The organism is Bradyrhizobium canariense, from assembly GCF_018130465.1.
In the GTDB taxonomy this organism is placed as follows: Bacteria; Pseudomonadota; Alphaproteobacteria; order Rhizobiales; family Xanthobacteraceae; genus Bradyrhizobium; species Bradyrhizobium canariense_C.
The window spans coordinates 219,873-276,373 of record NZ_JAFCKJ010000007.1 but is presented as its reverse complement, the minus strand read 5'-3'; the positions used below and the strand labels follow the sequence as shown (position 1 = coordinate 276,373).

Annotated in this window: 55 protein-coding genes and 1 tRNA gene (2 of these 56 cut by a window edge); 35 read left to right on the top strand and 21 right to left on the bottom strand. The window is 64.6% G+C overall.

Translation table 11 applies throughout. The annotated features are described in order from the left end of the window. On the bottom strand, positions 1 to 899 hold the 5' portion of the coding sequence (locus tag JQ591_RS20540) for a zinc-binding dehydrogenase (RefSeq protein ID WP_211397810.1). It extends 253 nt beyond the left edge of the window; 899 of the gene's 1,152 nt are visible here — the first part of the coding sequence; its start codon is at positions 897 to 899; its stop codon lies off the left edge, out of view. Positions 900 to 1,340: 441 nt separating this feature from the next. Here JQ591_RS20540 and JQ591_RS20535 point away from each other — a divergent pair, with 441 nt between their 5' ends. The 4 genes from JQ591_RS20535 to JQ591_RS20520 all read left to right on the top strand — a co-directional run bounded on the left by JQ591_RS20535 (position 1,341) and on the right by JQ591_RS20520 (position 5,457). Next, a complete protein-coding gene (locus tag JQ591_RS20535) occupies positions 1,341 to 2,582 on the top strand; it encodes an MFS transporter (protein WP_283817827.1) in 1,242 nt (413 codons plus the stop codon). Positions 2,583 to 2,652: 70 nt separating this feature from the next. Next, complete coding sequence (locus JQ591_RS20530; protein ID WP_211397809.1) at positions 2,653 to 3,819, top strand: MFS transporter; 1,167 nt, start codon at positions 2,653 to 2,655, stop codon at positions 3,817 to 3,819. A 68-nt stretch (positions 3,820 to 3,887) separates the two neighbouring features. Further along, a complete protein-coding gene (locus JQ591_RS20525; RefSeq protein WP_094895511.1) occupies positions 3,888 to 4,499 on the top strand; it encodes a PilZ domain-containing protein in 612 nt (203 codons plus the stop codon). Between the two features lie 331 nt (positions 4,500 to 4,830). After that, positions 4,831 to 5,457 (top strand): transglutaminase-like cysteine peptidase, encoded by a 627-nt coding sequence (locus tag JQ591_RS20520; RefSeq protein WP_211397808.1) that lies wholly within the window; start codon positions 4,831 to 4,833, stop codon positions 5,455 to 5,457. 133 nt (positions 5,458 to 5,590) lie between these two features. Here the strand turns inward: JQ591_RS20520 and JQ591_RS20515 are convergent, their stop codons facing one another. After that, positions 5,591 to 7,360, bottom strand: coding sequence for a CYTH and CHAD domain-containing protein (locus tag JQ591_RS20515; RefSeq protein ID WP_211397807.1), 1,770 nt, complete (start codon positions 7,358 to 7,360; stop codon positions 5,591 to 5,593). A 385-nt stretch (positions 7,361 to 7,745) separates the two neighbouring features. Here JQ591_RS20515 and JQ591_RS20510 point away from each other — a divergent pair, with 385 nt between their 5' ends. Further along, complete coding sequence (locus JQ591_RS20510) at positions 7,746 to 8,570, top strand: helix-turn-helix domain-containing protein (RefSeq protein ID WP_211397806.1); 825 nt, start codon at positions 7,746 to 7,748, stop codon at positions 8,568 to 8,570. A 164-nt stretch (positions 8,571 to 8,734) separates the two neighbouring features. Beyond that, entirely contained in the window at positions 8,735 to 9,664 is a 930-nt protein-coding gene (locus JQ591_RS20505; RefSeq protein WP_249137338.1) for a Bug family tripartite tricarboxylate transporter substrate binding protein, read from the top strand. 38 nt (positions 9,665 to 9,702) lie between these two features. Here JQ591_RS20505 and JQ591_RS20500 read toward each other — a convergent pair whose 3' ends face one another. Continuing rightward, a complete protein-coding gene (locus tag JQ591_RS20500) occupies positions 9,703 to 10,410 on the bottom strand; it encodes a GntR family transcriptional regulator (protein ID WP_211397804.1) in 708 nt (235 codons plus the stop codon). A 266-nt stretch (positions 10,411 to 10,676) separates the two neighbouring features. Here JQ591_RS20500 and JQ591_RS20495 point away from each other — a divergent pair, with 266 nt between their 5' ends. The 6 genes from JQ591_RS20495 (at position 10,677) to JQ591_RS20470 (ending at position 16,265) form a co-directional block, all read left to right on the top strand. After that, the gene (locus tag JQ591_RS20495) at positions 10,677 to 11,663 is read left to right on the top strand and encodes an ABC transporter ATP-binding protein (protein WP_211397803.1); all 987 of its coding nucleotides are present in this window, start codon (positions 10,677 to 10,679) and stop codon (positions 11,661 to 11,663) included. 42 nt (positions 11,664 to 11,705) lie between these two features. Next, complete coding sequence (locus tag JQ591_RS20490) at positions 11,706 to 12,995, top strand: ABC transporter substrate-binding protein (RefSeq protein WP_211397802.1); 1,290 nt, start codon at positions 11,706 to 11,708, stop codon at positions 12,993 to 12,995. A gap of 4 nt (positions 12,996 to 12,999) precedes the next feature. Then, positions 13,000 to 13,959 carry an ABC transporter permease gene (locus JQ591_RS20485; RefSeq protein WP_211397801.1) on the top strand — a complete coding sequence of 320 codons (960 nt, stop codon included), beginning with the start codon at positions 13,000 to 13,002 and terminating at the stop codon, positions 13,957 to 13,959. Positions 13,960 to 13,962: 3 nt separating this feature from the next. Then, the gene (locus tag JQ591_RS20480; RefSeq protein WP_211397800.1) at positions 13,963 to 14,841 is read left to right on the top strand and encodes an ABC transporter permease; all 879 of its coding nucleotides are present in this window, start codon (positions 13,963 to 13,965) and stop codon (positions 14,839 to 14,841) included. A gap of 20 nt (positions 14,842 to 14,861) precedes the next feature. Continuing rightward, on the top strand, positions 14,862 to 15,593 hold the full coding sequence (locus JQ591_RS20475) for an aspartate/glutamate racemase family protein (RefSeq protein ID WP_211397892.1): 732 nt from the start codon (positions 14,862 to 14,864) through the stop codon (positions 15,591 to 15,593). A gap of 177 nt (positions 15,594 to 15,770) precedes the next feature. Further along, positions 15,771 to 16,265: a hypothetical protein gene (locus tag JQ591_RS20470; RefSeq protein ID WP_211397799.1), complete on the top strand. Its 495-nt coding sequence runs from the start codon at positions 15,771 to 15,773 to the stop codon at positions 16,263 to 16,265. A gap of 168 nt (positions 16,266 to 16,433) precedes the next feature. Here JQ591_RS20470 and JQ591_RS20465 read toward each other — a convergent pair whose 3' ends face one another. Both JQ591_RS20465 and JQ591_RS20460 read right to left on the bottom strand, forming a co-directional pair. Then, positions 16,434 to 16,775, bottom strand: a complete 342-nt coding sequence (locus JQ591_RS20465) for a hypothetical protein (RefSeq protein ID WP_211397798.1) — start codon at positions 16,773 to 16,775, stop codon at positions 16,434 to 16,436. A 102-nt stretch (positions 16,776 to 16,877) separates the two neighbouring features. Then, the gene (locus tag JQ591_RS20460; protein ID WP_211397797.1) at positions 16,878 to 17,192 is read right to left on the bottom strand and encodes a hypothetical protein; all 315 of its coding nucleotides are present in this window, start codon (positions 17,190 to 17,192) and stop codon (positions 16,878 to 16,880) included. Positions 17,193 to 17,288: 96 nt separating this feature from the next. Between JQ591_RS20460 and JQ591_RS20455 the strand changes: the two genes are divergently transcribed. Continuing rightward, on the top strand, positions 17,289 to 17,504 hold the full coding sequence (locus tag JQ591_RS20455) for a hypothetical protein (protein WP_211397902.1): 216 nt from the start codon (positions 17,289 to 17,291) through the stop codon (positions 17,502 to 17,504). Positions 17,505 to 17,534: 30 nt separating this feature from the next. Here the strand turns inward: JQ591_RS20455 and JQ591_RS20450 are convergent, their stop codons facing one another. The 3 genes from JQ591_RS20450 to JQ591_RS20440 form a co-directional block, all read right to left on the bottom strand. Then, a complete protein-coding gene (locus tag JQ591_RS20450) occupies positions 17,535 to 19,181 on the bottom strand; it encodes a PAS-domain containing protein (protein WP_349630392.1) in 1,647 nt (548 codons plus the stop codon). Between the two features lie 174 nt (positions 19,182 to 19,355). Then, positions 19,356 to 19,886 (bottom strand): gamma carbonic anhydrase family protein, encoded by a 531-nt coding sequence (locus JQ591_RS20445; RefSeq protein ID WP_211397795.1) that lies wholly within the window; start codon positions 19,884 to 19,886, stop codon positions 19,356 to 19,358. 91 nt (positions 19,887 to 19,977) lie between these two features. Then, positions 19,978 to 20,307: a DUF6949 family protein gene (locus JQ591_RS20440; protein WP_211397794.1), complete on the bottom strand. Its 330-nt coding sequence runs from the start codon at positions 20,305 to 20,307 to the stop codon at positions 19,978 to 19,980. Positions 20,308 to 20,527: 220 nt separating this feature from the next. Between JQ591_RS20440 and JQ591_RS20435 the strand changes: the two genes are divergently transcribed. Beyond that, a complete protein-coding gene (locus tag JQ591_RS20435) occupies positions 20,528 to 21,235 on the top strand; it encodes a hypothetical protein (RefSeq protein ID WP_211397793.1) in 708 nt (235 codons plus the stop codon). Between the two features lie 15 nt (positions 21,236 to 21,250). On the opposite strand, the gene JQ591_RS20430 is transcribed toward JQ591_RS20435, so the two are convergent. Beyond that, on the bottom strand, positions 21,251 to 21,469 hold the full coding sequence (locus JQ591_RS20430) for a DUF3126 family protein (protein ID WP_027567779.1): 219 nt from the start codon (positions 21,467 to 21,469) through the stop codon (positions 21,251 to 21,253). Positions 21,470 to 21,605: 136 nt separating this feature from the next. Continuing rightward, positions 21,606 to 22,430: a serine O-acetyltransferase gene (gene cysE / locus JQ591_RS20425; RefSeq protein ID WP_007602549.1), complete on the bottom strand. Its 825-nt coding sequence runs from the start codon at positions 22,428 to 22,430 to the stop codon at positions 21,606 to 21,608. A gap of 275 nt (positions 22,431 to 22,705) precedes the next feature. Here cysE and JQ591_RS20420 point away from each other — a divergent pair, with 275 nt between their 5' ends. Beyond that, positions 22,706 to 24,082: a hypothetical protein gene (locus JQ591_RS20420; protein WP_211397792.1), complete on the top strand. Its 1,377-nt coding sequence runs from the start codon at positions 22,706 to 22,708 to the stop codon at positions 24,080 to 24,082. Here the strand turns inward: JQ591_RS20420 and JQ591_RS20415 are convergent. Both JQ591_RS20415 and JQ591_RS20410 read right to left on the bottom strand, forming a co-directional pair. Further along, positions 24,068 to 24,823: an alpha/beta fold hydrolase gene (locus JQ591_RS20415; protein ID WP_007611849.1), complete on the bottom strand. Its 756-nt coding sequence runs from the start codon at positions 24,821 to 24,823 to the stop codon at positions 24,068 to 24,070. The genes JQ591_RS20420 and JQ591_RS20415 overlap by 15 nt on opposite strands. 34 nt (positions 24,824 to 24,857) lie before the next feature. Beyond that, positions 24,858 to 25,994 (bottom strand): hypothetical protein, encoded by a 1,137-nt coding sequence (locus tag JQ591_RS20410; RefSeq protein ID WP_211397791.1) that lies wholly within the window; start codon positions 25,992 to 25,994, stop codon positions 24,858 to 24,860. A gap of 306 nt (positions 25,995 to 26,300) precedes the next feature. On the opposite strand from JQ591_RS20410, the gene JQ591_RS20405 reads away from it, so the two are divergent. Together JQ591_RS20405 and JQ591_RS20400 are read left to right on the top strand one after the other, a co-directional pair. Beyond that, a complete protein-coding gene (locus JQ591_RS20405; protein ID WP_007602543.1) occupies positions 26,301 to 26,546 on the top strand; it encodes a zinc-finger domain-containing protein in 246 nt (81 codons plus the stop codon). A gap of 19 nt (positions 26,547 to 26,565) precedes the next feature. Further along, positions 26,566 to 27,768, top strand: coding sequence for an FAD-dependent monooxygenase (locus JQ591_RS20400; protein WP_211397790.1), 1,203 nt, complete (start codon positions 26,566 to 26,568; stop codon positions 27,766 to 27,768). 25 nt (positions 27,769 to 27,793) lie between these two features. Here the strand turns inward: JQ591_RS20400 and JQ591_RS20395 are convergent, their stop codons facing one another. Beyond that, positions 27,794 to 28,234 (bottom strand): twin-arginine translocation pathway signal, encoded by a 441-nt coding sequence (locus tag JQ591_RS20395; protein ID WP_211397789.1) that lies wholly within the window; start codon positions 28,232 to 28,234, stop codon positions 27,794 to 27,796. A gap of 172 nt (positions 28,235 to 28,406) precedes the next feature. Here JQ591_RS20395 and JQ591_RS20390 point away from each other — a divergent pair. After that, positions 28,407 to 28,495 (top strand) — tRNA-Leu (locus tag JQ591_RS20390). 64 nt (positions 28,496 to 28,559) lie between these two features. On the opposite strand, the gene JQ591_RS20385 is transcribed toward JQ591_RS20390, so the two are convergent. Beyond that, positions 28,560 to 30,935: a glucose/quinate/shikimate family membrane-bound PQQ-dependent dehydrogenase gene (locus tag JQ591_RS20385; protein WP_211397788.1), complete on the bottom strand. Its 2,376-nt coding sequence runs from the start codon at positions 30,933 to 30,935 to the stop codon at positions 28,560 to 28,562. 323 nt (positions 30,936 to 31,258) lie between these two features. Here JQ591_RS20385 and JQ591_RS20380 point away from each other — a divergent pair, with 323 nt between their 5' ends. Beyond that, positions 31,259 to 32,509, top strand: a complete 1,251-nt coding sequence (locus JQ591_RS20380) for a multidrug effflux MFS transporter (protein WP_211397787.1) — start codon at positions 31,259 to 31,261, stop codon at positions 32,507 to 32,509. A 316-nt stretch (positions 32,510 to 32,825) separates the two neighbouring features. Here JQ591_RS20380 and JQ591_RS20375 read toward each other — a convergent pair whose 3' ends face one another. Next, positions 32,826 to 34,433 carry an ABC transporter substrate-binding protein gene (locus JQ591_RS20375; protein WP_211397786.1) on the bottom strand — a complete coding sequence of 536 codons (1,608 nt, stop codon included), beginning with the start codon at positions 34,431 to 34,433 and terminating at the stop codon, positions 32,826 to 32,828. A 268-nt stretch (positions 34,434 to 34,701) separates the two neighbouring features. Here JQ591_RS20375 and JQ591_RS20370 point away from each other — a divergent pair, with 268 nt between their 5' ends. The 8 genes from JQ591_RS20370 to JQ591_RS20335 all read left to right on the top strand — a co-directional run bounded on the left by JQ591_RS20370 (position 34,702) and on the right by JQ591_RS20335 (position 44,997). Next, positions 34,702 to 35,832 (top strand): M20/M25/M40 family metallo-hydrolase, encoded by a 1,131-nt coding sequence (locus JQ591_RS20370; protein WP_211397785.1) that lies wholly within the window; start codon positions 34,702 to 34,704, stop codon positions 35,830 to 35,832. Between the two features lie 166 nt (positions 35,833 to 35,998). Continuing rightward, positions 35,999 to 36,940 carry an ABC transporter permease gene (locus tag JQ591_RS20365; RefSeq protein ID WP_211397784.1) on the top strand — a complete coding sequence of 314 codons (942 nt, stop codon included), beginning with the start codon at positions 35,999 to 36,001 and terminating at the stop codon, positions 36,938 to 36,940. Between the two features lie 19 nt (positions 36,941 to 36,959). Beyond that, positions 36,960 to 37,847, top strand: coding sequence for an ABC transporter permease (locus JQ591_RS20360; protein ID WP_211397783.1), 888 nt, complete (start codon positions 36,960 to 36,962; stop codon positions 37,845 to 37,847). A gap of 11 nt (positions 37,848 to 37,858) precedes the next feature. After that, on the top strand, positions 37,859 to 39,508 hold the full coding sequence (locus tag JQ591_RS20355) for an ABC transporter ATP-binding protein (RefSeq protein WP_211397891.1): 1,650 nt from the start codon (positions 37,859 to 37,861) through the stop codon (positions 39,506 to 39,508). Between the two features lie 343 nt (positions 39,509 to 39,851). Next, on the top strand, positions 39,852 to 41,357 hold the full coding sequence (locus JQ591_RS20350; RefSeq protein WP_211397782.1) for a M81 family metallopeptidase: 1,506 nt from the start codon (positions 39,852 to 39,854) through the stop codon (positions 41,355 to 41,357). Between the two features lie 13 nt (positions 41,358 to 41,370). Then, a complete protein-coding gene (locus tag JQ591_RS20345; protein WP_211397781.1) occupies positions 41,371 to 42,543 on the top strand; it encodes a M20 aminoacylase family protein in 1,173 nt (390 codons plus the stop codon). Further along, a complete protein-coding gene (locus tag JQ591_RS20340; RefSeq protein ID WP_211397780.1) occupies positions 42,536 to 43,957 on the top strand; it encodes an amidase in 1,422 nt (473 codons plus the stop codon). Before JQ591_RS20345 ends, JQ591_RS20340 begins: the two co-directional genes overlap by 8 nt. Before the next feature lie 149 nt (positions 43,958 to 44,106). Beyond that, positions 44,107 to 44,997, top strand: coding sequence for a crotonase/enoyl-CoA hydratase family protein (locus JQ591_RS20335; RefSeq protein ID WP_211397779.1), 891 nt, complete (start codon positions 44,107 to 44,109; stop codon positions 44,995 to 44,997). Positions 44,998 to 45,009: 12 nt separating this feature from the next. On the opposite strand, the gene JQ591_RS20330 is transcribed toward JQ591_RS20335, so the two are convergent. Both JQ591_RS20330 and JQ591_RS20325 read right to left on the bottom strand, forming a co-directional pair. Beyond that, positions 45,010 to 45,987, bottom strand: a complete 978-nt coding sequence (locus JQ591_RS20330; protein ID WP_211397778.1) for an NADPH:quinone oxidoreductase family protein — start codon at positions 45,985 to 45,987, stop codon at positions 45,010 to 45,012. Further along, positions 45,987 to 46,595 (bottom strand): 2-hydroxychromene-2-carboxylate isomerase, encoded by a 609-nt coding sequence (locus JQ591_RS20325; protein ID WP_211397777.1) that lies wholly within the window; start codon positions 46,593 to 46,595, stop codon positions 45,987 to 45,989. The genes JQ591_RS20330 and JQ591_RS20325 overlap by 1 nt, the downstream gene beginning before the upstream one ends. Before the next feature lie 110 nt (positions 46,596 to 46,705). Here JQ591_RS20325 and JQ591_RS20320 point away from each other — a divergent pair, with 110 nt between their 5' ends. After that, complete coding sequence (locus JQ591_RS20320; RefSeq protein WP_211397776.1) at positions 46,706 to 47,728, top strand: methionine synthase; 1,023 nt, start codon at positions 46,706 to 46,708, stop codon at positions 47,726 to 47,728. Next, positions 47,725 to 47,961, top strand: coding sequence for a hypothetical protein (locus tag JQ591_RS20315; protein WP_211397775.1), 237 nt, complete (start codon positions 47,725 to 47,727; stop codon positions 47,959 to 47,961). The genes JQ591_RS20320 and JQ591_RS20315 overlap by 4 nt, the downstream gene beginning before the upstream one ends. On the opposite strand, the gene JQ591_RS20310 is transcribed toward JQ591_RS20315, so the two are convergent. From JQ591_RS20310 to JQ591_RS20300, 3 genes are read right to left on the bottom strand one after another with little or no spacing between them, the layout of a single operon-like run. Further along, entirely contained in the window at positions 47,958 to 48,575 is a 618-nt protein-coding gene (locus JQ591_RS20310; RefSeq protein WP_211397774.1) for a hypothetical protein, read from the bottom strand. The two genes, JQ591_RS20315 and JQ591_RS20310, sit on opposite strands and share 4 nt — an antisense overlap. Positions 48,576 to 48,602: 27 nt before the next feature. Then, positions 48,603 to 49,130: a xanthine phosphoribosyltransferase gene (gene gpt / locus JQ591_RS20305; RefSeq protein ID WP_211397773.1), complete on the bottom strand. Its 528-nt coding sequence runs from the start codon at positions 49,128 to 49,130 to the stop codon at positions 48,603 to 48,605. 28 nt (positions 49,131 to 49,158) lie between these two features. Next, on the bottom strand, positions 49,159 to 49,896 hold the full coding sequence (locus JQ591_RS20300) for a competence/damage-inducible protein A (RefSeq protein ID WP_211397772.1): 738 nt from the start codon (positions 49,894 to 49,896) through the stop codon (positions 49,159 to 49,161). Positions 49,897 to 50,173: 277 nt separating this feature from the next. Between JQ591_RS20300 and JQ591_RS20295 the strand changes: the two genes are divergently transcribed. From JQ591_RS20295 to JQ591_RS20270, 6 genes are all read left to right on the top strand, one after another. Beyond that, entirely contained in the window at positions 50,174 to 51,592 is a 1,419-nt protein-coding gene (locus JQ591_RS20295) for a circularly permuted type 2 ATP-grasp protein (protein WP_211397771.1), read from the top strand. A 4-nt stretch (positions 51,593 to 51,596) separates the two neighbouring features. Continuing rightward, entirely contained in the window at positions 51,597 to 52,541 is a 945-nt protein-coding gene (locus JQ591_RS20290; protein ID WP_211397770.1) for an alpha-E domain-containing protein, read from the top strand. Positions 52,542 to 52,608: 67 nt separating this feature from the next. Next, on the top strand, positions 52,609 to 53,457 hold the full coding sequence (locus JQ591_RS20285; protein ID WP_211397769.1) for a transglutaminase family protein: 849 nt from the start codon (positions 52,609 to 52,611) through the stop codon (positions 53,455 to 53,457). Positions 53,458 to 53,514: 57 nt separating this feature from the next. Next, positions 53,515 to 53,922: a carboxymuconolactone decarboxylase family protein gene (locus tag JQ591_RS20280; protein ID WP_211385149.1), complete on the top strand. Its 408-nt coding sequence runs from the start codon at positions 53,515 to 53,517 to the stop codon at positions 53,920 to 53,922. Between the two features lie 85 nt (positions 53,923 to 54,007). Beyond that, a complete protein-coding gene (locus tag JQ591_RS20275; RefSeq protein ID WP_211397768.1) occupies positions 54,008 to 54,766 on the top strand; it encodes a proteasome-type protease in 759 nt (252 codons plus the stop codon). Positions 54,767 to 54,792: 26 nt separating this feature from the next. Beyond that, a complete protein-coding gene (locus JQ591_RS20270) occupies positions 54,793 to 55,551 on the top strand; it encodes an SDR family oxidoreductase (protein WP_211397767.1) in 759 nt (252 codons plus the stop codon). Positions 55,552 to 55,706: 155 nt separating this feature from the next. Here the strand turns inward: JQ591_RS20270 and JQ591_RS20265 are convergent, their stop codons facing one another. Further along, positions 55,707 to 56,501: the 3' portion of an MFS transporter gene (locus JQ591_RS20265; RefSeq protein ID WP_211397766.1), read on the bottom strand. 444 nt of this gene lie beyond the right edge of the window; only the last 795 of its 1,239 coding nucleotides appear in the window; the start codon falls outside the window, past its right edge; its stop codon occupies positions 55,707 to 55,709.

Below are 56,501 nucleotides of genomic sequence, written 5' to 3'. Positions count from 1 at the left end.
GCGTCGGTGAACTGGCCCATTTCGACATAGGTGCCGCCGTCGCGCAGCATCTCGATGCCTTCGGGGCCGGCGGTCGGATGGCCCGAGCAATCCATCACCAGATCGGCGCCGAAGCCGCCGACGATCTCACGCACGCGCGCGATGCGGTCTTGCGGTGACTTCAGTTCGTCGATGTTCACCGTCGCCTCGGCGCCGAACTCGCGCGCGAGCTTGAGCCGCGGCTCCTCCGGCGCACCGACGCAGATCACGCGCCCTGCCCCCATCTCCTGCGCGGCCGCAACCGCCAAGATGCCGATCGGACCCGAGCCCTGGATCACCACCGTGTCGCCCCAGGTGAAACCGCCGGCGCGGCTGGCGCGGTTGAAGGCGCGGATGCAGGAGGTCAGCGGCTCGGACAGCGCGCCCAGCCGCAACGACATGTCATCAGGCAATCTGTAGATCTTGGTGCCCGGCAGCATGTCGAGATCGACATAGACATATTCGGCCCAGCCGCCCCACATGTGCGGCGCCTTGTCGAAGCCGAGATAGCGGCCGTAATAGACCGGCGTCAGGCACTTGTTGGCTACTTGCGGATAATGGATGCAGTAGTAGCAGCGGCCACAGGGCATCAGCGGCGGGATCATCACCTTTGATCCGACCTTCAGCGGCTTGCTCATGAAGTCTTCGGTGAATTCGTCGCCGCATTCGACGATGACGCCGCCGATCTCGTGCCCGAGCGTGAACGGCCACGGCAGCGGCTTAGGCCAATGTCCCTTCAGGATGTGCAGGTCCGTGCCGCAGACGCCGCAGGCGCCGACCTTGATCAGCGCGCCCTTCCGGCCGACCTTCGGCCACGGCACGCTGCGGATGACGGGCTCGCTGCCCGGCCCTGCGTGGGTACAGACGCGGATCTGGTCCATGGAGGTTTCCTCGCTGCCCGTCTGTTATGATTGATTGGTGCGGGCTGAGGCGAAGCGTATGTGAGATGCGCGCCGGTGCCAAGCCGCGGTCTCGTAGCCCGCATGAGCGAAGCGACATGCGGGAAGCAGCGGCCCCGGATATCGCTTCGCTCATCCGGACTGCGGCGCCTGCCACAACCACCGCCGTCATCCCGCGCAACCGCAAAGCGGTTGTCGCTGGAGGTGCGAGCCTTGCGACGCATCTGCGTCGCAAGGAGAAGCCTCAAAGGATGGGCCACGGGCGCTCGCGGCCCATCCTTCGATGCGCGCAAGAGCGCGCACCTCAGGATGACGATGGAGCTTGGGGCAGCAGCGCATGGCTGGTGTTCGAGCACACCCAAGTGTCTTGAGCGCTCACGATTGAACGTGTAGGGACGACCCTAGTCCGACCCAGGTGATCGCTTGAACCCCCTCCCCCAAAATCCCGTCGTCGCGTCCGGCTCGTTCGCGGCCATGAAGTCGGTGCCCTATCGCCTCCAGTTCATCGCTTACGTGCTGGCGATGATGGCGGACAATATCGAGCATGTGATCAGCTATTGGGTGGTGTTCCAGAAATTCCATTCGCCGGCGCTGGCGGGTTTTGCGGTGCTGTCGCACTGGCTGCCGTTCCTGCTGTTCTCGGTCGCGGTTGGCGGGCTCGCCGACCGGGTCGATCCGCGCCGCATCATTCAATGCGGTATGCTGCTGTTCATTGTTGCCTCGGCTGGATGGGGCTTCTTCTTCATCACCGACACCATCGAGATGTGGCATGCGATGCTGCTGCTGGTGATCCATGGCTGCGCCGGCGTGTTGTGGCAGACGCCGAACCAGCTGCTGCTCTATGATCTCGTCGGCCCCGCCGATCTTCCGAGCGCGGTACGGCTGAACGCGATGGCGCGCTATCTCGGCATTCTGGTTGGACCTGCCGTCGGCGGCATCATCATGCTCACGCTCGGCACCTCGCACGGCATCATCTTCAACACGCTGTTCTATCTGCCGATGCTGCTGTGGCTGTTCTGGGCGCCGGTGCGGGACAAGAGTGTCGCGGTGCGGCGCTTCGCCGTGCGCGGCCTTGCCGACATCATGCTGACCATCCGCGCCATCGGCACACAGCCGGTGCTGACGGCGATGACGTGGCTTGCCGGCCTCACCTCCTTCATGATCGGCAACGCCTATCACGCGCAGATGCCGGGCTTTGCCGGCGATCTCGGCCACGGCGATCCCGGGATCTCCTACAGCGTGCTGCTCGCGGCCGATGCTGCCGGCGCACTGCTCGCCGGCATCGCGCTGGAATCCTGGGGACGGCTCAAGGGCACGCCGCGCACCGCGATCATGCTCGCCATGCTGTGGAGCGTGGCGCTGCTCGGCTTCGCCTCGGTGCGGATCTATCCGGTCGCGATCGTGCTGTTGTTCTTTGCAGGGTTCTTCGAGCTGTCGTTCAACACCATGGCGCAGGCGCTGGTGCAGTTGAACGCGCCGTCCGACATTCGCGGCCGCGTCGTCGGCCTCTACAACATGGCGGGGCTCGGCATGCGGGCGTTCAGCGGCATCACCGTTGGGCTGTTCGGTGCGGCGATCGGCATTCACTGGTCGCTCGGGCTATCGGCCGCCGTGTTGCTGGCACTGCTGTGTCTCCTGTACCAGCGCGCGGTGAGGAAGGCGTAAGCTCGGAGCTTGCGGTTGACTCCGACGTCTCGCCACCGCACGCTCGATACAGGGCCAGGGAGGTGAGACGTTGCACAATCGCTGGGGCATTCTTGCGATCCTGTTCGTCGTTCGCCTCACCATCGCGTTCCAGTTCCAGAGCGTGGCGGCGGTTGCGCCGCTGCTGCAACAGACTTTTGGCGTCGGGCTCGCCGATATCGGCATCCTGATCGGGCTCTATTTCACTCCGGGCATCGTGCTGGCGCTGCCGGGCGGCGCGATCGGCCAGACCCTTGGCGACAAGCCCACGACCATCGCGGCGTTGCTGCTGATGACGGCGGGCAGCCTGACCATGGCCACCACCGACGTCTGGGGCTGGCAGTTGGCGGGCCGGCTTGCCTCCGGCGCCGGCGGCGTGCTGCTGACCGTGCAGCTCACCAAGATGGGCACCGACTGGTTTGCGGGTAAGGAGATCGCCACCGCGATGGCGATCTTCGTCAACTCCTGGCCGGCGGGCGTTGCGATCTCGCTCCTGGTGCTGCCGGCGATCGGCACCGCCTATGGCGCCGGCGCCGTGTTCCTCGTGGCCGGCGCGCTGACCGCGATCGGCATTGTGCTGATCACGTTCTACCAATCCCCGCCGGGAGCAACCGCCAGCGCGGCCGGCTCCGGGCGGCTTGATGCGCTCGCTCTGTTGGCGGTGATCATCGCGGGCGCGATCTGGGGCCTCTATAATGTCGGCTTCGCCATGATCTTCTCGTTCGGCCCGTCGCTGCTCGCCGAGCGCGGCTGGAGCATTGCCGCGGCGGGATCGGCCATCAGCCTCGTGATGTGGCTGTCGGTGATCTCGGTGCCGGCAGGCGGCTATCTCGCCGATCGCTTCAAGCGGCCCCTCGTGCTGGCGATCGCGGCCAGCCTCGTGGTGGCCGCCCTGCTGGCCTGGCTGACCCGGTCCGACGCCGTGATCACGATCCTCGTCCTGATCGGCCTGATCGGCGGCCATCCGGCCGGCCCGATCATGAGCCTGACCGCCCGCGTGCTTGTGCCGGAAACGAGGGCGATCGGGATGGGCGTGTTCTACACTCTCTTCTATGCGGCGATGACGCTGGGACCGGCGGTGGCGGGCCGGCTCGCCAAATCGGCCGGCACTGCCGCGGTCGCGCTCGACCTCGGCGCGCTGACGGTGCTGGCCTGCCCGCCACTGATGTGGCTTTTCGAACGCATTGTGTCTGTTCGTCATCGCCGCGCCCGATCCTAACGCGGCATTAACCCTGTGCACCTTACGGTCGTCCCGGACTCCGCCAGGCGGGGGGTCGGGTTGTGAAAATGGCGTTGGCGAACAAAAAATTTCTTCCGGCCGCCGAGGAACGTCGGCGTTTCCAGCGGGTGAAGGTACACCTGCTCGGCCGCTACATGCTGCCGGACCGCCGTGAATTCCCCTGCCAGGTGATCAACATGTCGCCGGGCGGGCTGGCACTGCTGGCCCCCGGCATCGGCAATGTCGGCGACCGCGTGGTCGCCTATCTCGACCATATCGGCCGCGTCGAGGGCAAGATCACCCGCATCATCGACAATGGCTTCGCCATGACGGTCGGTGCGACCCCGCGAAAGCGCGACAAGCTCGCCGCCCAGCTCACCTGGCTCGCCAACCGCGACATCCTCAACCTGCCGGAAGACCGCCGCCACGACCGTATCGTGCCGCGCAACCCGATCGCGGTGCTGACGCTCGAGGACGGCACCAAGATGACCTGCCGCATCATCGACCTCTCGCTGTCGGGCGCGGCCATCGCCGCCGAGAACCGTCCCCCGCTGAAATCGACGGTTCTGCTCGGCCGGGTCCAGGGCCGCGTGGTCCGAAACCTCGAAGACGGCTTCGCCCTCGAGTTCGTCCACGCGCAGCCAATTGAGACTCTCGAAGAGAGCGTTACCGCGCGGTAAAGCGCGAAGGCACCAAAACCACTGCATTTCCAGCCCTGAAGGCGGCCTCCGCGATGCGGACGCCGCCTTTTTCATGGGTCGCGACGCGCCTCGCGCGGGTTAACGCGGGGGCTGCGGGTGCGTGCAAACAACAGTTCCGCCAGCGTTTCCGCGTTAATCGATAAAATTTGAATCAATTGCAGTCATATCGAATTTTATTCAAGTTTGACTCAAGTATAGATCGAATTCGTCGCGTGTTTTACTTGTATTCGACTCGACTTGACTTGGTTGACTTAGCGGCAACTCAAAAGCTCCCTGCGCAATGTGGTCCCAACAAGAAACGGGGGCCGCAATGCTTGATTTCGGGGGACTGGGGAAGGGAATGGCGCTGGCCGCCATGCTCTTCGGAATGAGCGCGGCAGCGCAGGCCGGCGAAGGCCGTCTGCTCTACGCAAGCCTCGGCGACACCACGCGTGCGCCGATCGGCTGGGTCGAGTTCTGTGCGGATAATGCCGCTCAGTGCCAGGGCGCACCGACGCAACCGCGCGACATCGTGATGTCGCAGGCTGCATGGCGCGACCTCGTCAAGGTCAATCGCTGGGTCAACGAGACCGTCAAGCCTTTGACCGACCAGGAGCACTGGGGCGTGATCGAAAAGTGGTCGCTGCCGTCGGACGGTTACGGCGACTGTGAAGACTACGTGTTGTTGAAGCGCAAGATGCTGATCGATGCCGGATGGCCGCGCGAGGCCCTGCTCATCACCGTCGTGCGCGACAAGAAGGGCGAAGGACACGCGGTGCTGACGGTGAAGACCGACAAGGGCGAGTTCGTTCTCGACAATCAGAACGAGAACGTCGTTGCCTGGACGGAGACCGGCTACCGCTTCGTCAAGCGCCAGTCGCAGAGCGATCCCAACGTCTGGGTCTCGCTCGGTGATACCAAGCCGGCGGTCTCCACCGCCAGCGCAAGGGACCAGTAGTAGATCAGTAGAGACAAACGAAAGAGATACGCGACCCGGTCACATCCCCACCCCTCCCCGTCCCAGACCGGTTCGCGCGCGCCCAGCCATCCCCCAATGGCTGGGCGCAACTTTTTTGGGGGATGTACTTCGCTCAATCCTGCTGCGTCTGCCGCGACCAGGGTACGCGCGCGGCGGTGAAATCGCGCCATGTGCCTTGCAGGGCGGGCTGCACCCCGATCGACGCGCGCGCCTGCCAGCCGGCGATCGCCGCCGCGGCAATGGCGCCGTCGGGCTCGGCACCAAGCCCGTCGAGCAATGATGCCGTGACCGCCATGTCGTTGAAGGCGCCGAGCTGCTCCTGCAAGCCGGCGAGCCTGCGCGAGAATTTTCGCGCGGATTTGCGGTCCGCGAACAGCGGCAGCAGAAACTCGCCGAGATAGCGCAGCCGCTTGGTCGCGAGCCGCACGCGGTGCAGACCTTCGGCGGGAAGCGACTTGAAGCGGCGGCCGCGCCTGAGCACCTTCGCATATTGCTCCGACAGAATGCGCTGCGCGAAATTGACGGCGGGTTCGGCGAGCTGGCCGAGATCTTCCGCGGCAACGTCGTTGCGCCAGCCCCGCGTCTCGATCCAGCTGCCGAGGCCGATCAGGAACACGGCGCAGCGGCGATCTTCGAGCGCGCCATGCGCCTTGCGATAGGCGTCGGACTGACGCCCGGCCGCAGCCCGGCCCAGCGCATCGAAGCCCGCGACCGACGGACAGGCCTTTGCGATCGTCGGCAGGGTCTCGATCTGGAACACGTCCCAGTCGCGCGCGGCGGAGAGGTCTTGCGCCAGCCATCTGACTTCCGACCGCAGCGCATCGAGATTGCTGAGCGCGCCGACCGACCGCATCAGATCCAGCGCAGATCGAAGCCGGCGCAGCGAGACGCGCAGTTGATGGACGCCTTCCGGATTGCGGCCGTCCTCGGCCGCCGGCAGCGACTGAAGCAAATGGAGGAAGCAGGAACGCAGGATTGTCGCGAACGCCTCGTCCAACGTGACTGACGGATCGAGACGAAACTTTCCCGGACGTCGCGCCGAGGGCGGCTTGTCGGCGGCAAGATCGAAGCCGCGAGCCGATTTGGTGCGGATCGACGGCTTCACCACGCCGTGCTCTGCAAGCCGCAACGCGATCTCGTAGATCGTGCTCGCGCTGCCGCTCTTGAGTTCAAGTTCGATCTCGCTCACCGGTAACGACCGCTCGCCGGCCGTAAGAGCGCCCTGATCGAAGGCGATTTCGACCGTGCCGGACGGCAGGTCAACCATCCGCGCATGACGATGGATGTCGGCGGTGAAGACGGCCTCGAGCGGCTGCGCTGCGAGAGAGTTGCGAAGCTTCTCGGGAATGAAGGGCATTGCCAAAGCGAGATCGGGCGCAAGCGAACGTACGCTTGCCTCCCACTCACTACGGCGGAGCGGATCGTCCACCGCGTCGGTCTTCACGGTTTGCACGAAGCGCGCACCGCTCTGACGAACGCGCAAGCTCAAACCGTTGCGACGCAACGTCCGCTCCGGCGTGTCGTAGTAGACGGACTTGAGATGCTTGCGCGTGCCCTTGTTGCGCGCGTTCGCCGCGATGACGGGCACAGCGTTGAAATGCGCCATGCGATCGGCATGGACGAGAAGCTTGAGCTCGATCTCACCGGCGGCATGCGCGGCAGCGCTCGACCGGAGCGGTTCCGTTGCCGGTTCCGCGTCTTGCGATGGCGTCTGATCGATCACAGCGCCCTCGACGATCACAGGTTCCGCGACGAGCTCGGCGGATTCACGCTGCCTGAAGAAGCCGGCGATGACTTGCGTTCTCTTGTTGTCCTTCGCAACAGGATTCCCATCCCGCGCGCTCGGAGCCTTGCGAACCGGCGTTGCGTCTGACTTCAGCATTTACAGTAACATGACAGTTCGATGACAGAGCGCCATCATATAGCCGCTGCGGCCCGCGAAGAATAGCCACGTTAAGTCGCAGCGCACGATCGTCCACACGACGCTCCAAGCGCAACAATCTGGCGAGGCTTGTCACAATCCGGCTTGACCACAGGAACTAAATTGCTGCCGGGCGCAGCAAGCGATCGAATTGACTGCGAATCCCGCCCTTCTCGAAACCGAGATGAACGCGTCAGCGAGCTTGACTCATGCCAGCCTTCCCGCAATCGGTGAAGGCGATGGCGTCGAGTGACTGCCCTGTCTCTGGCGACACGATATCACCTCTGTCGACTGATCCGGCGGTTGCTTCATCGGGTGGCGGCACAGGCAATGACAAGGAGCTGCCATGGCGTCGTTCCGCCCCGTCATCGCGTTGTCCAGGGGGCTGGAAGTCCTGCGGGTAATCAACCAGGAACGGCAGTCGACCGTCGGCTCGCTGCACAAGGCGACGGGGCTCAACAAGGCAACGATCGTCCGCATGCTCGAAACGCTGGAGCATGAAGGCTATGTGGTGCGCCGTACCGAGCCGGCCAGCTACGCGCCGACGGGACGAGCGCTGCTGCTCAGCGCAGGCTATGACGAGCCCACCTGGATTGGCGGCATCGCTGAACCCATCCTGAACAAATTCCGCAAGCATATCCATTGGCCGTCAGACATTGCCGTGCTCGATCAGGAGTCCATGGTCATCGCCCACACGACGCGGGTGGATGGATCGCTGCTGTTCAGTCGCCCGCCGGGTTTTCGCTTTCCCGTCCTCGGCACCTCGATGGGGCGCGCCTATCTCGCCTTCTGCGAGCCCGCCGAGCAGGAGCGCATTGCCGCCCGGCTTGCCCTAGGTCCGGAGCCCTGGAACGATCTGGCGCGCAACCCCGGCAGGCTCGCCAAAGTGCTGCGCACGATCCGCAGCGCCGGGTTCGCGGTCATGGACGAGACCTACAGCCGCCGCGTCTTCGGCGGCGCAGTGTGGGCGATTGGCGTACCCGTCGTTTTGCGGAATCGGCTGTTCGGCAGCATGAACGTGATGATGCTTCGCGAAGCGGTCGGTCTGGAGGACGGCGTGCGGCGCTTCGTACCTCCGATGAAGAAGGTCGCTTCCGCACTTGCCGAGGCGCTCGGCGCCAAGCTTGCTGCGCCAGGTTCTCCTCCAGGTTCTCCTGCAGATCGGCGCTGATCATTTCACACAGTGAAACGATATTTTGATTTCTTGACCCTCCTCCTAGCCCGTGTGACATCTCGTTGCGGTGGCTGCCGGCTGCCCAATGACACTGGGAAAAGGGGGAGGCCGCAGTGCGGACATCCGCGACAATTCTGGCTGCCGCGATTGCATGCCTGACGATGGCCGCTTCTGAAACGGCTTGGGCCGAAGCCTGGCCGAGCCGGGCCATCAGGATCGTCGTCTCCACACCGGCAGGCGGCATCACCGATGCCTTCGCTCGCGCCTATGGCGACTATATCTCGCAGAAGCTTGGCCAGCCGGTCATTGTCGAAAACAAGACCGGGGCCAGCGGTGCGCTGGCGGCACAGTCGGTGAAGGATTCTCCGGCGGACGGTTACACGCTGATGTACACGATCTCGTCCACCTTGCTCGGTAACCGGCTGCTGCTGAAATTGCTGGCCTATGATCCGGACAAGGATTTCACAATCGTCGCGGTGACGCCTTCGGGGCATCTGCCGCTGGTGGTTCATTCCGCCACCAATGCAAAGACGATCGAAGAGTTCGTCACCTATGCGCGCCACAACAAGGTCACGGCCGGCTCGTACGGGATCGGTTCGTTCGCGCACATTGCGATCGCCGAGCTCAACCGGCAATTCGGCCTCGACATTTCCATCGTGCATTACCGCGGCGAAGCGCCGATGTGGCAGGATCTTGCAGCCGGGGTCATCCAGGCGGCGGTCGGCAGCTACCAGGCCGCGCTTCCGGTGCTCGATACCGGCGTCGGCCGCCCGATTGCCGTGCCGACACCGGTGCGCATGAAGAAACTTCCCGAGACCAAGACGTTTGTCGAGCAAGGGGTCACCGGCAATGTCTTCCAGCTCACCAGCTTCACCACGCTGGTGGCGCCGGCTGCGACACCGGCAGACCGGATCGAACTGCTCGCCAAGCTGATGGTGGATGGCGGCAAGACGGAGCGCGTGCAGAAGCTACTCGAAGCCTTCGGAGTCGACTCGCCGGCAATGGATCGCGCATCCTCGATTGCGCTCTACAAAAAGGAAGGGCCGATCTGGCTCGAGTCGATCAAGACTCTCGGATTGGAGCCGCAATAGCCGCGGCCGCGGCCACCCGGGCGCGGACGCCTCTGAGGTCAGACCCCGAGCACATCCGCGAGCCGCAACTCGTCGGCGGCGGGATCCTTCAGGAACAGCTCGGCCTCGATCTCGTTCAGATGCGACAACATCTGCGCGCGCGCGGCCTCTCTGTCGCGCTTGCGGATCGCGGCGACGATGCCGGCATGATGATCGGTGCCGCAGGCCGGCGTGTCGTGCCGGCGGTAGAGCAGGATGATGAGCGAGGAGCGCGCGATCAGCTCCTTGAGGAAACCGAGATAGATGCTGTGGCCACTCATCTCGGCGACGAGTCGATGAAAGTCGCCGGAGAGGCGGACCGAAGCACGCGCGTCACCACGCAGCTCCGCCTCGCGTTCCTCGGCAAGATGCCGCTGGAGACGCCCGATCCAGGCCGGCGACACCGCGTCAACGGCGTGATCGACGATCGTCGGCTCGATCAGGCGGCGCGCCTCGAACACTTCACGAGCGTCCGCAGGCGTGGGCCGCGCGACGAAGGCACCACGGTTCTTCTCGATGTTGACGATGCCCTCATGCGCGAGCTGTTGAAGCGCGGTGCGAACCAGCGTCCGGCTCGAGCCGTAGATCTCGCCGATCTCGTCTTCGCCGAGTTTCGTGCCGGGCAGCAGGCGATGTTCGAGGATTGCCGCAGTCACACCTTCCCGGATGCGGCTGACGCGATCGCTCGCATCTGGCGCGTCGGATTTCGGTCGGGACTTGGCGGCCATGAGGGTGAGGACTCGATCGGCAAGGTTCGGCCTCGGATGGTAGTCGACGAGCTGTATCCAATCACAGGCGAAACTTTATACAATCCTCGCCCGTTTTGTGTGCACGCAACTGCGAAGGCGGCGAGCCGGCCGGATATGTCGGATTCGATCTAACGATCTGACTCCGCTGCACTGTTTCGGAATTCGGCCGGCCAAGGGCGATACCAGGGCGATTGGCACGGACCTTGCGGAGAGAGGCGAAGCATCGCCCTCGTCTCGGACACGCCATGGCCACTCCCGCCGCTCTCGAACTGGTTGCCGTCACCAAGCGCTACGACACGACGCTGGCGGTCGACTCCGTCAATCTGAAGATCCCGGCCGGCACCTATTGCTGCCTGCTCGGCCCCTCCGGTTGCGGCAAGACCTCGACCTTGCGCATGATCGCCGGCCACGAGGCGGTCAGCGAAGGCGACATCATCCTGGGCCCGCAGAACGTCACCGATCTCGAACCCGCCAAGCGCGGCACGGCGATGATGTTCCAGTCCTACGCGCTGTTTCCGCACCTGACCGTGCTCGACAACGTGGCGTTTGCCCTGAAAATGCGCGGCATCGACCGGCCGACGCGGCACAAGCGCGCCGGCGAGTTGCTCGAGCTGGTGGCGATGACCCCCTACGCGGCCCGGCTCCCCGCACAGCTCTCCGGCGGCCAGCAGCAGCGCGTCGCGCTCGCCCGCGCGCTGATCACCGAGCCGCAGATCCTGTTGCTCGACGAGCCGCTCTCGGCACTCGATCCGTTCCTGCGGGTGAGGATGCGGGGCGAATTGAAGCGGCTGCAGCGCGAGCTCGGCATCAGCTTCGTCCAGGTCACGCACGGCCAGGAAGAAGCGATGGCGCTCGCCGACCACATCGTGGTGATGAACCAGGGCAGGATCGAACAGCAGGGAAGTGCCCGCGACATCTTCCATCATCCCCGCACCGAATTCGTGGCGCGCTTCATCGGCGGTCACAACGTCCTCAGCGACGCAGGCAAACTCGTCGCCGTGCGCGCCGATCAGCTCGGCATCGTGCCGTTCACTGACGGCGCCTTCGGCGCGCCGGCGCTGCTGACCCAGACCGAGTACCAGGGCTCCTACATCGCCGTCTCGCTCACGCTCGAAGACGGTACCGCCCTGTTCTCCCGCCTTCCCGAGGCCGCCTTCGACGCTCATCAGTTCCGACCGGGCGATCGCGTGCTGGCCACCTGGGATCCCGCCAAGGCGCAACGTCTGCAATAGCGCCGATCAATCACCGGAATGCGCAACAGAGGAGTGACTGATATGACCGAAACGACCAGGAAGAAGGGCCTTAGCCGCCGCACGCTACTCAAGAGCACCGCGGGTCTCGCCGGCCTTGCCGCCGGCTCCGGCGCCATCACCGGCTTTCCCTATGTCATGTCGGCCGAGCCGAAGGTGCTGCGCTATCTCGGCACCGCGGTGAACGAGGGCGACGACATCTCCAAGCAGTGCCTGAAGGACACCGGCATCAAGATCGAATACATCACCGCGACCACCGACGACGTCACCAAGCGCGTGATGACCCAGCCGAATTCCTTCGACGTGCTCGACACCGAATATTTCTCGCTGAAGAAGCTGGTGCCGTCCGGCAATATCCTTGCCCTCGACTCCAAGAAAATCAAGGAATTCGACAACATCACACCGGTCTTCACGAAAGGCGAGACGCCCGGCGGCAAGAAGATCGGTGGCCAGGGCACCGCGCCCTGGAAGGTGCTCTACCTCGAGGGCAAGGATTCCAAGACCTTCTCCAAGACGGCGACCGAGTTCGTCACGCTGATCCCGACGGTCTACAATGCCGACACGCTCGGCATCCGTCCCGACATCATCAAGCGTCCGATCAGTTCGTGGGCTGAACTTCTCAACCCCGAATTCAAGGGCAAGGCCTCGATCCTCAACATCCCCTCGATCGGCATCATGGACGCCGCGATGGTCGTGGAAGCCTCCGGCAAGTACAAATATGCCGACAAGGGCAACATGACCAAGGAAGAGATCGATCTCACCATGAAGGTGATGACGGAAGCGAAGAAGGCCGGCCAATTCCGCGCCTTCTGGAAGGACTTCAACGAGAGCGTCAACCTGATGGCCTCGGGCGAGACCGTGATCCAGTCGATGTGGTCGCCGGCGGTGACGAAGGTCCGCTCGATGGGCATTCCCTGCACCTTCCAGCCGCTCAAGGAAGGCTATCGCTCCTGGGCCTCGGGCTTCTGCGTCTCCAAGGGCGTCTCGGGTGCGAAGCTCGAATGGGCCTATGAGTTCGTCAACTGGTTCCTGTCCGGCTATGCCGGCGCCTATCTCAACCGCCAGGGCTACTACTCCGCCGTGCTCTCCACCGCGAAGGCGCATATGGAGCCTTACGAGTGGGCCTACTGGATGGAAGGCAAGGCGGCCGAGAAGGACATCAAGGCGCCCGACGGCTCGCTGCTGGAGAAGGCCGGCGCCGTGCGCGACGGCGGCTCCTACGAGGACCGCATGGGCGGCGTCGCGTGCTGGAACGCCGTGATGGACGAGAACGACTACATGGTCCGCAAGTGGAACGAGTTCATCGCGGCGTAATCTGATGGACACGTCGGAGGACATCCTGCAACAGGCATCCCCGGATCTGGTCCGGGGATCGGAGACGGCGCGCCGCAGCAAAGCGGCGCGCCTGTCGCCCTCCTTCATCTCCTGGCTCCAGGCCGGGCCGATGATGCTGGTGTTCCTCGCTTTCTTCCTGATCCCGCTCGTCTTCGTCGTCATCGTCTCGTTCTGGGACTACAACGAATACCAGTTGCTGCCGGCCTTCTCGGGCCGCGGTTACACCGACACGTTCGAGGGCTGCATCGCACAGCTTCCCGATCTCTGTACGATCGGGCGAACCTATGTGAAGACGCTGAAGCTCTGTGTGATGGTGTGGGCGATCACGCTTTTCATCGGGTTCTGGGTCGCCTACTTCCTCGCCTTCCACGTCAAGTCCAAGACTTGGCAGATGGGACTGTCGCTGCTCTGCACGATCCCGTTCTGGACCTCCAACGTCATCCGCATGATCGCCTGGATTCCGCTGCTCGGTCGCAACGGCCTGGTGAACTCCGGCCTGCTCAAGAGCGGACTGATCAACCAGCCGCTGGAATGGCTGCTGTTCTCCGAATTCTCCGTGGTGCTGGCGCTGGTGCACCTGTTCACCTTCTTCATGGTAGTGCCGATCTTCAATTCGATGGTGCGCATCGACAAATCGCTGATCGAGGCCGCCTACGACGCCGGCGCAACCGGCTTCCAGACGCTCGTCAACGTCATCATTCCCCTGGCAAAACCCGGCATCGTGATCGGCTCGATCTTCGTCATCACCATCGTGATGGGCGACTTCATCACCATCGGCGTGATGGGTGGCCAGCAGATCGCCTCTGCCGGCAAGATCATCGAGACACGGGTGAACGCGTTGCAATTCCCGGCCGCGGCCGCGAATGCCGTGATCCTGCTCGTCATCACCTTCCTGATCATCACCATGATGTCGCGCATCGTCGACATCAAGAAGGAGCTGTAAGCGATGACGGAGGGCCGCCCGCGCAGCTTCTACGTGCTTGCGATCTTCTTCGCGGCTTATGTGCTGTTTCTGTACGGCCCGATGATCGCGATCTACGTCCTGTCGTTCCAGGGCCCTCAGGGCGGCCTCACCTTCCCGATGAACGGCGTGTCGACTTTCTGGATCGCAAAACTGTTCCAGGGCACCGGCATCGTCGATCTCGGTGCGGCCTTCCGCCGCTCGCTGCTGCTCGGAATCATCGTGATGATCGTCACCGTCGTGCTGTCGGTCGCCGCCGGCATGGCGTTCCGTCGCAAGTTCAGGGCGCAAAGCATTCTGTTTTACTCGGCGATCGCGAGCCTGATCGTGCCCTCGATCATCACCTCGCTCGGCATTTCGCTTGAATTCCGCATCATCGACGATTTGATCAAGGCGCATTGGAACGAGAACTTCGAGACCTCGATGGGCCTGCTCACCTCCGGCCTCGGCGCGCATCTGACCTGGACGCTGCCGTTCGGCCTGCTCATCATGTTCGCGATCTTCAACCGCTTCGATCCCCGGCTGGAAGAAGCCGCGCGCGATCTCGGTGCGACGCCGTGGCAGGCCTTCCGTCATGTCGTGCTGCCGATCATCCTGCCGTCCGTGATCGGCATTGGATTGTTCGGCTTCACGCTGTCCTGGGACGAACTCGCGCGTTCCAGCCAGGCGATCGGGGCGGTGAACACGCTGCCTCTCGATCTCCAGGGCCTCACCACCACCGTGACCAACCCTGACATCTATGCGCTCGGCACCGTGATCTCGGCCGTCTCGTTCACGGTGATCACGCTTGCGCTTGGCACCATCCACATGCTCAACAAGCGACAGGCGGCCAAAGGCTCGGACGCCGGCAAGGGGCTTGTCTGAGAAGGGGCTTGTCTGATCTGATGCGGCTTCACGTCGTCAATCCCAACACCACTGCGACCATGACGGTGAAGATCGCGGCTGCCGCGCGCGCTGTCGCGCTGCCCGACACCGTGATCGATGCGCGCCAACCCACGATGGGCCCGGTCTCGATCGAGGGATTTTACGACGAGGCGTTCGCGGTGCCCGGCATGCTCGGCTGCATCCGCGAGGCCGATCGCGACGGCGCGGATGCGCACATCATCGCCTGCTTCGACGACACCGGCCTCGACGCCGCGCGCGCCGCGGCAAAGGCACCCGTGATCGGCATTGGCGAGGCCGGCTTCCATATGGCGAGCCTGATCGCCGCGCGCTTTGCCGTGGTGACGACGCTCAGTGTCTCCATCGTGCCGATCGAGCATAACTTACGGAAATACGGCCTCGCCGATCGCTGCGCCCGCGTCCGCGCCGCCGAGGTCCCGGTGCTCGCACTCGAGGAGCGCAACACCGATGCGCTCGCAAAAATCTCGACGGAGATCACGGCCGCGATCCGCGACGACCGCGCCGAGGCCATCGTGCTCGGTTGCGCCGGCATGGCCGATCTCGCCGATGAACTCGCCGCGGCGCACGGCCTGCCCGTGATCGACGGCGTCGCCGCCGCGGTGACCTTGGCGGAATCACTGGTGCGACTGGGACTGAAGACTTCCCGGCTCGGGGCCTATGCCGCGCCCCGATCGAAGACCTATTCCGGGCCGTTTTCGCCGTTTCAGCCCTGATCTTCGCCCCTGACGGGCGTTCGGAGGCCTCAAGGCCTCCTGATTGCTGGTTTTTTTGCTCTTAGCCTCTTTTTGGTCCCATTCCTTGCCGAAACGTAACGTTTTCGGGACGCCCCGGCGACCTCAGGGTTGCCGGTCTTCGCCACTCACCAAGTTTCAATTTGGGTTTTGTCAGCGATGATCGATCTCGCAGAGGACGCACCGTCCAACCCCCTTCTTCGCCTCGGCGCCCAGCCCATCGCGCTGACCGCCGCCGCCCTCTTCCTGCTGATCGCCGGTGTGACCTCGATCGCAATCTGGCGCGCCTATACCGGCTCGGCCCCTGAGGCCGACCGGGTGGTGGCGTCGCGGCAGCTTCAGGCTCGCACCGCACAGGCGTCCGAGCAGCTGGTCGAGAAGACCAAGGGGCTGGAGGCAACCCAGCAGGAGTCGATTGACCAGCTCCAGGTCGTTCAGGACCAGCTCCAGAGCGTGAAGCGGTTGCTCGCATTCCAGCAGGCCGACACCAAACGCCTGTCCGAGCAGGTCGCAACGCTGAACGAGTCCATCGACGGCCTGCGGCAGTCCTTCGCCAGCGCCCGGGCCACCGAGGCGGAGACCCCCTCGGTTACCCGCAGGAAACCGGCGCGGCACCGCGTCCATGCGAGCGTACGCAAGCGCTCGCGCGGCTGAGCCGCCCGCAACGCGACTTTAAATTCTCCTACTTGTGAACTGGTTCACATTCGCCCGTATGATTCCGAGCGATGCTCGCCGTCACCGGATGGCGTGAGCCGATTTCAATGTCCGGGGCTGGCAAGGTCGTTGACGGTATATTGCGTCAACGACCTTGTTTTTTAGTGCCTATTCGCAGACATCCACCGGTCGGATGCGCCAGCCCGACGGCGTCATGACGCGCTTCCGCACGACGTAGCAGCCGCCATAGCCACCATCGTCGTAGCCGGTACCATAGTAATAGGGATTGCCGTAATAAGGGGAGCCGTAGCCGTAATAGCCGCCATAGTAGCCGGCGCCAGCGATACCCGCCCCGATCGCAATCCCCGGCCAGAAGCCGCCGCCGTGCCAGTGGCCGCCGTGGCCCCAGCCGCCACCGTGGCCGAAACCGCCCCGCGCCTGGGCCGCCTGCGGGACCGACACCCCGACTACCGCGACGGCCAGCGCCGCCATCATCATCTTGCGTAACATCACTCGATCCTCCGCGTGGACACGCTCCACGCTCAAAGCAGGATCAAGCTAGCGTCCCCTCGGCATTCCGGACAGCCACGCTGTCTCACTTCCGCGCGAGCATCAGCAGCCACGGCAGATGCTCTTGAGTTTCTTGTCGAGCAGCCGGTTCTCAGCGTTGACGGCGGCATCGCTCCCGCCACCGGGGCCGGTGCCGGTGGTGACGCCAGGCGAACCGCCCGATGATTGCGCCGTACCCAGGCTGTTGGTGCCGGGTGACGGAGCGGGAGAGTTTGCGACACCACCGGCCGTGCCGGTCGATCCGCCGGAGCCGGTTGCGCCGCCGGTCGCTTGCGCGAACGATACGGCCGGCATCGCCGCAAGGGCAAAGATCACGAGGACGATCCTGATTGAGCGGGTCGTTGACGATCTGGCCATCGGAAATTCTCCTTCGCCGGTCAACGGCCGCGGCCAAAACCGGTTCCGGAACAAATGCCGTTGCATCAGCTTGAAAGCGGGAAGGCAGGCACGATCGTGCCCAAACTGAACGCGTTCGACGCGGCAAACCAGACAGGCGAAATCACGATGACGGATCGCGATCCATTTGCAGAGGGCGAACGTGCCGCGCGCGAGAACATTCCGGCAGAAGCCAATCCGTACCAGGACGGCAGCAACGAGCATGCGCTGTGGGCCGCCGGCCACGAGAAGGTCGCAGGCGCGATCGAAGCGAGCGAGTCCGAGGGAAGCTGACGCGCCGCTTCGGATGGCGCGCGCCGATGACTACGCGGCCGCCACCATCTTCTCGGTCCGGTCCTCGACCATGGTCACGAACATGTGGGACTCTTCGCCCGCGCCGCCGATCTGGACACGGCGGGCGGAGATCACGCGGCCCCCGCGCGCGGGATTGTCGATGGTATCGACGATCGGCTCGAGCTGCTGCTTCTGCGCCAGAAGCTGCTTGTCGCGCCGCTCGATCAATTCGGCCGCCTCCGCGGAGAACAACTCGCGCGCGGTCTTGCCGATGATCTCGCCGCGCGACATGCCGATCATCTTCTCGGCCGCCCTGTTGACGAAGACGTAACGCAGATTGCGCGCGTCCTTGGCGATGATGCCCTCGGCCACGTTCTCGATGATGGTGGCGAGAAAACGCTCCATCCGCTCGAGAATGCGCTCGCGCTGACGCAGCTCGGTGACGTCTTCCTGCACCGACACCCAGCCGCCGCCATCCATCGGACGCTCGTAGATCTTGATGATGCGGCCGTCGTTCAACGCGATCTCGTGCGCTGCCGGCTCGCGCCTGGCGATCCGGTCGAGAACCGCCGCCAAATATTTCGCGACGTCGCCGCTGAACAACCCGCTCTTGACCCGATGCTGGAGGATCTCCTCGAGCGTCGATCCCGCCTGGATCGTCTCCGGCAGATTGTAGATCTGCCGGTAGTTGGCGTTCATCGCGACCACATTGGCCTTGCCGTCGAGCATGATCAGACCCTGCGGCATGCTGCTGATCGCGGCCGACATCTGCCACTTCTTGGCCTGGTACTTGTCGTTGAACTTGTCGCGCTCGGTCATCGCCGCGTCGCGCGCCTGCGCAGTGCCGAGCTCGAGCTCCTCGAGCTCGAAGATGCGCGCCACGGCGTCGCGGAAGTTCTGCACGGCGCGCGCGAGACCTCCGATCTCGTCGTGACGGCCGAGATGCGGCACCTCGCTCTTGACGTCGCCGCCGGCAATGCGGTCGGTCGCTAGCGTGATCTCAGCCAGCGCCCCGACCACCGAGCCCCGCATGACGACGACGTTCAGCCCCGCGAAAACGAGCGCCGCGAGCCCGAGCGCGAACAAATAAGCCGCGGCATAGCGGTTCTCGTTGGCAAGTTCGTCCGCCTCGCGGGCGCGCTGCCCGTAGATCCGTTCCAGCGCCTCCAGATCGAGGTTGAGCTTGCTGCGCAGCGTCCGGTTGGCGTCGTTGTCGCCCCATTCGCGCGCTGCGGCCGGACTGATCTCGAGCCCGCGCCGAACAAGCTCCCGGCGAAATTCGATGAATTGCGCGATGCGCTGGCGGAAGCTCGAGACTTGCGCGGCATCGTCGTCGGCGACGGTCCGCTCCATGCTCTTCACCGCCTCGGCGAGTTCGCGGATACGGCGCACCAGACCGTCGGCGAACGGCTTCATCGCGCCGCGATCGGCGGACATGTAGATGCCGCGCGATTCCATGACGATGGCATAGATCAGCGTGTTGATGCGCCCGACATTGATCGCGGCCTCCGCCGAGGAGGCGTGCATGTGGCGGTAGGTCGTCTGCAGGCGGACAGTCTGGATCGACATCACCAGCAGGAAGGTGGTGACGATCGCGAGAAAGCCGGCAATGCTGTAGACCTTCTCCGCAACGCTCAGCGTATCCGCGCCGCGAGCGAACCGAACGAGCTTTTTCACGAATTTGGTTCCGGCGCCGAGTCCGGATCCCAGCGCCGCCGCTTGCATGGCGCCACTCCTCCTGGTTGAAAGCGTTCCAGGATAGGCATTATGGCGCTAGCGGAGGATTAAAATACCGGCAGGTATTTTTACGGTTCGGAACCAGATGCCGGCCGTGCACGGCCTGCGTGCATCTCAGTCGATCCGTTTCAGGCCCTTCTTGAACCGTGGGCCGTTGGCGACATAGAATCTGGCGGCGCTGCCCATCTTTAGCACCTGGGCGTCGTCGAGCGTGCGGATCACACGCGCCGGCGAGCCGATGATCAGGGACCGTTCGGGGAACTCCTTGCCCTCGGTGATGACGGAGCCGGCGCCGACGATGCTGTTGCGGCCGATCCTGGCGCCGTTCATCACGATGGAGCCCATGCCGACGAGCGCGCCTTCCTCGACGGTGCAGCCGTGCAGGATGACGTTGTGGCCGACCGTGCAGTTCCTGCCGATGTGAAGCGGAAAGCCGAGGTCGGTGTGGCAGGTCGAGCCGTCCTGTACGTTGGCCCCCTCGCCGATCTCGATCCACTCGTTGTCGCCGCGCAGCACCGCGCCGAACCAGACGCTCGCACCCGGCTTCAGGCGCACGCGGCCGATCACGGTGGCGGTCTCCGCGATGAAGTAATTGCCGTCGGCGGGAAGGTCGGGCGCCTGCCCGTCGAGCTCGTAGATCGCCATGAGGGTCTCCTGTCGCGTCAACCCCAGCCATAGCGAAACGGCAGCCTTGACGCAAAGGGCCGCCGCGCAGGCAGCCCCTAAAGCGCGCGCATCAGACCAGAACGCCGGCCGCGCGGAGCGTCATCAGGAAGAAGGTGCCGCTCATCATGCTCCAGAAGCCGGCGATGACCGTCGCCATCATCACGAATTCGACGCGGCGGCTTTCCACCTGCCTGCCGCGCAGGGTGTTGCGCATGATGATAAAGGGCGCCGCGAACACCAGGAACGGAACCGCCGCGAAGGTCTTGGGCGCCACGCCGTCCTGCAGCAGACCGAAGCCGGCGGGCCGCTGGGCGACCGCCTGGTATCCGCTCACGAGCGCGCCCGCGAATGCGAAACCGATGCAGATCGCGAAGAAAGTATTGAGAGCTTCAGGTGTCATCGGAACGGTCCGCCTTACGCAACGCCGGAGCTTTCCTGTGACAAATGGGGCTGGTTAACGCTACATTATCCTTAAGGGAAGGTTAACGCCGCCGGCCGTTCCACGCAGGCCTCTCTCCCTTCCCTGCAGCCGGTGAACGCTCCGTGAAATCGCCGCCGCGTGGCATATTCGCCGCTGATTCGTCGGCCATCGGCCGACTTCCGGTTCATTCGCGCGGCTCATGACAGTGTTTTCGGCAGCCTCCCCTCAGTCCCCCCGGACGCGCACACGGGCGCACGTCGTCCCGATCGTGCTCGGCGGCACTGCCGCCGTGTGCGCGGTCGCGCTGGTCGCCTATTTGTTGTGGCCAACCTGGGGCTCGAGCGGCGCGAACGCCCCGGACAAGCTGCCGGTGAGCGTCGGCGGCACGCTGTTCAACCTGCCGACCACTGCGATCCGCATGAAGATCCAGCGCCACTCCGGGCCGCAGGAGCGGATCGATCTCGACTTCCTGTACCCTTCACTGGAACCGCCGGGCGCGCCGAAGCACGTCACCGCCGAGAGCGTGGATGCGGCGATGCAGCCGATCGACCGCATCTTCCTGTCCATCGCCGCGCATCGCGATGCGCTCTCGCCCGAGCAACGCACGGCCACGATCTATCCGCGCTATCTCGACCAGGCTGCGGCGACGCCCGAGGACGGGCTGACGATGCGGATGTTCCGCGCCGATACGCCTTACGGCAGCGAGGATCTCTATTCCGCCGCAAGTCCCGCGCTGACCGCGCGCTGCACGCGCGATGCGGCGACGCCCGGCATGTGCCTGTCCGAACGCCGCGTCGGCGGCGCCGACCTCACCTTCCGCTTTCCGCGGAGCTGGCTGTCGCAATGGCGCGACGCGGCGGAAGCGATGGACCGGCTCACCGCGCAGTTGCGTGGGCCGCGGACTTAACACTCGCGGTGACGATTATTCCTGATCGACGAGATCGTCTTCGAGGATCGCCATCTGGAACTGGAACGAGCGATCATCGTCCTCGTCATCGACGAAGAGCACACCGATGAATTCCTCGCCGATATAGACCTCGGCGGAATCATCCTTCTTCGGCCGCGGCACGACGCGGATCTTGGAATTGCCGAATACGCGCTTCAGATACGCGTCGAGCTTCCTTACTTCCTTGACGTCCACGGCAAGTCTCCAATCGAAATCTGGTTGGCGGGGTTTTAGGACGAGACGCGCCGAACCGCCAGCATGAATTGCCAAAGAATTTGGGGACGAAAGGGCCGGAAAATCCGGCCCTTACTCTCGCGCTTGAAGCCCCGTCTCAGAGTCCCATGGCGTTGATCATCTGATCCATGGTGCGCGACGGCTCGGCACAGCCGGCTTCACCGACGACCTTGGCAGGCACGCCCGCGACCGTGACGTTGTGCGGCACCGGCTTGACCACGACCGAGCCTGCCGCGATGCGCGCGCAATGGCCGATCTCGATGTTGCCGAGGATCTTTGCGCCGGCGCCGATCAGGACGCCGTGGCGGATCTTGGGATGACGATCCTCATTCTCCTTGCCGGTGCCGCCGAGCGTGACGCCATGCAGGATCGAGACGTCGTCTTCGATAAGCGCCGTCTCACCGCAGACGAAACCGGTGGCATGATCGAGGAAGATGCCGCGGCCGATGCGCGCGGCGGGATTGATGTCGGTCTGGAACACCGCAGACGCCCGGCTCTGGAGATAATACGCAAAGTCCTTGCGGCCCTTCAGATAGAGCCAATGCGCAAGGCGATGGGTCTGGATGGCGTGAAAGCCCTTGAAATAGAGCAAGGGATCGATGAAGCGCGAGGTCGCGGGGTCGCGGTCGTAGACGGCGACGAGATCGGCGCGGAAGGCGTTGCCGAGATCCGGATCGTCGCGCAGCGCCTCGTCATAGGTCTGGCGCACGAGATCGCCCGACAGCGCGGAGTGATCGAGCCGGTCGGCGACACGATGGATCACCGCATCTTCCAGGCGGCTGTGATGCAGCACCGTCGAATAGATGAAGGTCGCAAGCTCCGGCTCGCGGTGGACGATGTCCTCCGCTTCGCCGCGGATCCGATCCCAGATCGGATCAAGCGTTGCGAGCTTTCCTCCCGGATTGACCTGATGCACTGCCATGAGATCTGCTCTTTCGAATTGGCTCGTTTCGCTGGTTCTATAACACAGTCTAGGCGACAAAGTCCCGACGGGCTTGCCTGAGAGTGAACAGTGCGTTGCCCCGTGCAAGCATGCCAACGCGTTGAATCACATCAGTTTCTTCTAATGCCCCGGGCGGCAAGGTCGGCTCAAAATGGTCAGGGTTTTGCCAAATTCAAGCCGGGCGGCGTCAAACTATTGGTGAATTCCGCCTCAACGGTGATTGCGGGCATGGTCCGGGCGAGGACGGAGCGGATTTGAGCATCACCACCGATCATTTGCGCGCGGGCGCCGCTGATACCTTCTGGCTGCGGCTGGCCGCAATGGGCCTGCCGCTCCTGATGATCGCGCCGGCGTTCTGGAACGGCTATCCGCTGTTGCAATGGGATACCGGGGGCTATCTGGCGCGCTGGTACGAGGGCTATCTCGTCCCGAGCCGCTCCACCGTGTTCGGCATCTATCTGCACTATGGCGAGAGTTTTGGTTTCTGGATCAACCTCGCGGTCCAGTCGCTGGCGACGCTGTGGCTGTTGCAGCTCACTTTGCGCGTGCTCGGCCTGATGCAGACGTTCCGCTTCGTCGCGATCAGCCTGCTCCTGATCCTGTCGACTGCGCTGCCCTGGCTTGCGAGCATGCTGCTCACCGACATTTTTGCCGGATTGGGGGTGCTGTCGCTGTTCCTGCTGGTCGTCGGTGGACAGCGGACCTCGGCGTTCGAAAAAATCTCGCTGTTCGTCTTCACCGCCTTTGCCGCCGCGACCCACAGCGCCACGCTCGGCGTGCTGCTCGGGCTCTGCGTCGCCGGCTGGATGGCGCGGCCGTTGCTGGGGCGCCGGCTTCCGATCGCCGGACTGGCTCAAGCGAGCCTCACCATCGTCGCCGGCGGCCTGATGCTGGTGTCGGCGAACCACGCCCTGTCGGGAAAATGGACATGGACGCCCGGCGGCACCGGCGTCGCGTTCGGCCGCATGATGCAGGACGGCATCGTCGCGCGTTATCTTGGCGATCACTGTCCGCGCGAAGCCTTCAAGCTCTGCCCCTACCGCAATGAACTACCGGCGAGCGCCGACCAGTTCCTGTGGGGCAAGAGCATGTTCAACACGCTCGGTCGTTTCGAAGGCATGAACGACGAGATGGGCTACATCGTCGTGCATTCGCTCGCCGATTATCCGGCGTGGCAGGCCGGCGCAGCCTTGAGCGCCATGGGCCAGCAATTGCTGCATGTGGCGACCGGCGAAGGCACCAATGGCTGGATCCCGCACACCTATGGCATCATCGAGCGCTACATCCCCGCGCAGGTCGCGCCGATGCGCGCGGCGCGCCAGCAGCACTGGGCTGTCAATTTCGACGGCGTCAACCGGCTGCACGTTCCCGTCGCGCTGGCCTCGATGCTGGCGCTGGTCGTGTTGCTCGCGCTTTCGCTCAGGAACCGCCGGCTCGACGATCTGACACTGCTGGCGGCAACCGTCGTGCTGGCGCTGCTCGGCAACGCCTTCATCTGCGGCGTGATTTCCGGCCCACACGACCGCTACGGCGCGCGGATGGTGTGGGTCGCGACCTTCGTGGTGCTGATGGCGCTGGCGCGGCGGTTGAGCAACGACGAACCGGCGGACGAGACCTCAGCCGCGGCGTGACAGGAAATCGAGCACGCCGGTCTTGTAGACCTTGTCGCCGACCGCACGCATGTGGTCGCGGTTTGGAATGTCCAGCACTTCCGAACCCGGAATGATCGCACCGAGTGCGCTGGCCGAGCCCGCGACGTCGTCGGTGCTGCCGACCGCGATCAGCACGGGCACGTCGATGCGCGCGGCTTCGTCCTTCGTCATGAGATCGCGCGTGCCGCGCAGGCAGGCGGCCAGTGCCTTGCGGTCGGAACGGGTTTGGTCTGCGAAAGCACGAAAGGTGCGCCCGACGGGATCGGAGACGTCGTCGAGCGAGGGCGCTTCCAGCGCCTTCGCCACGTTCTCGCCGGGCCCGGTGCCCTCGATCAGGCCGCCGATGCCGATGCCGCCGAGGATTGCCGAACGCAGGCGCTGCGGCTCGTTGAGGGAGAGCCACGCCGTCATCCGTCCGCCCATCGAATAGCCCATGAGATCGGCCTGCGGGATGGCGAGGTGATCCATCAGCGCGAGCACGTCACCGGCCATGGTCGGGATCGAGTACTGCGCGGGCTCGTACAGCTTTGCGCTTTCGCCATGGCCGCGATTGTCGAGCGCAATGACGCGGCGGCCGTTCTTGCGCAGCTCCGAGACCCAGGTCGGATAGACCCAATTCACGTTCTTGCTGGAGGCAAAGCCGTGCACCAGGATGATCGGATCGCCCTCGCCTTCGTCGAGATAGGCAATTTCAACGGCGCCGTTGTGAAAGCTCGGCATCATCAGTTCCGCAATCTTGAGGGGAAGAGGTATCTTAGGCCGTGACGGCAGCGCTTGCCAGAACGGCTTCGGCGGCGATCTGGGCCCGGCGAAGTCGCCGCGCCCGTCTGCGATCGCACCAGGCCTGGGTCAGGCGCTCAGTCGTCGCCTTGATCGAAGACAACAGGCCGAACAGCGTCAGGGCCGCACCGAACAGCCAGAGTGCGAGATCGAACGCCCCGCCGATCAGCAGCAGCGCGCCGCGGCCGAGCAGCTTCATGATCGCGCGCGTCTTGCCGCCCTGCGCTTCCGCGAGCCGCGCCGCGCGTGCGACGTCCTTGGGGCCTTCGGCGATGCGCAAGCTATCCATCGCGCCGCGCGTGCCGGTCCTCTCGACGACGCGCGTGACATCCTTGCCGAGCCGAACCAGCGCGCCGGCCTTCTCGGCGCGGAACGCGGCCTTGATCGCGCTCACGGTCTGGCCCGGCCGCAGCACCGAGCCGGAGGCAACCGCGTTCTGGAGCATCGGCGTATCGACGACCTCGCGCGCGGACCGGCCGGCCCATGCCGCTAGTCCCTCGCCGAGCCGGCCCACCTTGCGCGCGTCCTTCACCAGCGTCAGCCCCGCGCGCACCGGCGCGGCACCGCCGACGGAGACGTAGGTCACGGCCGTGACCGCGAGACCCGCGGCCGCAAGGCCCAGCACCAGGCGATCGGTCTCCTCGCCCATGGCGAGGTGCTTGCCCTCGCGCACGACGTCCCTGATGTCGCCGATCACGAAGAGATCGCCGGCCACGGTTCCCGACAGGCTCGCGACATCGTCCGCATTGCCGGTGACGAGACCCGTGGCAAACCGTTTTGCGAAATGAGACGTGGAATTTTCGACTTTGACCGCGTCGCCGACACGGCTCAGAAGGTCGTCAGGCAGCGCGATGCTGCGGTCGCGCGCCAGCACGACAAAACTGTCGGCGAGATCGGCATCGCCCGATGCGAGCGCGACCTCGATGTTGTCCTGAATCAGGCGGTCGTTATGCCGCAGCAGCGCGTCGAGCTTGAGTTCGGAGAGCGCGGCGGGATCGTCCTGGGCGGCCAGAATCGCGCCGGCCTCGCGGGCATGCGGTGCTACCTGCGCGAGCATGAAGCCGCATGCCGCGATACCGGTCAACGCTGAGCTGATTCGCAACCACTTCATGCGGAAAGCCTGGACGGTCCTGAGATCGTTGACGCCTGACGGTTCGTCTTTCGTCGCAATTGCGCTCCTCCACAGACATAGTATGCCAAAATTGCGACACAACGTCCCCGACGAAAGAAGGGCTTCTCTCAGGCCGCAAGATTGTGTCGAATTTGCATGAGCAAATGAGCATGGGGCGATTGCGGAGCTTTCGGTTCCGCTGGACTAGCAATCATCTGCACCCACCAGTATGGTCCGCGGCGCCTCAATAATGCCGCGTCAGTCGTGATTGTGTCTGCCGCCATTGCCACTCCAGGATGAGTTACGATGTCCGACCATGTCGTCCCGCACTTCCATAACGATGCCGGTGTCCCCGTCATCGAGATCGGCTCGCAAGAGTTCATGTGCGTGGGCGCCAACCCTCCGTTCGATCATCCGCACGTCTTCCTCGACCTCGGCAACGACAACGAGATCATCTGCCCCTACTGCTCGACGCTGTACCGTTTCGCCGCCGACCTGAAGGCGGGCGAAGCCCGTCCGCCGGAATGCGTCCTGAAGGACAAGGTCGCCTGACCGCTTCCATCGGTCAGGGGTGGCGCTCTCCCGAACGATTGTCATCGCCGGTGCCGGCATAGGTGGACTGACGGCTGCGCTTGCGCTCGCCGCCCGCGGCTTCCGCATCGTCGTACTGGAAAAGGCCGAGCGGCTCGAGGAAGTCGGCGCCGGCCTGCAACTCTCCCCCAATGCCAGCCGCGTACTGGTCGAGCTCGGCCTCACCGAGCGCCTCAAGCTGCGCGCCGTGATCCCGGAGGCGGTCTCGATCATGAGCGCGCGGGCCGGCGGCGAGCTTTTGCGCATGCCGCTGGGAGAAGCCGCCGCCGCGCGCGCCGGCGCTCCCTATTGGGTGGTGCACCGCGCCGACCTTCAATCCGCCCTCGCCGGCGCAGTCTCCGATCATCCCGATATCGACCTGAAACTCGGCGCGACCTTCGAAGACGTCGCGCCTCACGCCAAGGGGCTGACGGTCGTCCATCGCAGCGGCACGATCCGGCGCAGCGATCTCGCCAGCGCGCTGATCGGCGCCGACGGCATCTGGTCGACGGTGCGCCAGCATCTGTTTCCCGAGGTGCAGCCGCGCTTCTCCGGGCTGATCGCCTGGCGCGGCACGCTCGATGCCACGCAACTGCCGAAGGACTACACCGCGCGCCGGGTCCAACTCTGGATGGGCCCGAATGCCCATCTCGTCGCCTACCCGATCGCGGGCGGACGCCAGATCAACGTGGTCGCGGTGCTGCCGGGTACCTGGAACAGGCCGGGCTGGAGCACGCCCGGCGATCCGCTCGAGGTGATGGAGGCCTTCGCCGCGCCGCGCTGGCCGCCAGCGGCGCGCATGATGCTCGCCACGGTCGATAGCTGGCGGAAATGGGCGCTGTTCGGCGTGCCTGACGACTGCCCCTGGAGCAAAGGTCCGGTCGCGCTGCTCGGCGACGCCGTGCATGCGATGCTGCCGTTTGCGGCCCAGGGCGCCGGCATGGCGATCGAGGACGGCGCGGTGCTCGCGCAGCATTTGAGCCTCGAGATCGCCGAGAGCACCGCGGGCATCACCGCTGCGCTGAGACAATACGGCCGTACGCGCCAGGCGCGCGTGCGGCGGGTGCAGCGGACCGCGCGGCAGCAGGGCCGCATCTATCATTTCAGTGGGCCGCTCGCGTTGGCGCGCGATCTTGCTATCCGCGCGCTCGGCCCGGACCGCATGCTGGCGCGGCAGGACTGGATCTACGACTGGCGGCCCTGATGCGAGGCGCTGGCGGCAGGACGTTTCAGCGCACTGCTCTTGGCTTGTTCGGAGCAGGCTTGATCGGGCGGGGATTGGCTGCGGGCGCCGGCGTCGCCTCGGGCGGCGTTTCCCGACACTTGTTGCGGCGCCAAGCGTCATCGGCCATCTGCGCCTGCCCGCGTACCGCGATGTACTCGTTCCGATAGGCGAGCTCCGACACGACAGCGCCGCCCGCGCCAGTCTGTGCCTTGTCCATCAGCCTCTGCAAATCCACGGTGCGGCTGGCGAGCGACTTGCGCTCACCTTCGAGCTGCTTGCATTCGTACAATTCGTACTTGGCGGGATCGGCAAAGGCCGGAGCGATCGTCTCGCTCATGCCTGCGCAACCGGACATCGCGAAGCCGGCCGCGAGCAGCGCGACGGCCACGCAGCAGGTGCGCAGGCGATATTGGATCAAAGCCGCCGTTTGGATCAAAGCAGACATGCCGGATGAATAGTCCCCGTGGATTGAGAATGCCTAAAGCAACAACAGGTGTCCGGATTGAGGCTTTGCCTTGTGCCGCCGGCTCGCCTAAGGAAGAACCGCCCCTCCGGCCCGCAAACGCCAATTCCAGACGGCCGGAAAGGGACTTAAGTGATTGATCTCATTGGATCAAGCGGGCATGGCGGAATTGGTAGACGCAAGGGACTTAAAATCCCTCGGCGCGCAAGCGCTGTGCCGGTTCGACCCCGGCTGCCCGCACCACGAGAGCCGACTTGGCACGGTTCGCGTATGATCCGGACGATGCCTCCATGACGACCTCCCGCGTTCAATCCTTCAACGCGTAGGCGATGACGTAGTCCCCGCGCCTGGTGCCGAATGAGCCATGGCCGCCGGCCGCGGTGACGACATATTGCTTGCCGTCGGCCTCGTAGCTCATCGGCGTCGACTGGGCACCGGCCGGCAACCGATCTTCCCAGAGCACGTTGCCGTTGCGCACGTCGTAAGCCCGGATCGTGTACTCGTAGGTGCCGGTGTAGAATGCGACCCCGCCTGCGGTCGTGATCGGCCCACCCAGCATCGGCACACCCATCTTGAAGGGAAGAGGCAGCGGCGTGGTGTCCCTGATGGTGCCGTTGGGATGCTGCCAGACGATTTTCATCGTCCTGAGATCGATTGCCGCCATCGAGCCCCATGGCGGCCGGTAGCACGGCACGGACAACGGCGAGAGGAAGCTCGATATATCCACTCCGAACGGGGTGCCATACATCGGCTGCGTCCCAACCTCGCTACCGACCGGCTTCTCGGCGGTCGGCGCGGGAGGATTGAGGGGGCCGCGCGGAATGAGCCTTGAGACGAAGGGCAACGACATCGGGTTGGCGATGGCGATCTGTCTCACGGGATCGACTGCGATGCCGCCCCATTCGAACATGCCGAGATTGCCGGGGAATACCAGCGTGCCCTGCAAGGATGGCGGCGTGAACGTGCCCTCGTAACGCAGTCGATGGAACGCGATCCGGCACAACAGTTGGTCGAAGATCGTACCGCCCCACATATCGGCGCCGGTCAGTCTCGCCTCCGGGCGGAATGTCAGCTCGGAAAACGGCTGCGTCGGCGCGGTGCGGTCGCCGGGTGCGGCTCCTTGCGGGACCGGGCGCTCCGGCGCCGGCACGATCAGTTCGCCGTTCCTGCGGTCGAGCACAAACAGGTTGCCCACCTTGGTCGGCTGGATGATCGCGGGCACGACGCCCTTGGCCGTCATCACATCGACCAGGCTCGGTTGCGACGGAACGTCCATGTCCCAGAGGTCGTGATGCACGGTCTGGTACGACCAGGCACGCTTGCCGGTGTTGATGTCCAGCGCAACGATGGAGCTGGAATAGCGCTCGACGAGCTCATTGCGATTGCCGCCCCAGATATCGGGACCATTGTTGCCGGTGGGGATAAAGACGAGGTTGAGCTTCGGGTCGAACGCGGCGGAGATCCACGAATTCGGCGATCCATTGGTATAGTGGCGGGTCGGCGACGGCAGCGCGTTCTCCTCCGCCGCGCCGGAGTCCCAAGCCCAGATCAGCCTGCCGGTGTAAACATCGAAGCCGCGGACGACGCCCGACGGCACTTCGACCGCATAATTGTCGATGACCGCGGCGGCAACGAGCAGGATCTTGTCGCTGACAACCGGCGGCGACGTCGGTTCGAAAAAGCCCGTCGTCGTGATCCCCATCCCTTCCTGCAGGTTGAGGCTGCCGTGATCGCCGAAGCTGTCGCAGAGCTTGCCGCTGTCGGCATCGAGCGCGATCATGCGTCCGTCATTGACCGGCAGGAAGATCCGCCGGGGGCATTCGGCGGGTGCCGCACCACCGCTGCTGTCGAGTGCGCCGGCGGCCGCTTCGTGATAGGAGACCCCGCGGCAGGTCATATGCTGGAACGTCTTGTTGAACGTCAGCTTGGGATCGTACCTCCAGCGCTCGGTGCCGGTCTTGGCGTCGAGCGCAAACAGGACCTGGTGCTGCGAGCAGAGATAGAGCGTATCGCGGACCTTGATCGGGGTGACCTCGAAGGTCGTCTCGCCGGAATCGTTTGGCGTCGCCACGTCGCCGGTGCGGAAGGTCCAGGCGACCTTGAGCTTGCCGACATTATCAGGCGTGATCTGCTTCAGCGGTGAATAGCGCTGTCCAAACTGGGTGCGTCCATACGCACGCCAATCGCCATCCGGCTGCGGGTCGGCTTCACTTTGCTGGACCCCAGAACCGGTCTCCGCGATCGTGCCATTGATGTCGTGATAGCTGGAGAACAGCCCGATCACGAGCACGACCGAGGCCACGACAACGGCGGCCCAGAGCGGCGCCGTTGCACTTCGGTAGGACACCCGCTCGTTTTGCACCAGCCCACGGACGATCACCGGCGTGAGAAGCCAAAGCGCCATCGGGAAGACGACGTCGCCACGCGCCGCGAGCGGCCACCAGTCGAATTGCACTTCGTAGACGGCCCATGCCAGCGTGCCGCCCAGCACGATTGCAAACAGCCATAGCGCTGATCGGCGCTGCGCCATGAGCAGCGCGGCCGTGAGCAGAAGGCCGGCACCGAGGATGACGTAGAAGATCGAACCGCCCAACGCGGCAAGCCAGAGGCCGCCGGCCGCGAGGACCAGGCCGATCAAGGCATAGACGATACCCGTGACAAAGACCGCCCTGGATCGCTGCATGATCGCTCCCGGCACGAACAAGGGACCGGACCTGTCCCGCGTCCCCGCAACAGCCCCGCTCTCGGGGACTCTCGTCCAATCAACGGTAACTAACAACCATTAGATGTTGGGCGGACAAATGGCACTCGGGCGGCCGGGTAAGCCCGTCGCGCCGGCTGAGTGAGGCCCCCAGCGCTTCGCCGGCGTGAATGTCAAAGCCCCAACGGCCGCTTCTTCACCAATTGTTGTCCGTCCCGGCGCCGCCTGCCAGCCATCTCGAAACATGACTTGTGCGTTGCAGCATCGAGGTTAGATAAAGCTCTTGAATTTCAGAGGGGAGCTTCTTGTCCGACGTCAATGCCGACGATTGGGTGTCCGCGGGACACCGGCCCATGGGTTTCCCCGAATTCGTCATCGTGATCGCGTCAATCATGGCGCTGAATCCGCTTGCGATGGACATGATGCTCCCGGCGCTGCCCAATATCGGGTCAGCGTTCAATATCCCCGTCGCCAACCATCTCCAGCTGGTGCTGTCGACCTTCCTGATCGGCTTCGGCGCGGGCCAGTTCGTCATGGGTCCGCTGTCGGACCGCTTCGGCCGCCGCCCGGTGCTGCTCGGCGGGATGGCGGTCTATGCGGTGGCGAGCGTGCTGGCGATTGCCGCGCCGTCGTTCGAGACGCTGCTGCTGGCGCGCGCACTGCAGGGCTTCGGCACCTCGGCGACGCGCGTGATCGCGACCTCGATCGTGCGTGACTGCTACGTCGGCCGCCGCATGGCGAGCGTGATGTCGCTTGCGATGATGATATTCATCGCGGTGCCCGTGATCGCGCCCTCCTTCGGCCAGGCGGTGCTGCTGGTGACGCAATGGCGCGGCATCTTCGTCGTGCTGATGCTCTACGGCCTGCTCGCGCTCGCATGGTCCGTGCTGCGGCTGCCGGAGACCTTGCCCGAGAGCGAACGCAGGTCGCTTGCGCCGGCCGACGTGCTCGCGGCCTACTGGCAGACCGTGACTCATCGCCAAACCATCGGTTACGCGCTCGCCGCTGGTAGCGTGATGGGTGCGCTGTTCGCCTACGTATTTCTGGCCCAGCAGGTTTTTGTCGGCATCTATCACCTCGGCCATTATTTTCCGCTCGCCTTCGCCGCGATCGCGGCCGGCACCGCCATTGCCGGCTTTCTCAACGCGAGATTCGTCGGGACCCTCGGGATGCGCGTGATCTCGCATGGGGCACTCACGCTCTACACCGCGGTGGCTGGCGTGATGCTGCTGACGGAAAGCCTCGGCGCGTTGCCGCTTCCGCTGTTCATGGTGCTCTCGGCGCTCATGATGTTCTCGTTCGGCATGATGGTCGCCAACTTCACGGCACTCGCCATGGAGCCGCAGGGCCACATCGCCGGCACGGCCTCCTCGCTCTACGGCTCGATCACCACGTTGATCGGCATCGTCGTCGGCATGGCGATCGGACAAAGCTTCGACGGCACGCTGCTGCCGTTCTCGGTCGGCTTCTTCGTGTCGTCACTCGCGGCGCTCGCGATCGTGCTGGTGGTGGAGAGAGGGCGGCTGTTCAAGCCGCATCATCGCGCCATCGCGTGAGGAACTTCGTGGCGCTTTCGATGTTGTACTGCAACAATCTGAAAAGGCGCTTCAATGGAACCGGAACCCCGTAAAGACCACGACGCCGCGGAGCGGGCGAAGACGGAACGTACGCCGTTGAGCGCCGAGAAGGTCGCCTTCACCGTGCCATTCGCGAGCGAAGGGCTCGAGGGGATCCGCGACAGCCACTGCTGAGCGAGACGCCTGTTAGTCCCGCCTGGCGAACGACAACCCTGGCAAACGACAACGGCGCCGCTGATGACAGCGGCGCCGCATGATGATCCGGACCAAAGGTGCCGAGGAAGTGCCCTCGCCCCTACTCCGACTTGTCGACGTTCCAGAACAGCGGGGTCGCGGGACCGTCGAGGACGCCGGTCAGCGATTTGCGCCAGCCGCTCGGCAGCAGATACTGCCCCAGCGGAATGTAGATCACCTGCTCATAGGCTTCCTTCTGGATCTCAGCGGCGATCTTCTTCTGATCGTCGAGCGAGGCGGCGCGAACGAAGTCGTCCTTGAGCTTTTCGATCTTGGCGTTCTCCGCCCAGCCGAACCAGCCCTTCTTGCCCTGGCCGCCGATCGAGAGATTGGCGATCGGGTTGGAGACGTCGGCCGCCACCCAGTTGGTGAAGAACATATTCCAGCCCCCCTCCTTCGGCGGCTTCTGGCTGGCGCGGCGGCTCACCACCGTCTGCCAATCGGTCGCTTGCAGGTCGACCTTGAAGCCGGCCTCGCGCAGCAACTGAGCCGCAACGATCGGCTGCGCCTTCAATGTCGTGACATCGCCAGGGGCCATGATCACGATCGGGGTGCCGTCATAGCCGGACTCGGCGAGCGCCTTCTTGGCTTCGGCCATGCCGTTGCCCTTCACCAGGGTCTCGCCACCGACCTCGGTCGCGAATGGCGTGTCGCACACGAAGAAGGCACCACAGATCTTCTGATATTTGGCGTTGCCGACGAGCGCGTCGAGAACGTCCTTCTGGTTTATCGCCAGAAAGGCGGCACGCCGCACCTTCACGTTGTCGAACGGCGGATAAAGGAAGTTCATCCGGCCGAGCGTCTGGAAGCCGAACTTGTTCGAGACCTCGATCGTGATCTCCTTGTTCGCCTCCAGCAACGGCAGCATGTCGTAGGGCAGATTTTCCATGAAGTCGATGTCGCCCGACTGCAACGCGTTCACCGCGGTCTGCGAGTCCGGCATGGTGATCCACTCGACGCGGTCGACCTTCACCACCTTGCCGCCGGAGGTCCAGCTCGACGGCTCCTTGCGCGGCACGTAGTCGGTGTTCTTGACGTAGACCGCCTTCACGCCCGGCTGGAATTCCGACTGCACGAACTTGAAAGGACCCGAGCCGATCTGCTCGGGGATCTGCTTGTCCGGCGGCGTCTCGGCGAGGCGCTTCGGCATCATGAAGGCAACGCGGGAGGACGGCTTGCCGATCGAGTCGAGCACGAGGCCGTAGGGCTCCTTCAGCTTCAGCGTGATGGTCTTGGCATCGGTCGCCTCGATGCTCGCGGTGAAGTCGAGCAGTTTCTGGCCCATGCCGTCGACCGCGGCCCAGCGCTTGAGCGAGGCAACGCAGTCCTCCGCCGTCACCGGCGCACCGTCATGCCACTTCAGGCCGTCGCGCAGCGTGAAGGTGTAGGTGAGCTTGTCGTCGGAGACCTTCCAGTCCGCCATCTGCGGCTGGATCTTGAAGTTCGAATCGGGCGCCACCAGCGTGTCATAGATCATGTAGCCATGGTCACGCGTGATATAGGCCGTGGTGAAGATCGGATCGATGATGCGCAGATCCGAGTGCATTACCGCCGTGATGGTCTTGCCGGCCGCAAGCACCGGCGAGGCCAGCGCGGTCGAAAGCGCGACGACCGACAGCGCAAGTTTGGAGGCGAACGCGCGAGGCCCCCGGCGCATCAACTTAAACATAAAAGTTCTCCTGACGTGAAACTGTTCAAAGGCAGGTTATCGATTGAGCATCCGGTTCGTTCCTTAGGCGAACTAACCTCATGCAATGCCTTTATCTTTTCGAGACTTGCAGACAGTGCCGAGCGCGTCAATCCGGTTTCGCTGCAAGCCCAAGCGGCGCGCGCACGGGCTCCACAAGGATCGGTTTGGCTCTACAACGCTCTCCGCCTGTCCTGCCCTGCGCCGATGCAATGCGCGTTCCACGTTCCGAAGCTCGAGAGACATTGAGATGAATCCAGCCAATCTTCCCTTCGATTCCGAAGCGATGCTCCAGGGCCTGCGCGGCTGGGTGGAATGCGAAAGCCCGACCTGGGACGCGAGCGCCGTGAACCGCATGCTCGATATCGCAGCGCGGGAGATGGCGATCATGGGTGCGACGATCGAGCGCATCGCCGGTCGCCAGGGCTTTGGTGGCGTGATCCGCGCACGCTTTCCGCATCCGAAGCAAGGCGAGCCGGGCATCCTGATTGCCGGACACATGGATACCGTCCACCCCACGGGCACCATCGAGAAGCTGAAATGGCGGCGCGAGGGCAGCAAGTGCTACGGACCCGGCATCTACGACATGAAGGGCGGCAATTATCTTTCGCTGGAAGCGATCCGCCAACTGGCCCGCGCCTCGTTCACGACGCCGCTGCCGATCACCGTGCTGTTCACGCCCGACGAGGAAGTCGGCACACCCTCCACGCGCGATATCATCGAGGCGGAAGCCGCGCGCAACAAATACGTGCTGGTGCCCGAGCCCGGCCGCGCTGACAACGGCGTCACCACCGGACGTTACGCCATCGCGCGCTTCAATCTCGAGGCGACCGGCCGGCCAAGCCACGCCGGCGCGACCTTGTCGGCGGGCCGCTCGGCGATTCGCGAGATGGCGCGGCAAATCCTCGCCATCGACGCGATGACGAGCGAGGACTGCACGTTTTCGGTCGGCGTCGTGCACGGAGGACAATGGGTCAATTGCGTTGCCACGACCGCCACCGGCGAAGCGCTTTCGATGGCCAAGCGCCAGGCCGACCTCGATCGCGGCGTCGAGAGGATGCTGGCGCTGTCAGGTACAACCAACGATGTCGCCTTCAAGGTGACGCGCGGCGTGACACGTCCGGTCTGGGAGCCTGATGCCGGCACCATGGCGCTGTATGAAAAGGCCCGCGATATCGCCAAGTCGCTCGGCGCAGAACTGCCGCATGCGAGCGCCGGCGGCGGCTCCGACGGCAATTTCACGGGTGCAATGGGCATCCCGACTCTCGACGGCCTGGGCGTGCGTGGCGGCAACGGCCACACGCTCGAAGAGTATATCGAGGTCGAAAGCCTCGTCGAACGCGGCCGGCTGATGGCAGGGCTGCTCGCGACTCTGGAGTGATGGCGCGAGCCACGCCACCAAAACCGAGCCAGCTCACCAAAACAAGGTGACCGCACTGCAAAAACCGTGGCCCGGATGGCATGGGAATTGCTGAAATGTTAGGCTGATGGCAGAACCAGGCTGCAGCCGCTGTCTCTGATTTGACTCTAATCTGACGGGATCCAACTTGCTCGGATATCTCCTTCGCCGAATTTTCGCCGCCGTGCCCGTGATGGGCGTGGTGGCGCTGTTCGTCTTCCTCCTGCTCCGCCTCACGCCGGGCGATCCCGCCGCGATTCTTGCCGGCGACAACGCCACGCCGGAGCGGCTCGAGCGCATCCGCACCTCGCTCGGTCTCAACGAGCCGCTGATCGTGCAGTTCATCACCTGGCTGAACAAGCTGCTGCACGGCGATCTCGGAACTTCACTCATCTCCAACCTTCCGGTGATGAAGATGATCGGCCAGCGGGTCGAGCCGTCGATCTCGATCGCGCTGTCGACCATCATCCTCGCCGTCATCGTCGCTGTTCCCCTGGGTGTGATCGCGGCCTGGAAGCACGGCACCTGGATCGACCGCTTCGTGATGGGCCTGTCCGTGCTCGGCTTCTCGGTGCCGGTGTTCGTGGTCGGCTACATCCTGATCGAGGTCTTCGCGATCGACCTGCGCTGGGTGCCGGTGCAGGGCTTCCGCAGCATCTCGAACGGTTTTGGGCCGTTCTTCGAGCGCATCATCCTGCCGACCTGCGCGCTGTCCTTCATCTACATCGCGTTGATCGCGCGCATGACGCGCGCGGCGATGCTCGACGTGCTCGGCGAGGACTACGTCCGCACCGCGCGCGCAAAAGGCATCAACGAAGTCGCCGTGATGATGCGCCATGCGCTGCGCAACGCCGCCGTGCCCGTGATCACGGTGATCGGTACCGGCTTTGCGCTTCTGATCTCCGGGGTCGTCGTCACCGAAAGCGTGTTCAACATTCCCGGCATCGGCCGCCTCACGGTGGATGCGGTGCTGGCGCGCGACTATCCGGTGATCCAGGCGATGATCTTGCTGACGTCGTTGATCTATGTCGTCGTCAATCTCCTGATCGACGTCGCCTACACGCTGCTCGATCCCCGGATCCGGTACTGAGGCAAGGATAACAACAAAAATGTCGGTCGATACCCTTCCCCAGTCGTCCATTCCGATCACGTCGCCGCTGCGGCCGCGCTTCGGATTCCTGACCTCGACGCCGATCATCGCGGCAGCGACCATCTGCCTGGCGTTGGTTGTGCTGATCTCGATCCTGGCGCCGTTGATCGCGCCGCATGACCCGATCCAGCTTGCACCCTCGCAGCGGCTGAAGCCCTCTTCGGCGCAGTTCCTGCTCGGCACCGACGCCTATGGCCGCGACCTACTGTCGCGCGTCATGTATGGCGGACGCATCTCGCTTCTGATCGGCATCGGCTCGGCGATCATGTCGATCGTCATCGGGCTGGCGATCGGCCTCGTCTCCGGCTTCTTCAAGCTGGTCGATTCCGTCATGATGCGGATCATGGACGGCCTGATGGCGATGCCGAGCATCCTGCTGGCAATCGCCGTGGTGTCGCTGTCCGGCGCCAGCCTCTGGACCGTGCTGATCGCGATCACGATCCCCGAAGTTCCCCGCGTGGCACGCCTGGTGCGCTCGGTCGTGCTGTCGGCGCGCGAAGAGCCCTATGTTGAAGCGGCGATCTCGGTCGGCTCATCCCTGCCAAAGATTATGTGGCGGCATTTGATGCCGAACACGATCGCACCTCTGATCGTGCAGGGCAGTTACGTCTGCGCGTCCGCGATCCTCACCGAGGCCATCCTCTCCTTCCTCGGCGCCGGCATCTCGCCGGAAACGCCGACCTGGGGCAACATCATGGCCGAGGGCCGTCAGTACTTCCAGCTCAAGCCGACGCTGATCTTCTGGCCGGGCCTGTTGCTGTCGATCGCGATCCTCAGCATCAATTTGATCGGCGATGCCGCCCGCGACGCCCTCGATCCGCGCATGAAACAGCGGGAAGGCAAGTAATGACCGATCAAGTGACCAGCACCATCCTCGACATCAACAACCTCGTCGTCTCCGTCGGCAAGAAGGCGAACGCTGCAAACATCATCGACGGCATCTCGATCCAGGTGCGCGAGCGCGAGACGCTGTGCCTCGTCGGCGAAAGCGGCTCGGGCAAGTCGGTGACCTCGCTGACCACGATGGGCCTGCTGCCGAAAGGCACGCTGATTCCCACCGGCGGCAGCGTCAAGCTGGTCGGTGAGGAGATTCTCACCGCGACCGACCGCCGCCTGCGGCAGCTCCGCGCGACGCAGATGGCGATGATCTTCCAGGAGCCGATGACCGCGCTCAATCCGGTGGTGCCGGTCGGGCGCCAGATCGACGAGGTCCTGCGCGCGCACACCAATCTCGACGCGAAGGCGCGGAAGAAGCGCATCCTCGACATGATGGAGCAGGTGCGCCTGCCCCAGGTCGAGCGCATCTTTGCCTCCTACCCTCACCGACTCTCCGGCGGTCAACGCCAGCGCATCATGATCGCGATGGCACTCGTGCTCGAACCGAAGCTGCTCATTGCGGACGAACCGACCACCGCGCTCGACGTCACGACGCAGAAGCAGATTTTGACCCTGATCCGCGACCTCCAGCGCGATCACGGAACCGCCGTGCTGTTCATCACCCATGACATGGGCGTGGTCGCCGAGATCGCCGACCGTGTCGCGGTGATGCGGCAGGGCCGGCTGGTCGAGACCGGCACACTCGATTCCATCCTGCGCAATCCGACCATGGAGTACACCCGCAACCTGCTCTCCGCAGTGCCGAGCCTGGTGCCGCGCGCGGCACGGCCCGAGACCAAGGAACCCGTGGTGCTGGAGGCCAACGAGCTCGGCAAGGTCTACCGCGAGCGCGCGTTCTTCGGCAAAGGCCGCGAAGTCGTCGCCGCCGACAAGGTCACGCTGACGCTGCGCAAGGGCCGCACGCTCGGCATCGTCGGCGAGAGCGGCTCGGGCAAATCGACCGTGGCGCGCTGCATCGTCCGCCTGATCGATCCGACTTCCGGCGGCGTGCGCCTGTCCGGCCGCGAGATCTCGGACATCTCGCGGCGGCTGTTGCAGCCGCATCGGAAGAAGATCCAGATCGTGTTCCAGGATCCCTACCGCTCGCTCAACCCGCGCGTCACCGTCGGCGAAAGCATCGCGGAAGGCCCGATCAATTACGGCGTGTCGCATGCCGACGCAATGAAGCGTGCCCGCGAGTTGCTCGAGCTGGTCGGCCTGCCCGCCGATGCGATCGCGCGCTATCCGCACCAGTTCTCGGGCGGCCAGCGTCAGCGCATCGCGATCGCCCGCGCGCTCGCGCTCGATCCCGACGTACTGGTCGCGGACGAGGCGGTCTCCGCCCTCGATGTCTCCGTGCAGGCGCAGGTGCTGGAACTGTTCGACGAGATCCAGAAGCGGCTAGGCATCGCCATCCTGTTCATCACTCACGATCTGCGCGTCGCAGCACAGATCTGCGACGAGGTCGTGGTGATGCAGCACGGCCGCGTCGTGGAGCAGGGCCCGGCCGCCGAGGTGCTGACGCATCCGAAGGAGGCGTACACCAGAGCCTTGCTCGAGGCAGCGCCGGGCCGCGGCTGGGATTTTGCGAACTTCCGGCCGGTGTCGGAGGGCGTGGCGGCCACGCTGTAGCATCTAGCAATGGTAAGAGTGCGGGGTACCCCCGCCTCCCCATCGTCGTCCCGGCGAAGGCCGGGACCCATACCGCGAGGTCCATCGACCGCGCTTGGTGCTGGTCCCGAACTTCCAGTCTCCGCCAAACTATTCCCTGTGGTTATGGGTCCCGGCCTTCGCCGGGACGACACCCAGAGTGTGATTGACGGAGTGACACACAACATCCACCGCACCCACAGCATTCCCAAAACGGCCTGACGCCATGCGTGGCGCGATGGGTTCGCGAGCTTGCTCTGGTCACAAGGCCAAGGCTAACGTCGATCGCTAACGTCGCGCACTTTCAATTGCTGGACTTGAGTTGATGACACGTATCGCCGTCGGCGGCTTCCTGCACGAGACCAATACCTTCGCTCCGACGAAGGCGACTTTCGCCGACTTCCAGCACGGGGGCGGTTGGCCGGCGATGACGCAAGGTCCCGACGTACTGAAGGTGATGCGCCGCATCAATGTCGGCCTCGCCGGCTTCGTCGACAGTGCCGAGGCCTACGGCTGGGAACTCGTTCCGACGATTGCCTGCGGCGCGAGCCCGTCAGCGCATGTCACCAGGGACGCCTTCGAGCGCATCGTCAAGGCGATGGTCGACGGCATCGCAGCCGCCGGCACGATCGACGCCGTCTATCTCGACCTGCACGGCGCGATGGTCACGGAACATTTCGACGATGGCGAAGGCGAGATTCTGGCGCGCGTGCGCCGCGTCATCGGCAAGGACATTCCGCTGATCACCAGCCTCGACCTCCACGCCAACGTCACCCCCGACATGATGGAACATGCGGACGCGCTGATCGCCTACCGCACCTATCCCCATGTCGACATGGCCGAGACCGGCCGCGCCTCCGCGCGACACCTCGCATTGCTCTTGAAGACCAGGCAGCGTTTTGCAAAGGCCTTCCGGCAATTGCCGTTCCTGATCCCGATCAGCTGGCAGTGCACCAACGACCAGCCGACCAAGGGCATCTACGAAAAGCTTGCCGCGCTGGAGAGCGATGCGGTTCCGACGCTGTCCTTCGCGCCCGGCTTCCCCGCCGCCGATTTCCGCGATTGCGGACCGAGCGTATTCGCCTATGGCAACACGCAAGCCGATGCCGACCGTGCGGCGGATGCGATCGTGAAACTGATCGAGAGCCACGAGGACGATTTCGACGGCAAGATCTGGTCACCCGATGACGGCGTGCGCCACGCGATGGAGCTCTCGAAGGGCGCGAGCAAGCCGATCATCATCGCCGACACCCAGGACAATCCCGGTGCCGGCGGCGATTCCGACACCACCGGAATGCTACGAGCGCTGGTACGCAACAAGGCCAGCGCCGCGACCGGCGCGATCTACGATCCGGAATCGGCCAAGGCCGCGCATGCAGCCGGCGTCGGCGCCACCGTGACGCTGTCGCTCGGCGGCAAGTCCGGCATTCCCGGCGACGAGCCCTATCGTGAGACCTTCGTCGTCGAAAAACTATCCGACGGCCGCTTCATCGCGCCAGGTCCCTACTATGGAGGCCGCGAGATGGAGATGGGCCCGTCCGCCTGCCTTCGCATCGGCGACGTCCGCGTCGTCGTGAGCTCGCACAAGGCGCAGCTCGCCGACCAGGCAATGTACCGCTATGTCGGCATTGAGCCGACCGAAGAGAAGATTTTGGTCAACAAGAGCTCCGTGCACTTCCGCGCCGATTTCGAGCCGATCGCGGAAAAGCTGATGATCTGCGCCGCCCCCGGCGCGATGCCCGCGGACACGGCTACGCTGCCATGGACGCGCCTGCGACCGGGCATCCGCATCAAGCCGAACGGCCCGGTTTTCACTCCCTCCTCACGCTAACTGGACAGGACACATGCCCACGATCGACCGCATCGACGGCTATGCCGACGAACTCACAGCTATCAGGCGCGACCTTCACGCCCATCCGGAGATCGGCTTCGAGGAAGTGCGCACCTCCGGCATCGTCGCGGACAAGCTGAAGAGCTGGGGCATCGAGGTGCATCGCGGTCTCGGCGGCACCGGCGTGATCGGCGTCATCAAGGGCAAGGGTTCGGGCGGCAAGCGCATCGGCCTGCGTGCCGACATGGACGCGCTGCCGATGGAAGAGAACACCAATCTGAAATGGAGTTCGAAAATCCCCGGCCGCTTCCATGGCTGCGGCCATGATGGCCACACCACCATGCTGCTCGGCACCGCGCGCTACCTCGCCGAGACCAGGAATTTCGACGGCACCGTGCACCTGATCTTCCAGCCGGCCGAGGAAGGCCTCGGCGGCGCCCGTGCGATGATCAAGGACGGGCTGTTCGAGAAGTTTCCCTGCGACGAGCTCTACGGCCTGCACAACGCGCCCGACCTCAACCACGGCGAGATCGCGATCCTGCCCGGCCCCGCGATGGCCAGCGCCGACTTCTTCGACCTCCGCATCACCGGCTACGGCGCGCATGGCGCGATGCCGGAGCGCTCCAAGGACGCCGTGATCATCGCGACCACGCTGGCGCAGGCGATCCAGACCATCGTCAGCCGCAATGTCGAGCCGCTCCAGGCAGCCGTCATCTCGATCACGCAGATCCATGCCGGCTCCGCCTACAACGTCATTCCCGGCGACGCGCATCTCTGCGGCACCATCCGCACCTTCTCGAAGGAAGTCCGCACCCTGATCAGCGAGCGCATCCGCACGATCTGCGCCGGCATTGCGAGCGCCTATCAATGCGTGATCGACGTCGACATCCGCGATACCTTCGATGTGCTGGTCAACCAGGTCGAGCAGTCCAAGGTGGTCGAGGACGTCGCGCGCACCGTCGTCGATCCTTCCAAGGTGATTACCCGTGCCCAGCCGAAGATGGGCAGCGAGGACTTTGCCGACATGCTGCAAACCATTCCCGGCGCCTATTTCTGGGTCGGCCACGACGGCTCGGTGCCCGTGCACAATCCCGGCTTCGTGCTCGACGACAAGATCCTGCCGATCGGCGCCAGCATGTTCGCCCGGATCATCGAGACCCGTATGCCGGCAGGTAGCAATGCATAAAAAGAGCGTCGAAGAGGATGTCACCTCGCTGCACGATCTCTCCGCGGTCGATCTGATTGCGGGCTATCGCGCCAGGCAGTTCTCGCCGAGCGAGGTGCTGGACGACGTGCTCACGCACGTCGCAGCGTGGGAGCCGCACCTCAAGGCGCTCTATGCGTTCGATCCCGACGGCGCGCGCGAGGCCGCGAAGGCCTCGACCGCGCGCTGGTCCGGGGGCGAGCCTTCCGGAGCGCTCGACGGCGTGCCCGTGACGGTGAAGGACAACATCGCGACCAAAGGCGTGCCGGTGCCGCTGGGGGCTGCGAGCGTCAAGCTCACGCCGGCCGAGAAGGACGCGCCGCCCGCCGCGCGCCTGCGCGAAGCCGGTGCGATCATCTTCGCAAAAACCACCATGCCCGATTACGGCATGCTGTCCTCGGGGCTCTCCAGCTTTCATGCGCTCGCGCGCAATCCCTGGGACCTCTCCAAGAATCCCGGCGGGTCCAGCGCCGGCGCGGGCGCCGCTGCGGCAGCTGGCTATGGTCCGCTGCATCTCGGGACCGATATCGGCGGCTCAGTCCGCCTGCCTGCGGGCTGGTGCGGCCTCGTCGGATTGAAGCCGAGCTTTGGCCGCGTGCCGATCGATCCCACCTATGTCGGCCGCGTCGCCGGTCCCATGACCCGCACCGTCGACGATTGCGCGCTGATGATGAGCGTGATCGCAAAACCCGACCGGCGCGACGGCACGAGCCTGCCCGCCGAGCCCCTCAACTGGAAGGGGATGGAGAAATCCCCGCGCAAACTCCGCATCGGATTGATGCTCGATCCCGGCGTTGGCCTGGCGCTGGAGAAACCGGTGCGCGAGGTCGCGGTGAAGGCGGCGAAAGCGTTCGAATCCGCAGGGGCCGTCGTCACCGAAGTCGACGGCATCCTCACGCGCGAGATGCTCGATGGTCTCGACAATTTCTGGCGCGCGCGGATGTGGGATGACCTGTCCAGGCTGACGTCGGCCGAGCAGGCAAAAGTGCTGCCCTACATCTTCAAATGGGGCGAGTCCGGCGCAAAGCTGTCTGGCGTCGAGGTCATCCGCGGCTTCAACCAGACCATGGCAATCCGGGCGGCGGCATCAAAGCTGTTCTGCGAGCTCGACTATGTGATCTCGCCGACCGCGCCGAACGTGAACTATCCGGCGGAGTGGGCCTCGCCGACCAACGATCCCATGAAGCCGTTCGAGCACATCGCCTATACCGTGCCGTGGAATATGTCGGAGAATCCGGCGATCTCTATCAACGGCGGCTTCGACGCCAAGGGTTTTCCCATCGGCGTGCAGATCGTCGGCCGCCGCTTCGACGATATCGGCGTGCTCGGCATGGCCAAGGCTTTTGAGAGCCTGCGCGGGCCGCAGAAGCCCTGGCCCGGCCCGCCGGCGCGCTAACGCACTCCGTCATGGCCGGGCTTGTTGTTCAGCCCGTCCATCCACGTTCTCTTACTGGTCGCCACATGCCCAGTCCGCGCAAGACGGACGCCGGCGACCATGCATGACGTCTCTTCGAGACAGAATTCAGGACAGGGAAGGAAACCACCATGGCGTATGAGACGATCAAATACGAGGTCGCCGAGCAGATCCTCACCATCACGCTGAACCGCCCCGACAAGCTCAACGCCTTCAACGCGCAGATGCAAGGAGAGCTGATCGACGCGTTCGACGCAGCCGACAAGGACGACAACGTCCGCGCCATCATCGTCACAGGCGCCGGCCGCGGTTTTTGCGCGGGCGCAGACCTTTCGTCCGGTGCGGATACGTTCGATCGCGACGCCCGGCGCGGGCCGGTGAAGCGCTTCGCCGACGGCAAGGTCGACTACAGTGATTCCCAAGTGCGCGACGGCGGCGGCCAGGTGACGCTGCGCATCTTCAAATGCCTGAAGCCGGTGATTGCCGCAGTAAACGGTCCCGCGGTCGGCATCGGCGTCACCATGCAGCTCGCGATGGACATCCGCATCGCGTCCGACGCCGCGCGCTTCGGCTTCGTGTTCTCCCAGCGCGGCATCGTGCCGGAGGCCGCCTCAAGCTGGTTCCTGCCGCGCATCGTCGGCATCTCGCAGGCGCTGGAATGGTGCTATTCGGGCCGCGTCTTCCCGGCGCAGGAAGCCCTCGCCGGTCGCCTCGTCAGCAAGGTCGTAGCCCCTGATGACCTGCTGCCGACCGCCCGTGCGCTCGCCAAGGAGTTTGCGGCGAAGACCGCGCCGGTGTCGGTGGCGCTGATCCGCCAGATGATGTGGCGCATGATGGGCGCCGACGATCCGATGGAGGCCCACAAGGTCGACAGCCGTGGCATCTACGCGCGCGGCCGCTCGGACGACGTGAAGGAAGGCGTGGTGTCGTTCCTGGAAAAACGCCCTGCGCAGTTCAAGAACAAGGTGTCGAGCGATATGCCAGACTATTTCCCGTGGTGGACGGAGCGGGAGTACAAGTGACCTTGTAGGCACTTAGTCCATCACCAGCGCCACTCGCCCGATCGCCTTGCGGTCGAGCAACAGCCGCATCGCCTTCGCATAGTCCTCCAGCGGCAGGCGGTGCGAGACGTTGGGGCGGAGCTTGCCCTCCTCCGCCCATGTGAGCAGCGCCTTCAGGCGCACTTCGCCAAGCGCGGGATTTTTCCGCACGGCTTCGCCGGCACGCACACCGAGCACACTGGCGCCCTTGATCAGCAGCAGGTTGGTCTTGGCCGAGCCGATGCCGCCGGTGAAACCGATCACCAGCAGCCGCGCACCCCAGGCGATACAGCGCATCGAATTCTCGAACACCTCGCCGCCGACGGGATCGAACACCACGTCCGCGCCGCGACCGTCGGTGATACGCTTGACGGCATCACGAAACGGCTCGCGGTCGTAGCGCACGAGGTGATCGGCGCCACGCGCCTTGGCGATCGCGAGCTTTTCGTCACTGGACGCAGTTGCGATCACGGTCGCGCCCAGCATCTTGCCGATCTCGACGGCAGCAAGGCCCACGCCCCCGCCGGCGCCATGCACCAGCAGCACCTCACCCGGCTCGACCCGGCCGCGGTCGATCAGCGCGTGATAGGCGGTGCCGTGCCCGGCGAGATAGGTCGCGGCTTCCGCATAGTCGAACGTCGATGGCATCGGCGTGAGCTGCGACGGCATCACCACGACTTCATCGGTGAAGGCCCCGTGCCGCATCTTGACGATGACCTTGTCGCCGACGGCGACACCGGCCGCCTCTGCGCCGACCTCGGTCACGTCGCCGGCCGCCTCCATGCCCGGCGTGAACGGCAGCTCCGGCTTGAGCTGGTATTCGCCGGCCGCCATCAGTACGTCGGGAAAATTCAAGCCGGCGGCACGGATCGCGACGCGCACTTCGCCCGGCTTCAGGTTGCGCGACGGAAACTCCTCAAGCTGCAACGCTTCGGGCGCGCCGAGCGTGCGGCAAACAACAGCCCGCACCATCAGGCCGCGCTCGCCTTGCCGCGCAGCAGCGCCTCGCGGATCAACGGCAGGCGGTCATTGCCGAAATACATGTCGGTCTTGCCGACGAAGATCGTCGGCGAGCCAAAGCCGCCGCGGGCGACGACCTCTTCCGTATTGGACTTGAGTTGATCCTTGATCTCCTGCCCGGAAATGCCCGCGAAGAATTTCTGCTCGTCGACGCCGACCTTGCTGCAGATCTCGGCGAGCACTGCGTCCTGCGAGATGTCCTTGTCCTCGCCCCAATAGGTCTCGAACACCGCCGTGGCGAAAGGCACCGATTCTTGCCCGAGCCAGATGCAGCCGCGCATCGCTTTCACGCTGTTCACCGGAAACACCGTCGGCGGCATCTTGATCGCGAGTCCGGCCGAGCGCGACCAGTCGGCAAGGTCCTTTTTCATGTAGCGCGCCTTCAGCGGCACCGGTGTCTCACGCTGCGCATAGACACTTGGGTTGACCGTATTGAAGATGCCGCCCACCAAGATCGGCCGCCAGATGATCTCCACGCCAACCTCCTTGGCCAGCGGCTGAATGTTGTGGAAGGCGAGATAGGTCCAGGGGCTGGAACAGTCGAAGAAGAATTCGATCATGGCGTTTCCGGTCCGGCGCCGCGGGTTTCATGGCGACTTTTGTTGTTCTGTACCTCGACGTTAAGACATGGCAGGAAGGGGCGCAATCACAACCGGCCGGGAGGGCCGCCATGCTGTTTCCAACCACGATCGCCGGCTCCTTGCCGAAGCCGGAATGGCTCGCCGAGCCCAACATGCTCTGGGCGCCCTGGAAGTCGCAAGGCGACGAGCTCGTCCGCGCCAAGCGCGATGCGACGATGCTTGCCGTCAAAGTCCAGGAGGACGCCGGCATCGACATCGTCACCGAGGGCGAGCAGGCTCGGCAGCATTTCGTCCACGGTTTCCTGGAGAAGATCGAGGGCATTGACTTCGCCCACAAGGTCGAGATGGGCATCCGCAAGGATCGCTACAAGGCGATGGTGCCGCAGGTCGTCGCCCCGCTCCGGCTGAAGAGCCGCGTCCACGCCGACGAGGCGCGCGTCGCCCGCGCACACACGAAGAAGAAGCTGAAATTCACCCTGCCCGGCCCGATGACCATCATCGACACCATTGCCGATCGTTACTATGGCGACCGCGTCAAGATGGCCTTTGCGTTCGCCGAACTTCTGAACGAGGAAGCCAAAGCGCTGCAGGCCGACGGCGTCGATCTCGTGCAGTTCGACGAACCCGCCTTCAACGTCTACATGGACGAGGTCAACGACTGGGGCATCAAGGCGCTGGAGCGCGCCGCGCAGGGCCTGACCTGCGCCACCGCCGTGCACATCTGCTACGGCTACGGCATCAAGGCCAACACCGACTGGAAGGAAACGCTCGGCACGCAATGGCGGCAGTACGAGCAGATCTTTCCCGCGATCGACGCAAGCCCGATCCAGCAGGTCGCGATCGAGTGCCGTAATTCGAAGGTGCCGCTCGATCTGCTTGCGCTGCTCAAGACCAAGATCGTGCAGGCCGGCGTGATCGACGTCGCCAGCGACACGGTAGAGACCGCCGAGGACGTCGTGAAGGTGATCGACGCGGTATCGAAGTTCGTGCCGAAGAGCAACATCATCGCCACCACCAATTGCGGCATGGCGCCGATGCGGCGCGAGATCGCCGAGGCCAAGTTGATGGCGCTCGGCGCCGGTGCCGCGCTGGCACGCGAGAAGCTTGCGTGATCGCGGTGATCCGCCCGGCACTCGTCGCCGCGGCTCTTGCGGCGATCACCTTGCCTGCGCGCGCGGAGGATCGCTCCGTGCTGTTGAATTGCAAGGCGATGGTGGAGCGCGCTTCGAAGGATGCGAGTGCCGCGAGCGAAGCCGAACTGACCCGGTGCCGGCAGGTGATCCGCGAATGGGCGTTGCGCGACGCCCGGACGACGGTCGACGAGCAAGGGCGGCCGCTGCGCTAACCGAACGCCGTCGGATGGGTCAGCGGCTGGTATCCGGCGCCGAGCGCGCGCAATGTGGATGGCGGCGTCAGCAACATCGGACTTTCCGGCTCGCGCTTAACGTGAGCGTAGCCGGCTAGCGACCACAGCAGCGCCCGGCCTCGCATCACCAGGAAACTCTCTTCGCCCTGCTGCACCATCGCGCCATCGGGCAATTCTGCGACGGGCACCGGCATTGCATGCAGCCGCTTCTTGCCGCGGTCGAGACGCTCGCGATGCAGCACCGCGTCCATCGCCTTCGCGCTGACGTCGCTGGCGCCATTCCCCACTTCCCATGCGCTGCGAAAGCGCCTGGCGTCGTCGCGGCGGCAGAAGAAACAGGGACGGTGACCTGCGGCAAAGGCCGTGGCCTCGTCGAGAAAGAACAGCTCGGTCCAGCTCCGCCGCGCCATCACGGGCCGCCGCCAGCCGCGGAATTCACACAGGCAAACGATCCAGGCCGGCGACGACCAGCGCTTCTTCAGCAGCGTCTTCGTTGCGGGGTCATGGATGATGCCGCGATTGCCGGTGAACAGGCCGCGGTGCGGCGTGGCAATGATGTCGCCGGTGGGCGTGACGCGGTTTTGCAGGGGCATGGTTGCTCCGCCGCGCGGTCGCGATAGTCACGCCGCCCCGTCGCGGAGCGGGGGGTGGTAGGACAGTGCGGTGTCCCAAGGGAAGAATATCCAGGTGTCCTGCGAGACTTCGGTGATGAAAGTGTCGACCAGCGGACGTCCCTTCGGCTTGGCGTAGACGGTGGCAAAATGCGCATCGGGGAGCATCGCGCGCACAAGCTTGCCGGTCTTGCCGGTGTCGACGAGGTCGTCGACGATCAGGAGCCCCTTGCCGGTGCCGCCGCCGAGCTTCATCGCCGCATCCGAAATGCCCTTGAGGACCTGCAAGTCACCCTGCTTGTCGTGGTCGTAGCTGGCGATGCAGACCGTATCGATGACGCGCACGCCGAGTTCGCGAGCCACGATCGCCGCCGGCACCAGGCCGCCGCGGGTGATCGCGATCACCGCATGGAACGGGCCGACCTCGTTGAGCCGCCAGGTCAGCGCCCGGCAATCCCGGTGGAACTGGTCCCACGAGACCGGAAAGGCCTTGCCGGCCCGCTCCTGTGCGCTCAGTTCCGGTGCTTCCCCAGCCATCGTCGTCTCCTGCTTCGTCTGCCGGTTGCTAGCGGGTGATATTCAATCCCGCCAGCATTTCCTTCACCGCCGCCATCGCAGCTGCAAGCTTGTCCGCATCGCGCGAGCGCACCACCAGATTGGTGTTGGGCTTCTGCTCTTCATCCATGAAGGGATAGCTGCCGATGATGGTGTCGGGGTGTTCGGCGGCGATCACCCGCAGCGGGCTGCCGATGTCGCCTTCCCGCGCATTGGCGCGGACCGATTCGGAGAGCATGCGCACGCCCGATTTCAGCTTGGGCGAGACGATGTCCATCATCGCCTGCATGATCGAGGGCACGCCCGCCATCACGATGACATTGCCGATCTTGAAGCCGGGGGCGAGGATGGTCGCGCTCTGGATCAACTCGGCACCGTCGGGAATGCGGGCCATGCGCAGGCGGGCCTCGTTGAGGTCCTGCTCGCTCCAGCGCTCGCGGAAACGGGCGACCACCTCCGGGTGGTGGTCGATGCCGACGCCGAACGCCTTGGCGACGCTATCAGCGGTGATGTCGTCATGGGTCGGCCCGATGCCACCGGTGGTGAAGACATAGGTGTAGCGATGCCGCAGTGCATCCAACGCGGCAATGATGTCGGGTTCGTCGTCGGAGACGACCCGGACCTCCTTCAGGTCGATGCCGATATTGGTCAGGTATTCGGCGATGAAGCCGATATTCTTGTCCTTGGTCCGGCCGGACAGGATTTCGTCCCCAATGACCAGAATGCCCGCCGTGACGATCTCGCTCATACCTCAAGTCCCTCGCCTATCGGCCCGACTTTGCCGAGGTAACGCGTTGAAGTCACGCGGTTTTGCTGCCGAAATAAGCAGTCCTCAGCCATTTTTTCAGGCAAGCCGCCGGCCATTCCCGGCAAATGTCCTTTCCCCATGCTTATCGCGCTGGCCCGGCCCTTGCTACCGCATGAAAGTCATGCACTCTTGCCGCATGGCCAGGACGTTGCGGTCTCCACCAAGGCCTGACGACCTGCCAACTGGCGCAGCGCCTTGCGGAGACAAGTCGGGATCTATGGCAGTCGCGTTTGATGAAATGAACATTCCCGGTGGGGACCTTCGCCCTGCCTATCAGGAGCTGGCGCGCTGGCTCAAGGAGACGCCTCCCGAGGCGCTCGAATATCGCCGCCAGGAGGCCGAGCTCCTATTCCGCCGCATCGGCATTACCTTCGCGGTCTACGGGGACTCTGAGTCCACGGAGCGCCTGATCCCCTTCGACGTGATCCCGCGGATCATATCCGGCAAGGAATGGGCGTTGCTGGAGAAGGGCCTGAAGCAGCGCGTGCGCGCGCTCAACCTGTTCCTGCGCGACATCTATCACGGCCGCGACATCCTCCGCGCCGGGATCGTGCCCGACGACCTCATCTTTCAGAACCCGGTCTTCCGTCCCGAGATGAACGGCCAGCAGGTGCCGCACGACGTCTACGTGCACATCGCCGGCATCGACATCGTCCGGGTCGATGCCGAAGACTTCATCGTGCTGGAGGACAATGCCCGCACGCCCTCGGGCGTGTCCTACATGCTGGAAAACCGCGAGATCATGATGCGGCTGTTTCCGGACCTGTTCGCCCGTCACAGGGTGGCGCCGGTCGAACGCTATCCGGACGAGCTGCTATCCGCCCTGCGCTCGGTAGCGCCGCAAAGCGCCTCCGGCGAGCCGACCGTCGCGTTGCTCACGCCGGGCGTCTACAACTCGGCCTATTACGAGCACTCCTTCCTCGCCGACAAGCTCGGTATCGAGCTGGTCGAGGGCCGCGATCTCATCGTCAAGAACAACGAAGTGTTCATGCGGACGACCGAGGGGGTGAAACGGGTCGACGTGATCTATCGCCGCGTCGACGATGACTACCTCGATCCCCTCACCTTCCGCCCCGACTCCGCGCTCGGCGTGCCCGGACTGATGTCGGCCTATGCGGCCGGCAACATCACGCTCGCCAACGCCGTCGGCACCGGCATCGCCGACGACAAGGCGATCTACTCCTACATGCCGGATATCGTGAAATTCTACCTCGGCGAGGAGCCGATCCTGAAGAACGTGCAAACCTGGCGCTGCCGCGAGCCGAAGGATCTCGCCTACGTGCTGGATAATTTGAGCGAACTCGTCGTGAAGGAAGTGCACGGCTCCGGCGGCTACGGCATGCTGATCGGTCCTGCCGCGACCAAGGCGACGATCGAGGCCTTCCGCGAAAAGCTCAAGCGCGAGCCGGAAGGTTTTATCGCCCAGCCGACGCTGGCGCTCTCGACCTGCCCGACCTGCACGGCATCCGGCCTTGCGCCGCGTCACGTGGACCTGCGGCCGTTCGTGCTCACCGGCAGCAAGAGCACCACGATCGTGCCCGGCGGGTTGACACGCGTTGCCCTGAAGGAAGGCTCCCTGGTGGTGAATTCGAGCCAGGGCGGCGGCACTAAAGATACCTGGATCCTGGACGAGTAGAGAGATGCTGTCGCGTACCGCCGAAAACCTCTATTGGCTCGCCCGCTACGTCGAACGGGCCGAGTATCTCGCGCGCACCATCGATGCGACGCTGCGCGTCACCGCGCTTCCCGCCGCCTATATCGGCAAGACCAACGAATGGGACTCGGCGCTTTTGACTGCCGGCGTCGCCGCGAGCTTCTATCAGCAATATGAAGAGGCCAACGAGCACAACGTCGTCGACTACCTCTCGTTCTCGGCGAATAATCCGTCCTCGATCCGGAATTGCATCGAGGCGGCGCGGCTGAATTCGCGCTCGGTGCGCACGGCGCTGACTAGCGAGATGTGGGACACCATCAACTCGGCCTGGATCGAATTGCAGGAGGTCTGGAGCCGAGGGACCTCCACGCGCGAGGATCTCGCAAAGTTCCTGCGCTTCGTGCAGGAGACCTCGCTGCGCTTCGACGGCTCGGCCTACCGGACCATGCTGCGCAACGACGCGTACTGGTTTTCGCGGATGGGCCTGCATCTCGAACGCGCCGACAACACCGCGCGCATTCTCGACGTGAAGTACCATGTGCTGCTGCCCGAGGAGGAGCACGTCGGCGGCCCGCTCGATTTCTACCAGTGGACCTCGATCCTGCGCTCGGTCTCGGCGCTGACGGCCTATCACTGGGTCTATCGCGAGACGCTGAAGCCTTGGCTGATCGCGGATTTGCTCATCCTCAACGATTCGCTGCCGCGTTCGCTCGCAAGCTGCTACGGCAATCTCGTGCGCAATCTCGATCAGATCGGGGTCGCCTATGGCCGCCAGGGCCCGGCCCAGCGTCACGCCCGCGGCATACGCAACCGGCTGGAACACAGCAATATGAACGACATTTTCCAGCATGGCGTGCATGAATTCATTCAAGAATTCATCGCGGACAATTCCAGGCTGGGCGAAATCATCACGAAGCAGTATCTGATCTGATACTGCTGTCATTCCGGGACGCCCGCAGGGCAAGCCCGGAACGACGACGCCAGAGCAACGGTCCACCATGCGCCTGCGAATCCTGCACACCACGACCTATCGCTACGAGCCGCAGGCCACGAGCGTGATCCAGATCCTGCGCATGACGCCCGGCAGCCATGACGGGCAATATGTGGCGGAGTGGCAGATCGACGTGTCGACCGACACCAAGCTCGACACCCACGAGGACGCGTTCGGCAACGTCACCCATGTGCTGTCCTGCGGACCCGTCGGCGACATCAAGATCACCGCCGAGGGCCTGATCGAGACCCACGACACCGGCGGCGTTCTCCGCGGCGCCGATGAGCGCTTTCCGGCCGGCATGTTCTTGCGCGCCACCGACCTCACCTCCGTCAATCCGGCGATGAATGCGGTCGCGCGCCAGCTGCGCAGCGAGGCCGAGAGCGACACGCTCGGCTTCCTGCACACGCTGATGACGCAAATCAGCGATCACATGACCTTCGACGAGGACCCGACCAACAGCGGCACGTCGGCGGCGGAAGCGTTCGCGCTCAAGCGCGGCGTCTGCCAGGACTACGCGCACATCTTCATCGCCTGCGCCCGCAGCGGCGGCGTGCCGGCGCGCTTCGTCTCCGGCCACTTCCTGCGCTCCGACGGCACGGTGCATCAGGACGCGGGCCATGCCTGGGCGGAGGCCTATGTCGACGGTCTCGGCTGGGTCGGCTTCGATCCCGCCAACAGCATCTGCGCCACCGACGCCCACGTCCGCGTCGCGATCGGGCTCGATTATCTCGGCGCCGCCCCCGTGCGCGGCACCCGCTATGGCGGCGGCGCGGAGACGCTGGCGGTGGCCGTGAAGGTCGAGCAGGCCGGCCGCGGTGGCCAGTCGCAATCGCAGTCACAGCGGCAAAGCTGAGCTGAAGCCGCACGCGTGCTATGCTCGCAGGGTCAGACCAGACCTGCGAGGTACCCAATGGCGACCGTGAAGCTGCTTTCGGACGATGAACTCTCCAGCGAGGCCCGCGCCGTCTTCGACGATATCCGAAAAGTGCGGAAGTCGGATTTCGTCAACAATTTCTGGCGCGCGCTGGCGCATGATCCGAAGACGCTGCGGCGGACCTGGGAGAGCATCAAGGAGGTGATGGGTCCGGGCGCGCTCGATCCCAAGGTCAAAGAGATGGTCTATGTCGCGGTCTCGATCGCGCATGGCTGCAGCTATTGCATCCACTCCCACACCGCCGGCGCACGGGCCAAGGGCATGACCGAGGCCGAATACGGCGAGTTGCTCGCCATCGTCGGCATGGCCGCGGAGACCAACCGGCTGGTCACGGCGCTCGGCGTCCCCGTCGATGCGGCGTTTCTCGTCGATGCCGCCGACTGAGGGGCCTCGCCCCCGCGGGATTCGGGGTTGGAGTGGCCCTTGAAATTGGCTAGTAATTCGGCGCAAACGCGTTCGGGGACTGGAAATGACCTATTGTTGCGGAATTCTGGTTCGGGACGGTCTGGTGATGATCGCCGACACCCGCACCAATGCCGGCCTCGACAACGTCTCGACCTTCCGCAAGCTCCACATCTTCTCCAAGCCCGGCGACCGCATCATGGCGATCGCCAGCGCCGGCAACCTCGCCATTAGCCAGTCGGTGCTCTCGACGCTGACCGAGGGCCTCGAAGACCCCAACACGGGTGAGATCGAGACGCTGATGAACGCGCCGACCATGTTCCAGGCCGCCCAGCGCATCGGCCGGGCGATCCGGGCCGTGCACGCGACCGAGGGCCCGGCACTGAGGTCCGAGGACGTGTCGTTCGACGTGTCCTTCCTGTTCGGCGGCCAGATCAACGGCGCGCGCATGCGCCTGTTCATGGTCTACACCGCCGGGAATTTCATCGAATGCACCACCGACACGCCCTATCTGCAGATCGGCGAGCACAAATACGGCAAGCCGGTGCTCGACCGCGCCATGCATTACGACGTCGAGCTCTACGAGGCGCTGAAGACCGGCCTGATCTCGATGGATTCGACGATGCGCTCCAATCTCGGCGTCGGCTTGCCGATCGACGTGCTGGTGGTGCGCGCCGACGCCTGCGAGGCCGATCTCAACCACCGCATCGAGGCAGGCGAGCCCTATTTCCACGATTTGCGCTCACGCTGGTCGGCCGCCTTGCGCGCCGCGCATCAGAACATTCCTCGGCCGCCCTACAAGAACGAAAAAGAATCCAAAACCTGACAGCTTAAGAGAAAAGGCAGGAAACGATGAGTGAAGCGAAAAAGATCGCAGTGGTGACGGGCGCCGGCACCGGAGTCGGGCGCGCGGCGTCACTGGCACTGATGAACACCGGCTTCACCGTGGTGCTCGTCGGGCGCCGGCTCGACATGCTCGAGGAGACGGCCAAGCTCGGCCCCGCGGGAAAAAGCCTCTGCGTCACCGCCGACATGACCAAGCCGGACTCGATCGCCGCGCTGTTTGCCAAGGTCAAGGACACCTATGGCCGGCTCGACGTGCTCTTCAACAACGCCGGCATGGGCGCGCCGCCGGTGAATTTCGAGGATCTCAGCCTCGAGCAGTGGCAGGCGGTGGTGAACACCAATCTCACCGGCCCGTTCCTGTGCACCCAGCATGCCTTCCGCATCATGAAGGACCAGACCCCGCGCGGCGGCCGCATCATCAACAACGGCTCGATCTCGGCGCATGCGCCGCGGCCGTTCTCGGCGGCCTACACCTCGACCAAGCACGCCATCACCGGCCTGACCAAGGCCTCCAACCTCGACGGGCGCATGTACGACATCGCGGTCGGCCAGGTCGACATCGGTAACGCCGCCACCCCCATGACCGACCGCATGGTCAACGGTCCCGGCGTGCTGCAGCCCGACGGCACGTCGAAGCAGGAGCCGCGCATGGATGCGAAAGCGGTCGGCGACGCCGTCGCCTACATGGCCGGCCTGCCGCTCGATGCCAACGTGCTGACCATGACCGTCATGGCGACCAAGATGCCGTTCGTGGGACGGGGCTAGTCGCCGCTCTCGTGCCCCGGACGCAGCGCGGCATGCAATGACGCGCTGCTGAGCCGGGGCCCATGCCTCCGCGATCTCGTTCTTGGCTCTCTGGGTCCCGGCTTAGCGGCGCACCGCTTGCGCGCTGCACCGCGTCCGGGACACGAGACCTTCCCCTACTCCAAACTCTCGACCCGGCGCAGGCTTGGGAACAGCTTCATCCACAACAGCGCCACCGCGACCGTGCAGACGCCGCCCAGCACGGCCGCCGGCATGGCGCCGAACAGTGCGGCTGCGACCCCGCTCTCGAACTGGCCGAGCTGGTTGGAGGCGTTGATGAAGAGGAAGTTCACTGCACCGACCCGGCCGCGCATCTCGTCGGGCGTCGCGAGCTGCACCAGCGAGAAGCGGATCACGACGCTGATCGTATCGGCCGCGCCGAGAACGGCGAGCGCGAGCACCGACAGCCACATCCAGGACGACAGCGCGAACACGATCGTTGCGACGCCGAACACGATGACGGCCTGAAACATGCGCAGGCCCACATGCCGCGAAATGGCGTGACGGGCCAGCACCATGGTCATCAGCAGCGCGCCGACCGCGGGCGCGGCGCGCAGGATCCCGAGTCCGACCGGACCGGTCTGGAGGATGTCGCGGGCATAGATCGGCAGCAGCGCGGTGACGCCGCCGAACAGCACCGCGAACAGATCGAGCGAGATGGTGCCGAGGATCGCCGGATTGCTGCGGATGAAGCGGACGCCGGCGAAGATATTGTCGGCGCCTGCCATATCCTTGGCCATCGCCTGCGGGCGCGGCCGGATGAAGCCGGTCAGGATCATCCCAAAGATCCAGAACAGCACCATCACGGTGTAGGCGAGATGCGGTGCGACTGCGTAGGCGAAGCCGCCGAGCGCCGGGCCGGTAATGGTCGCGACCTGCGCCGCGCCGCTCGAGACGGCGGTGGCGCGCTG

Coding starts and splice junctions, on each gene's coding strand:
- JQ591_RS20525 (WP_094895511.1), top strand. CDS start 3,888: ATGGCGTTGGCGAACAAAAAATTTCTTCCGGCCGCCGAGGAACGTCGG.
- JQ591_RS20520 (WP_211397808.1), top strand. CDS start 4,831: ATGCTTGATTTCGGGGGACTGGGGAAGGGAATGGCGCTGGCCGCCATG.
- JQ591_RS20515 (WP_211397807.1), bottom strand. CDS start 7,360: ATGCTGAAGTCAGACGCAACGCCGGTTCGCAAGGCTCCGAGCGCGCGG.
- JQ591_RS20510 (WP_211397806.1), top strand. CDS start 7,746: ATGGCGTCGTTCCGCCCCGTCATCGCGTTGTCCAGGGGGCTGGAAGTC.
- JQ591_RS20505 (WP_249137338.1), top strand. CDS start 8,735: ATGGCCGCTTCTGAAACGGCTTGGGCCGAAGCCTGGCCGAGCCGGGCC.
- JQ591_RS20500 (WP_211397804.1), bottom strand. CDS start 10,410: ATGGCCGCCAAGTCCCGACCGAAATCCGACGCGCCAGATGCGAGCGAT.
- JQ591_RS20495 (WP_211397803.1), top strand. CDS start 10,677: ATGGCCACTCCCGCCGCTCTCGAACTGGTTGCCGTCACCAAGCGCTAC.
- JQ591_RS20490 (WP_211397802.1), top strand. CDS start 11,706: ATGACCGAAACGACCAGGAAGAAGGGCCTTAGCCGCCGCACGCTACTC.
- JQ591_RS20485 (WP_211397801.1), top strand. CDS start 13,000: ATGGACACGTCGGAGGACATCCTGCAACAGGCATCCCCGGATCTGGTC.
- JQ591_RS20480 (WP_211397800.1), top strand. CDS start 13,963: ATGACGGAGGGCCGCCCGCGCAGCTTCTACGTGCTTGCGATCTTCTTC.
- JQ591_RS20475 (WP_211397892.1), top strand. CDS start 14,862: ATGCGGCTTCACGTCGTCAATCCCAACACCACTGCGACCATGACGGTG.
- JQ591_RS20470 (WP_211397799.1), top strand. CDS start 15,771: ATGATCGATCTCGCAGAGGACGCACCGTCCAACCCCCTTCTTCGCCTC.
- JQ591_RS20465 (WP_211397798.1), bottom strand. CDS start 16,775: ATGTTACGCAAGATGATGATGGCGGCGCTGGCCGTCGCGGTAGTCGGG.
- JQ591_RS20460 (WP_211397797.1), bottom strand. CDS start 17,192: ATGGCCAGATCGTCAACGACCCGCTCAATCAGGATCGTCCTCGTGATC.
- JQ591_RS20445 (WP_211397795.1), bottom strand. CDS start 19,886: ATGGCGATCTACGAGCTCGACGGGCAGGCGCCCGACCTTCCCGCCGAC.
- JQ591_RS20440 (WP_211397794.1), bottom strand. CDS start 20,307: ATGACACCTGAAGCTCTCAATACTTTCTTCGCGATCTGCATCGGTTTC.
- JQ591_RS20435 (WP_211397793.1), top strand. CDS start 20,528: ATGACAGTGTTTTCGGCAGCCTCCCCTCAGTCCCCCCGGACGCGCACA.
- cysE (WP_007602549.1), bottom strand. CDS start 22,430: ATGGCAGTGCATCAGGTCAATCCGGGAGGAAAGCTCGCAACGCTTGAT.
- JQ591_RS20415 (WP_007611849.1), bottom strand. CDS start 24,823: ATGCCGAGCTTTCACAACGGCGCCGTTGAAATTGCCTATCTCGACGAA.
- JQ591_RS20410 (WP_211397791.1), bottom strand. CDS start 25,994: ATGAAGTGGTTGCGAATCAGCTCAGCGTTGACCGGTATCGCGGCATGC.
- JQ591_RS20405 (WP_007602543.1), top strand. CDS start 26,301: ATGTCCGACCATGTCGTCCCGCACTTCCATAACGATGCCGGTGTCCCC.
- JQ591_RS20395 (WP_211397789.1), bottom strand. CDS start 28,234: ATGTCTGCTTTGATCCAAACGGCGGCTTTGATCCAATATCGCCTGCGC.
- JQ591_RS20385 (WP_211397788.1), bottom strand. CDS start 30,935: ATGCAGCGATCCAGGGCGGTCTTTGTCACGGGTATCGTCTATGCCTTG.
- JQ591_RS20375 (WP_211397786.1), bottom strand. CDS start 34,433: ATGTTTAAGTTGATGCGCCGGGGGCCTCGCGCGTTCGCCTCCAAACTT.
- JQ591_RS20370 (WP_211397785.1), top strand. CDS start 34,702: ATGAATCCAGCCAATCTTCCCTTCGATTCCGAAGCGATGCTCCAGGGC.
- JQ591_RS20360 (WP_211397783.1), top strand. CDS start 36,960: ATGTCGGTCGATACCCTTCCCCAGTCGTCCATTCCGATCACGTCGCCG.
- JQ591_RS20350 (WP_211397782.1), top strand. CDS start 39,852: ATGACACGTATCGCCGTCGGCGGCTTCCTGCACGAGACCAATACCTTC.
- JQ591_RS20345 (WP_211397781.1), top strand. CDS start 41,371: ATGCCCACGATCGACCGCATCGACGGCTATGCCGACGAACTCACAGCT.
- JQ591_RS20340 (WP_211397780.1), top strand. CDS start 42,536: ATGCATAAAAAGAGCGTCGAAGAGGATGTCACCTCGCTGCACGATCTC.
- JQ591_RS20335 (WP_211397779.1), top strand. CDS start 44,107: ATGGCGTATGAGACGATCAAATACGAGGTCGCCGAGCAGATCCTCACC.
- JQ591_RS20330 (WP_211397778.1), bottom strand. CDS start 45,987: ATGGTGCGGGCTGTTGTTTGCCGCACGCTCGGCGCGCCCGAAGCGTTG.
- JQ591_RS20325 (WP_211397777.1), bottom strand. CDS start 46,595: ATGATCGAATTCTTCTTCGACTGTTCCAGCCCCTGGACCTATCTCGCC.
- JQ591_RS20320 (WP_211397776.1), top strand. CDS start 46,706: ATGCTGTTTCCAACCACGATCGCCGGCTCCTTGCCGAAGCCGGAATGG.
- JQ591_RS20310 (WP_211397774.1), bottom strand. CDS start 48,575: ATGCCCCTGCAAAACCGCGTCACGCCCACCGGCGACATCATTGCCACG.
- gpt (WP_211397773.1), bottom strand. CDS start 49,130: ATGGCTGGGGAAGCACCGGAACTGAGCGCACAGGAGCGGGCCGGCAAG.
- JQ591_RS20300 (WP_211397772.1), bottom strand. CDS start 49,896: ATGAGCGAGATCGTCACGGCGGGCATTCTGGTCATTGGGGACGAAATC.
- JQ591_RS20295 (WP_211397771.1), top strand. CDS start 50,174: ATGGCAGTCGCGTTTGATGAAATGAACATTCCCGGTGGGGACCTTCGC.
- JQ591_RS20290 (WP_211397770.1), top strand. CDS start 51,597: ATGCTGTCGCGTACCGCCGAAAACCTCTATTGGCTCGCCCGCTACGTC.
- JQ591_RS20285 (WP_211397769.1), top strand. CDS start 52,609: ATGCGCCTGCGAATCCTGCACACCACGACCTATCGCTACGAGCCGCAG.
- JQ591_RS20280 (WP_211385149.1), top strand. CDS start 53,515: ATGGCGACCGTGAAGCTGCTTTCGGACGATGAACTCTCCAGCGAGGCC.
- JQ591_RS20275 (WP_211397768.1), top strand. CDS start 54,008: ATGACCTATTGTTGCGGAATTCTGGTTCGGGACGGTCTGGTGATGATC.
- JQ591_RS20270 (WP_211397767.1), top strand. CDS start 54,793: ATGAGTGAAGCGAAAAAGATCGCAGTGGTGACGGGCGCCGGCACCGGA.